Here is a 53,689-nt window from a genome sequence, read left to right as displayed (position 1 = left end):
GCTGCAGAGCGTGAATGTAGTCGTAGAAAACGCGGATTTCGCCGTCAGACGTTGCGTTAAGGCCATTTGGAGTGATGCCCAGCAGCTTGACGAGCGGGATGCTCGAAACCGCAGACATGTGCTCCTGCGACTGTGCCTGCAGGGCATCAAGACCGTTAAGCGGGGCGTTAACGAACTCAACTGTTTCTGGCTGGGTAGGGTTGTTGTCTTTTGCGAATGCGCCACGGTTATCACGGCATCGGTTGAAGACATCAAGCCTTGCCAGAAGGCCATCTGCCGCCCCACCCTGCAGAATCGTGCTCATATTTGTTCCGATTACCGGAACTGAGAACGAGTGGATCATGTCGCTGACGCTGTCGCGGGTGCGAAGCCAGTTATTGACGTAAGGCTCGGAAATCTGTGAAAGAGACAGGCCGCGGAAGTTATACGATGCTTTCAGCAGATCAGGGACCTGCCGCGAGACGAAATCAATCATCCGGCTTGCATGTACGGTCCGACCCATGACAAACCACTGCGTCGGCTTGTAGAAATCCGGGCTCAGCGGGTTGTCTGAGTTATAAATCCCCGGATAGGTCCAGATAGGCTCGATGACCCTGAACCCCTGCAGGCTGCCTTTCGTGATCTTCTTGTCGCTCATGAAGAGCTTCGATTGCAACTCGTTGTCGTCCATCCATGCGGAGATGCCCCGTGGAGAACGAACGTCGATGTAAATCTGGCCGCCGCCGAAGTAGCCGTCATGCTCTGCGGCTTCTTTAAAGCGCTCGCGCACCTTAAACCGCTTCATGGCCTCTTCGAGCTGTTTTACCCGATCCGCCTTGTCTTCATCGCCGACAGTTTTGAGCTTTATCCATTTGCGGGTCATTTCCTCCGCGATGGTGCCGACCATCTTGCGATATTCAGGCTTCTGCGCCAGCGTGGCCAGGTACGGGTAGCCGGGAAAGCTATCAAAGTCGCCGTAGCCGTAACCGCCATATGCAGCATTGAGATCATCGTAAGGCGTGGAGTCCATTGCCAGAATGGCGCTTTTGATAGCCTCGGGGATCACCCCTTTCGGCGGCTCGTAGCGCTGAAACTCTCTTTTCGGTAATGCGCGGACTTCGGCAACTGCCTCCGGCCTGATCCCGACCTTCGGCGCTTCTGGTTCTTTTGCCGGCTCAGGCGCGGCGACTTCTTTCTTTTTAAACCACCACACTTAAATTCTCCTGAGTTGATTCGGGTCGATAACCATCGGCTGCGGGCCGGAAATCAGGTTGTCGTCGATTGCGTCCATCCAGGTATCGAGGATGTCGTCGTTGTCGTGACTGTCATCAGCGGAGAAAGCAGCGCATTCCGTCATCGCCGTCAGAACCCACTCCGTTGAGCCTGCGATCGTGCCGTCCTCGTAGAAGATGCAGGAAAGCTTCTGTCCGTCGTCGGTGTGCGTGGCGGGGACAAACACTTTCCCGGTTTTGATTTGGGGGATGACGTTAAGGCAGCGAACGAGCTTGTTCTGCCCGGTGCCGCGTGGGATTTCCCTCACCGGGATGGCGAGTTGCCCTGGGGTCTGGCTACGTTTTTTCAGCGTGGTGATGAGGCCCTGTCCGGCTTGCTTCTCTTCAATGGCCATATGACGCAGCGGCATAACCCGCATGGAGCCAGACAGGCGCCACTTTTCCCAAACCTCTTCCGCTTTCTTCAGAAGGTCTTCCGGGTCCCACCGGCCGCGAACGACGTCGATGATGTACAGATTCCCGTCCACGCCCATGCCAGCCAGCGTAAACACGGTGTAATCCAGCCAGTCCTCTACCTTCCCGCTGTTCGTATCGACGTACACGGCGCGGTGCGTTAGCTTCGGCAGGGTGGTGTACGTTCTGAACCAGCTGGTGTCGATAATCCCGCCAGTCAGCGCCATCGGGTTTTGCTGGTATTGCGACAGGAAGGTGTAGCGGTCCTTTTCCCACAGCTGCAGGAGGTCGTTAACGTCTTCCATCTGCGGCCAGTATGACCAGTAGCGAACGCCACCAACGACCACAGAATCGGTATCTTTGACCGTTTCCCAGCAAAGCGAACGCCATGGCTCATCGAGCGACTGGATGTACTTCTCGTCGATCATGGCCGGTATGGCGACATGGTGAAACGGTACGCCCATTCCGCCGGCAAGCATGAAGCCTGTTGCATCGTCGGTGTGCAGGCGCTGCTGAATGCTCACAAACGGAGTCGGGTGCTCTTTCGACTTATCGCCGCGGCGTGAGCGAATGGTGTTTACCAGTAGCGTATTCGCGCTTTTGCGTCGGGACTCGCTGAGCATGTCAACCGGCTTGTTGTAGTCGTCCAGCATCACCATGCCGGAAAACTCTGGTCCGTAGTAGCCACCACGACCACCGGTGATCTGCCCGTTGCTTGAGCGCGATACCGTCTGCCCTATAGAGCGCCCTCTCTCGTCCTTTATCTCCCACTCTTCTGCCTGGTTGACACCAAACGAGCAGGGCCAGAACTCCTGATATTCACGGCTGGCGATAATGTCGCGGGTGCGCCGGCTGTTACGCTTTACCAGCGTGTCAGCAAAAGAGATATTCAGGTTGCGAAAGCGTTTAAGCCGCTTCTCCTGCACCAGGGCGTTGACATACGCCGGGAAGTGGATGGAGAAGAACTCTGTTTTTGTACCGCCGGGCGGGATGTTGATAATCAGGTTTCGCGGGACAAGGCGCCCGGCAAGCAGATCATCAATTTTCGAAGCCATCAGGCGGTGATGCCAGTTAACCAGCAGCCGATCACCCTGAATCAGCTCGAACCATATCCGGGTGAAGTTCAGGAATGACTTCGTGGACTTTGAACGGATGATCACGCGCTCCGGGAATGACAGGTCATCCCATTCGATAATTCCGCTCATATCAGTCCAGCCCTTCTAACCTTCCCTCCAGCTTCTGCTGGGCCTTCGCATAGTCTTCAGCGGTGTATGTCACCTGATTAAGTGGGCCGCCATCTTTACCGGTCAGCTCGACCTTTTGCTTGTTGCTGTAGGCATCGCCAACCTCTTTTGCAGCCTGCTCCAGTAACTGAGCTGTCATGCCGAGGTTTTTCATACCCTCGGCAGTCGTCGACATTCGCTGCAGGACGCGCAGGCGGTAGGCTTTGTTGGCGATCGGGATGTCGGAGATTTCGTTGAGGAAGCGGTCTCGGGTGCGGTTGAAAAGGTCGACCCATTTTTGAGCCAAACCTTTCCCTGCCGCCTTTGTCGGGTCATGCGATGCCACCTGCTGGCGCGTCACCTGAACCTTGAATTCTTTTTGTACGGACTCGACGATTTGGGACGGCGTATCAAAGCAAGCGAGCTCTTGAACGATAAAGGCTCTCACTTCTGGTTTTAGTGCAGCCATAACCCACCGTCCGTATAAAGCAGTATAAAATCACGCCAGTTTCAGCATGCACGTCCCGCACGCCCTGGCTACATCGATATGAGCAACCTCCGCCGGCCTGTTAGCCGCATCCACCATTTCCTGCACGTCTTTGCTGGCACCGTAACGCCGGACCACTCCTACGAACTCCTCGACGTCATGGCCGCGAAGTTTGAGCACCGGCATACCGGTCTCTTTGTTGAACTTCGGCGCGCCATAGTCATCGGTAGCTTGGGCGATGTGGTAAAGCTCATGCTCTACCAGTGCGCAGAACTCCAGATCGTTGCATTGCTCGCAGTAGTCAGCAGCCAGGGTGATGATGAACTTAGGTATACGACCGAACCATTCATGCATCTGCTGCTCCATGCGGGACTTCTGCCAGCCGCCGGCACGCATCATTACCTGCTCACACTGACCCAGCACAATGCGCCCGCTTTTGGCGAATGAGCCAGAGGCCCACATAAACGCGACATCAGCATCGACCAGGTGCGCATGGTCAGGGTTATGGATTCGGCCGTCTTCAGAGAGGATGTTCTGATTTACCCACTCGCCGATTTCTGCAGCAGGGATCAGCCGGGTATACGGCAGCCAGTTTTCGCCAGTGAAGTTGACGGGAGGGTATGGTCTGCGATTGTCATTTTCAGTCATGCAGAACAATCCTCTGGAAACCAAACATACTTGCTCGGTAATTTCGACATCAAGGCATCAACAAACTTATATAAAACTCTGTCAATGGCGCTTTTCAGACACCATTTGCAGAACTTTATAATTACGCCTGTTTGCCAATTACAGGGGCAATCCGGATACACTTCTTAGTGAGCCAGCCCCAGCGCAAAAGCACCGAAAGGATGAGCAGCGGCTTCATGTATGGGCGAAGCGTAATTTCCGCCATTAGGATTCCAGTGGTGCGCATATGGCTTACCTCGTTGTGACATTATCGAGCCACCTCTTGAAGTGGCTCTATAATGCCCTACTGACGTTTTGATTCTGCCTGCCTGATGTCAGCCTTATCCCGGTTGCACTGCCCAAGCGCTGATAGGAGACTGACGTTTAAATCCAGGCTCTGGCCCCACGTCAGGTTGTCAGGGATTTCCGGTTGCGGAGTGTCAGCCGTCAGGCTGGCCGGTAACGGGACCACCGGCACCTTGACGTAGACCGTTCGCGAATTGTTGCAGCCGCTTAACTGCGCCAGCAGGCACAGGGCGATTAGTGCAATCATCATTCGCAACAGCAACCCGGATATCAGCCGAGGCTCCCGATGCGTCCAGTGCGATCTGCTCTTTTGCATTTTTGTTAGCCTCAACGATGGTGTTGAAGATGGTCATGGTGGTCAGAACGTTGGATGTGATCGCCTGCGCTGCGTTTACCTGCTGCTCGGCGCCATCGGCACGGGTTTTCTGCTCAGCAGCAGCGTTGTGGTAATGCATTGCCAGCCAACCAAGGCAAACAACCAGGCAGATCATAATGGCGCTGATAATGGCTGCTAATCGGCTCATTCATCTATCCCCCAACATGCCAGCGCGCTTTCCTGATCACGGCGAGAGACCTGGCCGTAACAATTGTTGGAACGCACGCGGCAATCTTTTCCGCCATCAAAAATCCACCGGCGAATTTCAGCGCAGGCGCCTTTCCGGTCACCGGCATTCAGCTTGCGGTAGAAGGTGGAAGGAAAGCATTTGCCGGGCCCGATGTTATAGGGGCAGAAACTGGCAATCCCGACCTTCTGAGGAGGTGTTAGATGAACCCGCACATTCTGATCAACCCATGCCAGCGCCTTATTGCGCTCGACGGCATTTACCTCGTCGCATTTAACCTGGGTTAACTTCATTCCCTGCGTTACTGGCCTTCCATCTACCCTGGTGGCTCCACGGCATATCGTCCAGATACCTGCACCATCGCGGTATGACGTGAGACTATTGCCCTCTTTCTCATTCAGAAACTGATCCATGAGAACGGGAGCTGATGCGCCAGCAGCGATAAGCGCCAGCATGGCCGCACTGAGTTTCGTTTTCAGGTTAGCCATCGCTATTCATCCTGCGGTGGCGGGCCACCATAACCACGATCGAGGGACTGCTGATACATCTTCGTCCAGCGGCGCTTAAAGTAGAGATTGGTCAGGTAAGTCGCTACACCGATTATCACGCCACTGGCAAGGGCAATAAAATTCCAGTCAAGGCCATGAAACCAGTCATAGGTCCTTGCCAGCCCTGTGCATATAAGGCCGCCTGACGTGCAGTACGAGGCCGCCGAAAAGATTTTGTCAGGCATTTTCATAGTCTCCACCTCCGATAATGTTCGGGGTGCTATCTGTAGTCAGTAAAAGGCCCAGCCCCTGCGGGCTGATTTATCAACAAAGCACGTCAGGGATGATTCCCGAGGGTCTAGGCATACTCAATAAAAAGCCCGCTCAAGGCGGGAAGAAATACCAAGGGTAAAAGCGACGGCGCGGTAGCCGTAATGGTCCCAAGGTAGAGGGATTGGGTTGTGGTGGCCGGCGCTGATCTCCGGCTTGCAAATGGACTACCCGTCGTAGCCATGGTGAGCCATTACCTCACCATCTAGCTGATAAGTTATCGCATCAGCCTGCGCATTCACCACAACGGAAAGAGCACCTCTATCTGCCGGGCCTCTGAATAATCTTCCAATCCAGCCCTATCAGTGCGTCGAAATGCTCTTACCTGTTATGGGCTCCGTTTCGTGGAGCAACGGCCAGTCGATCTAACTGACACTGGGGTAGGACTTATTTTAGGCGTTAATGCCCGTACTCCATATCTGGCGGCCTGCGACGCTGTTGCAGCAGCGCCCCTGATAAGTTGGGTTATGAGCCCGTCATCAGGTCAGGCCATTATCTGGTGCACCATTCAGGACTCGAACCTGAAACCGATAGCTTAGAAGGCTATCGCTCTCTCCGGTTGAGCTAATGGCGCTGAATTGGTGCTCGCATCAGGGATCGAACCTGAAATCATCCGATTATGAGTCGGGTGCTTTAACCTTGTTAAGCTATGCGAACAATCTGGTCCAGGGCTCTTGCGCGGCGGGTGTCGACGTGTCGTGCAGCACGTCTCAACCCAAGAGCCCTGACCGGATCGCAGGCATAAAAAAGCCCAAGGCGTTAACCTCGGGCTTGAATTCTTTACCGTAACAATTCACGGATTTATAGTGTTAGGGCGATGATATTCTAACTTTCGTCATTTTGCAAGCTGCAATCGTTATCGGAATCAAACTTTGCTAGTAACTTTCGATAAGATCGCATTTGCTGAAGATTCCGCCTTTTCAATCTCTGCAATTAAATTCTCATAGAATGGCTTAACGGCCTTGTCCCATACGCCAGGTGAAATAGCATCAGTAAACTGGCAGATGGCACGATAGCAGGACGCTGCCGGAAGGCGCTCATACCCCCTCCCTGAACATTGACGACAAGCACTCATAACTGGCACGCCCTGCTCCTCTGACTTCTTGCGATCCATTGCCACACCTCTCCCTCTGCACTTCACGCAGGATGTTGATATGACGCCTCGGCCACTACATTTCTTGCACGTTTCTTCCACCTGCTCTTTAGCTGTTTTTGCAGGCGTTTTCTCTCCACATCCGGGGTGCTTAACCACCAGTTCCTCCCTCCTGATTACGCCGCGGCCCTTACAGCATGAGCAGGTAAGCTGGCTAGCCGCTGATCGGCAATAATCCTGATATGCAAAAGTTGCGAGGGTTTGCAGGATCTTGCCCTTAACATTTGTCTCAAGCTTGCGAAAGGCTGCCACCTTATCGCAGTGCTTTACCCCGTATTGCATTAGCAACTGAACAGCTTTCTTTTTATCGACTTCGCTCAGATTCATCTTCCCGCTAAAAGCACTGAATCCAAGTGGGGCGCGACTTTGCACCATGCCGAATGCCGCCATAACATCAGTGCCAGTTAAAGAATCTGACGCGGTCGCCCTTGGTGCGTCTGAAAGCTGTGGCGATTTAGGAGAGTGAAATTTAACTGCGCTTTCGAGGTTCATGCTGCTTCTCCTAATGGCTGTTTGGTTTTGGTCTGGTTCTGGCTGTGCTTTGCTACTGGCGGCATCTTGGCGCGCATGACGCTTTCGGCCTGGTATCGGGCTATCTGGTCGCGGGTCATTGCTGAATCCTCAACGCTGCTTCGAGGTCAGCTTGCGGGATTGCCGGAAGCGTTCTTCGCTGATCGGCGGTAACGTTACGCATCCCCATAAAGACAATGCCTGCAGGTGTCTTTACCGCGGCAACATGCTTTGATCGGTACCAGTTGAGTAATGCGAGGGTGTTGTGGGTGCTCATGCTGCCTCCTGTTGACGGGCGCGGCGCTTCTCCAGCGCGCGGGCTTTGCGGGTGAAGATGGATTTGATGCGCTGCAGGTAGGGAATATCGAACCGGCGCGGCTCGTTATCAGCCTCAAGGCGCTCTACGCGATCCAGGCCAATGCGTTCAATCAGGTGAATGCGGTATTCAACGGCATTTCCGCTCAACTGCCGGTTGCAGCGGGTACAGGCGGAGTGGACATTGAACACGTTAAATTTCAGGTGCGACGCCGCACCACGGGAACGGTAATGACTGGCGTCAATTGCGCTGCCGGTCAGGTAGTTGCTCTTACCAATAAGCGGGTTTCCGCAGCTCACGCAGGGCTTACCTTCATCACGAATGCGAATATACCGGTTAAAGGCTGACTGAGCCTCTTTATCCCATTGAGCCTTTGTCTTGAATGACTCACGCTTAGCGCGGCGACGCTGGCGACCTTCCTTCTCGGATTCGCGCTGGCGCTTCACCGCCCTGGCCTTCGCCGCCTCCCGGGCTTTTGCTGTCTGTTTTTTGCCGATCGCGCTGGCGCATTCAAAACTGCATACCACCTGCCCTTCCCGGGCAGGATGGAACCATTCGCGGCAGTGGGCGCATTTACGGCGTGCTGGTTTACGCATGTGGCCTCCTTGCTCTCAGGCGGAGCCACTTCTTATCGACCAGGCGGGCTGTGTAGTCTTTCAGGGTCGGGATGTCGGAAGGCTTAACTTCGACCTTGCGTTTGCGGCGCGCCGGCACGCGGAAAATACCGCGCTCCATTACTTTGGCGAGAAGGCTGCTCATCAGGCCTCCTGCTTTTGCTGCAGTTGCTGATATTCGCAACCGTGTGGAATGGTGAGAGCCAGACCAAACTGAGCGCACCAGGCCTCTACTTTGGTCAGGAAGATGTGCATTTCGCCGGTATCAAGATCGGAGGTATGCCGGGGTTCCCAGGTTGTGGTTTTCTCACCGGTGATGAAGTCGGTGTATGTCACCTCTTCGCAGCCGAGATAGGTCTTTTTTAGGTTCCGCTTAACCCACTCGGGAGTTGCGTCGGTACGTCCTGAGTTAATCAGGTATTCGCTGATTTCCGCGTACCACATGTGACTGAGTGCGTTCTGGCTCAGGCTGCGTTTTTCACGCCACTCTTTGACCTGCAGGCGAAGACATTTCCCGTCAGAGAGCTGCTCCTGAAGAATCTTGCCTATAGCGCTGAAGTTGCCGTTGTGCAGCTTGATGCCGCATTGAGGGATGTTCACGCTTCACCTCCGCAGAGGCTAAACGCTGAATGCAGAAAATCGCCGGAGGCTTTCGCCATCGGTGACAGGGATTGCTGTAAGGTTTTGTGCGCCATGTGTCCCCACTTGGCGCCGGGGTAAAGTTGTCAGTTGTCCAGACTGACTAAGTAATTATCGCCCTTCCCGGGGATAAAAGCAAAATGAGCATATACGATAAAACCCCTCAGGAGAGGGGTTTGATTTCAACTGGAGGCTTTGCGTTCTGCGGGGGATTTAGGCATCGCCAACTTCCTCAAGAATCTTTGAAGCATCGATTTTACTAAGGCGATTAACCATGGCTTCCATCTCCCTGCGCATGATTTTTTGAAGCACCCTATCTCTTCTGAAATGGCAAGGTTGTGGCCTGTGCTTACGCTTTTCACGAAACGGAAGAGATGATGATTGCCAGTATCGCTTTCTGAGCGCCCCAGACTGCACCATGTCAGACCTGACGATTTCGCCTACCGTACTAGCCCTCGGCATCACCTCACCTCCTGCGGCCCAGCCGGCAGCGGCATCCAGTGGGTTATATTCTTGGCAATGAATTGGTTTGCCTGCCAAGCACCAAATATGAATGCGTAGGTAGTTACGTAACGATTATCCCAGCAAAGATATGCCCCATCATTTTCCGGCATCCGCTCGCTTACCGAAATCCATTTACCCGGTACGGTGGCAGGGTCACTGCCGGGAGACTGCGGGGCGGCTGCTAATGTGGAGTCAATGATATGCTGACGCATCCAGTTAGCTCCACGCGCAAACACGTCTACAGGGTCTCCATAGTAATATCCTATTTCATATGCCTGCCCTGATGTCATCTCATCAGGAATTACCAGCACTACCGGCGCTGGCTGCTCTTTGATGTGCAGGCGCGGCTCTCCGTCTTTCGGCTCCGGCCATTTACGCTGTTTATTGACTGCCAGTTTTTCAATCATTGCCTGCGTAATCTGCTCATCAGTGATGCCTGCACGACGCTGCGCATCCCACAGCAGAAACTGCATATCAGCCCACTCCGACAGGTCGCCAGGCTCGGCAGCGGCTTCCAGTGCTTCTTTGCTGAGGTGCTTCAGCGGGCCAACCGGTCCGACATTGCCAAAGGTAGCCTGTGACCACTCGGCATGCGCACTGCGTACCTGGTCACGTTCCGACGCTGGCTGCGCGTGGCGATAGAGCGGCGCATCCTCGGTCCCAGCAGAGGCAGAGATTACCTTTCTCATCCTGGCTGTATCGGTTGAACAGAAAAGCTGTCGCTCATTACAATCCTGCTCGCTGTCCATTGCGGCCTTGCGGCGTTCCTGCAGCTCTTCCAGAGCAATCGTCAGCGCGTAATAAAACGAGTGGTCAACTCGATTGTCGGCGCGTTCTGCGTTATCGCGCGCCAGTTTGACGCTGTTCAAAAGCTGGATGACGCTGTTTTCTGCTAACTGGTTATTGGTCATTGGTTGGCTCCTTCTGCTGCCCGGTTAACTATCACGCCGTCATAAATCTCATTTAGATGGCCTCTCAACTCCATCCGACGCAGTGCTGACAGCATGTAATCGCATTCGACCTGCTTATTGCCGGTGAATGGCTTATCCTCTGCGTTTCCCCAGCAACAGTTTCCCTGTGGCCATCCGTGAACCTTTCGAACCTTTCCATTGACTACATGCAGTAACCCCCAGCCTGGCGGAAGGTCTTCGACAGAGATAATCCCCGGCTCGCTGATAAAGAATCGCCAGTCACCCATGCCAAGCTCCGGGCGTATCCGGAAGCGTTTCTTCCTGTCTGCCAGTAGGTCGGCACGGGAACACTTCGCCTCTATCAGGCAGGATGCGAAATTCCTGAACCCCATCGCGTCTGGCTGCTCACCGGTACTGGTGACAGCGACAAAGCGATCGTGAAAGCAGACTTTGAAGCCGTTCCGCTTGAGGAATTGATAGGCTATCTGGCAAAGTTCATCATGTGTCAGTGCCATCACTCAGCCTCCACCTTGATGCCAGCGGCGGCCAGCGCTACCTTTACGTCCTGGCTGTAGTTATAAACACCATCAGACCAGACATATCTGTCCCCAGATACAATCTGCCGTAAGTCTGGCAGCTTCACGGTGCGGGCCTCCAGCCCGGCGATGCGCTGGCGCAGTGCTGTGTTATCGTCGAACAGCTCACAGATGTGGCGATTCTGCTTGCGAACGCGATTTTCGCTTTCAGTCATTTGCTGCTGCGCCTTCTCCAGCTTTTCGCTGTTAGCCTCAGCTGTTTTTCTCCACGTTGCGCAAATACGTTTCTCTGATTCCAGTGCCTCTACCAGCTCAACGTTTCGTTTTCCTTTGGCCTCAACCTGTCGATACAGCTCATCCCAACTTTTTGAGTTGTCGCGCACCAGACTTGTCACGCGCTCTTCACGTGACTTGTAATACTCCAGCGCCTCTACCAGCGCGAGAACGTTGGCAGGGTTAGCGGCCTGGACGAACTCGCGGTTCTCCGCTGCATCTGGACCTACGAAGTGCGCGATGATGAATCCGCCGTTGGCCTGGTCATTTGCGCTACAACACGCTTCCCAGCCGTCGCCAGATTCTTTAACCCAGTCGCCGTTACTCGCTTTCTCTGCCGCCGCTTTCAGGCTCTGCGCCAGTTCGGTGATATCAGTCATGCTGCACCTCCTGTTTGTTTTTATCTGCATAACGGATGTCGGCGCTGCGGTAGTCCATGCTGATATCCCACTCATAGCAGCCACAGGAAGCTCTAAGAACCTCATCGTCTCCTGTCGGGTTCATGTCGTACAACGCCTCAGCTATGACGTGAAGACGCTTTTCTGCTGGTATTTTTGCCAGCTCTGAGCGAATGTTTGAGATGTGCTCAGCTATCGGTCGCCTGAAGTCATTCCTGCTCATTTGTCGGCCCCCTCGCGCAGTTGCTTGGCGAAGTCGTCAGCAGCAAGTGCAATCCCTTTTGCTAAAGCGTCAAAAAACTGGTCATCACCAGGAATTCGAAGTTTTGCCGCAAACTCCTCCACCCCGTCAGCCTTAATCCCGGCTACGATGCGATCGGTGGCGGGGGTGGCAGGCGCATGCATAATTGCGACAAGCATTGCATCATGCATGCAATCCGCATCAGAGCATCCAAGCGCCTCTGCTGTTTTAAACTCCCGGTACATGTTTTTGAATGCATCCGTTTTGCACCATGCGTTGATGTCCTTCAGCGCCACATTCTCCGCAGCCAGTTGAGCATTTTGGTCTGCCAGCATATTCCCGGTTTTTATGGCGGCATCCAGTGAAGCGCTGCAAATGCGAAACTCTTTAGCCAGCTTCAGGAACTTCTGCTCTCTGATCGACAGCTCGCCTGCGCTCTCCATGGAGGCGATGAGCTTGTTTACTGCCTGTAGTGTGATAGTCATGCTGATGTTCTCCCGTAAACAGCCAGTACCCGCTTCATCGCCGGGCTTTGCCGACACTCGTTGAAAATCTGATTGGTGCTCTTCCTGCCTGCAATCTCTTCTTCGGTGGCCAACCGGTAGTAAACCGTACGCCACACGCGAGCTTCCGCTACCAGCACCCCCTGCTTTGCCAGGATATTTGCAGCCTGGTTGATGCAGGTATGCGTCATTCCGGACGCTGCGGCGACATCTGGAGAACTGCAGGTTTTATGCGTTTTCAGGTAGTTCAAAATTGCGTCTTTTCCTGTCATCAAAATCCACCCCGCTTGGTTGGTTTTTGCTCTTTCTCGCGCCGGCGCTGACTGGCAGCTTCCTGATCGCAGTCATAAATCGCTCCGTGACGTTGCTCGCAATAGACAACACCAGTCTCACCATGCCGGTTAAGGCGCAGGAGGAGCTCTGTGTCGCTCTGGTTTGCGTTCTCGTCGTAGGCGCCCTCCCGGTATATGGCCAGCCAGTAATCGCAGTCCTGCTCTATCTGGCCTGTGTCGCGGGAGTCGCTCGGCAGCGGTCGCTTGTTGGTTCGCTTCTCCAGATCCCGGTTGAGCTGAGTCAGGAGAACGACGACGCAATCCAGCTCCTTAGCAAGAATCTTCAGGCCTTTGGTGATCAGCCCGTAAGCAAGGTCATTTCGCTCTGCCTTATCGGCAGTCATCAGCGTCAGGTAGTCAACAAGGATCATTCCGACCTTGCCGCGTTCGCGCTTGATGCGACGTGACTCAGCCATGACATGCGCCAGTGAAATACCCGGTGTGTCATCAATCAGGAGATTGTTGGTTTCAATAAGGGCGCCCATTACACCGGTGGCCTTTTGCAGATCGCTGTTCCAGTCCCCGCGATAGCCGTAGTCATCCTTAGTCATGTCCGGGTAAAACAGGTTTGGAGAGATCCTCCCCTTCTGCGCAGTGATTTTCTCCACCATCTGCCCTTCCGGCATTTCGAGGGAGAACATAAGGGCCGGCTCGTTCTCGACCGTCGCGCAGTTGATCCCCATCTGGGTGTAGAGCGTGGTTTTACCCATCTTCGGGCGTGCGCCTATAACAAACAGGCTGCCACGCACAATGCGCTTCACACCGAGAAGTTCATCCAGAGAGCGGATCCCGGTCGACAACCCGCGGGAACGGCCATCCGGCTTGAGCCTTTCGTCGAATTCTGCTGACCAGTCAGTAACAGCGTCATAGAACGTGCGAAGCCCAGTCCGTCGCCCTGTTTTTACGTGCTCGGTTATCTCAGTGAATAATCCCTGAATTGCGTCAAACTTCTGTTCTGCCGTCATGCCGTTGCGGGCATAAAGCAACTCGATCGCCTTCGTTGTTTTCTCGATGCCGTAGCGCTCCATAGCGGTCTCACGAACACGCATCGCATATGCCACGATGTTCGCCGCGCTTGGCGTGTTCTTCGACATTTCAGCCAGGTATGCAAAGCCACCAACGGTCTCTGTCAGCCCCTTGCTTTCCAGAGCATCAAACAGGGTCAGCAGATCGACAGGCTTATGGTCGCGGTACATCTGGCGCATTTCAGCAAAAATGACCTGATGAGGGCGCGCGTAGAACGATTCTGGCTTGAGAATCGAAAGCACCTTCTGAGTACGCTCACTGTTGTCATCGTCAAGCAGGAGCCCGCCCAGCACGCTCTGCTCTGCTTCAATGCTGTGCGGAGGGGTCATGAAATCAGAGGTCATCACAGGCCCCCTCGCGCGTTTTGGCGTAGACATCGACGTTCAGGAAGTATTCCAGCGACTTGCGGCGCCAGGTTTTCCCGGTGCGCTGATCAGGGCGATTCTCAAGCATCCAGCGGCAGTTACTGGCGATGTAGCTCAGGTAAGACTCCCAGTCGGCCAGGGTAAAGCTGTGGCCATCAAGCTGACGGGTAATTTTGTTGGCTTTCTGCCAGAACGAGCGGATCAGGTTGCGGCGCTTATCAGTGAGGACCCTGATCCCCTGCGCTTCCGGTAGCACCTGGTGATAAACATCGACAACCTGCTCACAGCTGAGGGACTGTTTTTTAGGTTCGGATTTTGGTGACGCTGATGCACTCTCTTCTACGTCAGTAGAAGAGATATTATTTAATATATTGTTTGTGGCACTTTGTTGGCATTCTGTTGGCACAACCTCGCCGGTACGCAGCGTGGTTACTGGGTTTGCGTTGGCACTTTGTTGGCATTCTGTTGGCACAAAAAATTGCTGATAATCGTCATATTTGGTGACGGTTAAGAGTGTAAATTTCTTGTTTGCCAGGGTGGTGATCATGCCCATTTTCGCGAACTTGTTCAGCAGGTACTTAACCCTGTCAGGTGCTATTCCCGTGTCTTTCGACAGGGTATGTCGCCCGGTGATCACCTGACCGCGGGAAACCGGATACTCACCAAGCTCTGTGGTTACCATCCCGTCAGCTGAATTCACCTCCATGATGAGATGGATCCACAGATGGACGGCTTCACTGTCGGTCTTGTAGAACGGCAGTTCTCTTACTTTACGGTGCAGGAATACCAACCCCTGCCCTGATGGCTGAGGTTTCTCCATGGGCTTCTGAGACCCTCTAAAATCGGATATGCGGAGAACGTTACTCACGGCCTTCCTCCTTCCGTTTCAGCTCTTCCAGGATGGCGCGCATTTTCATGCCAACCACCGGGTTAACCGAGCGAATGAAGCGGTCGCGGGTAACATTTTTGTGTGTTTGTGCCTGGTAAAATCTGTTGCTCTTAGGCATAATTACTCCTGTGAATTGATCCAGTTAATTCGCGTAGAAAGCCGTTAGTGTTAGCGCACTGCGGCTTTCGCCTTTCTGTTCCCACTCATGCTTCAAAATCACCTTTCTCTCCCGGCCTGTTAGAAATCAGGATGGCCAGCAGTAGCGACATGTTCGGCAGCAGGCTTTCCCGCCAGCGACTCACCGTCGACTTATTCACTCCGGCCACTTTGGCGATATTCGTGGTTCCCAGTTCAGCTATCTGGCTGTGTAACCAGCTTTCTATCCTGCGAGCCTCCACTTTGTTGCGTGTCGTTGAACTCTCCATTTGTGATACTTCCTCTGGTGTTGATTGAAAGGCCGCCGGTTAGGCGGCTTTAGGCTTGCTGACTTCCCGGATCTGAGCAGCGGTAAACTGGCCGCCAGAAGCGAGAGCGATCTTTTCTGCGTAGTTGGTTTCGTCGGTGTAATCCGTCCTCGGCAGGCTTCCGTTAGCAATCCATTTGTAAATTGCGCGCGGCGAGCAACCACAGGCTTCAGCTACGACAGGAACCCGAATCTTTTTGATGATTTCGCCAAGACTATTCGGTGCCATGTTTAACCCTCGATAATGAACTGTAAGTACATATTAAGTCGGAACTGATAGTTCACGCAAGTGATATTATGATTGAACATATGGTTCATGAAGAAAGAGCGCGAAAAGAATTCTCTCAGAGGCTAGCGCTGGCCTGCGATAAAGCTGGATTGATACCACATGGTCGACAGGCTGAGATCGCCAAGAGGATGAAGTTGACCCCTAAGGCCGTAAGCAAATGGTTCAATGGAGAGTCGATTCCAAGACGCGGAACGCTGAAGGCACTGGCGTCTCACATTGGTACGTCAGCGTCGTATCTGCTCGGTGATGTCGATGAGGACGGAATCGATACAGAGACAACCACAACCCTTAAGGATGTCTTTCGCATTGACCTATTGGATATAACGGTTAGCGCTGGACCAGGCGTTATCAATCAGGAGTTCGTGGAGATCCTCCACTCGGTTGAGTATGCGCCAGCGGAAGCCCGGCATATGTTCGATGGGCGTAAGGCTGAGAACATCAGGATCATCAACGTCCGGGGCGACAGCATGTCTGGGACGATTGAGCCGGGCGATCTGCTGTTCGTCGACATCAGCGTTAAGAGCTTTGACGGCGACGGGATATACGCCTTCCTGTACGACGACACTGCACATGTTAAGCGCCTGCAAAAGATGAAGGACAAGCTGCTGGTTATCTCAGATAACAAGAGCTATGCAGCCTGGGACCCGATCGAGAAAGACGAAATGAATCGGGTGTTCGTGTTCGGCAAGGTGATCGGCAGCATGCCGCAGACGTACAGGAAGCATGGTTAGCCATCAGCCTATCGAAGCGATTAAGTAATTTTTATGACCACTATCTTTCAAAGGTTGATGCTTAGTGTATGATGAGTTTAAAGCCGTATATGCTTAATTACGTGTCAACATATTTTTGTAAGATCCGGTCAGAATGTTCCTTTTTTGAGCGATTCTTGTTGAAAACCTCTTTAAGGGATCCTATATAAGGAGTATAGTTAGTGTCCCATGAGTTCAGAGACGCCGTTAAGGTTGATGGTGCTGAAGCTTCTATTGAAGAGAAGCAGCTTTACCAAGTACAAATTGCGGTGAAATCATTAATAGATTTTGTTGTCACAAGCTTTGAACAGCTTGGTATTGAGAAGCTTCATGAGTTGGTTGACCCGTCATTAGACGAACTCCATGAGATAATTCTCAAACTGGACAACAAGGCTAAAGAGTTGGGTGCTCTTGATTTGCAACAAGTGCTACTTACAGCTCAAATACTAATCAGGGATATAAAAGATAAGAACCCTGACATGTGTGCCATTGGCTCTAGAACTCTGAAAAGAGCTACTATTTTTAAGTGATTTTTTTTGCAATGAGGTCCTATAGGAGGCGCATGCACATGAATAAACAACAAATTATCGCTGACATGCTTAAACTGGCTGATCGACTGAACGAAATTGTCGCTGGCATGGAAGAGCGTAAGCAAACCATGCTTGCAGAAATGCACCGCAAGGCAGCTTGACATAAAGTAAGTTAAAAGCAAAACCCGGCCCGTCAGCCGGGTTTTTTATTGCCCTACTCTTCCCTCAGCATCAGCACGTCCAGTGCCAGCTCCACAGCCAAACAACCATCACCAAAAACAAAACGTAAAATAAATATACTTTAAGTTCATTGACTTACATTGAAATGAACTATTTCCAAATTAAAAATGTACTTTTGGTACTTTACATTGATGAACCATTAGTACATTATCATCTCATCCAAACAACACCGGCAACGCCGGGGTGAAGTCAAAACGTCCCGTTAGCCGCGATAAGGCAAAGGTGAAGAGATGATCCGCGAAGAAGACAAGCCTGCATGGCGTAATTTTTGGTTAAAGGTCGTTCCGTTTTTGGTTGCTGTCCTTTTTTTTAGCTTCGCATGCTGGGGTGGAAAATGAGCAAACAAGGCATTCGTTCACTGATTTACTGCCTGCTGATCTGCGGCGTTATCTGGACAGCGTTGATTATCAAAATCCTGCACTTTACGGGGGTGTTCAATGGTTAGTCATCATTACGGGACACAGACCGTTAACCGCGGCGCCGTTCTGCCAGGGATGCTCGTTAAGCATCGGGAAATCACCTGGACAGCATCAGCAAATAAACGCGGCCGCCTGTACCTGCATCGCGGGATTGAGCGGACTTACACAACCGACTTGCTGGTTGAAGTTTATCTGAACGGGTTGGGACAAGGTCTCAGCCGGTAATCGAAACGAAGAATTTAACTGAGCTATCAGGCGGCTTTCATCGCGCCGGGATTCTTACAACCAAATTTCAGGAGCGAGCTATGAACGCATACCGCGCATACGACGTGATCGAAGAGCGTAAGTGGGCTGAGCAAACGCTGGACGAAGAGAAGGAAAAGTGGATTGAAGATCGGGCAAAAGAGGTCTTTGACAGCCTACCAGAAGACCCTTACGTGGCGCTGCGCCAGTCTGCATCATCCAAAGCGTTTCCATATGAAGGCCTCCGTAGCGATAAGGCTGTCGAGGTATACAACGATTTGCGCACAGCAATAGCTTACGCCCAGGCGGAATACGACTGGGATCACCGCACCGGCTGCCCGTTTTAAGGATGCATGAAATGTCTGAATCTAAAACTCACTACCGAAAAGCTTTTGACTCTCCCTATCTGAGCAGCGCCGACATCGTTGAGCCCACGGTGCTTACGATCGCCCGGGCAACGTTAGAAAGCGACAAAACCAAAAAACTAAAGACGTTTTTAACACCGCTTATTTTGAGGAGCGCGAGTTGCGCCCTGGCGAAAAGCTTAAGCCAATGATCCTGAATGCCACCAACAGCAAGATGCTGAAAAGCATTACCGGATCGCCATTCCTTGAGGATTGGGTCGGCGTGAAAGTCACTGTTTACGTCGATAAAAATGTCAGGTTCGGAAAGGAATCGGTTGAAGGTCTCCGCTTAAGCCCAGCGCGCGTTTCAAAACCTGTGCTTTCGCCGGAAAAAACGCAGGCATGGAATAACGCTAAGGCCGCCTTCAAGCGCGATGGCAACCTGGATGCAGTGCTGGCGAGAATGGACATTTCTCCAGAGCATCGCCGCCAACTGGAACAGGAGTGCTCAGCATGATCTGGCATGACGTCGAGCAAAACGGGGAAGAGTGGGATGCTCTTCGCCTGGGGAAGGCTACCGCTTCAAACTTCGGCTTGATTATGGCTAACGATGGCAAGGCGTTTGGTGAGCCAGCCAAGCGTTATGCGCTTCAGTTAGCTCTTGAGCAGATTAAAGGGTGCAAGTCTGAGTTTGGATTCACAAACGACCATATGGAGCGCGGCCACGAACAGGAGCCAATCGCTCGCATGCTGTACGAAGAGATGAACTTCGTCGACGTGGATAACGGCGGTTTCTTTGATCACGAAACGTATGGGGATAGTCCAGACGGACTCGTTGGCCGGGACGGGTTGGTTGAGATTAAGTCGGTAATTGCCGCCACTCACTACGCCACCCTCACCCGCGGCGCCTTCGATCCGGCATACAGATGGCAACTAATCGGCCACCTTGATTGCTCTGGCCGGGATTGGGTTGACTTCATCAGCTACTGCTCTGATTTCCCTGACGGAAAGCAACTCATTGTTTACCGTCTGACGGCCGCTGAGTGCCAATCAGAGATAGCCCGCCTTCGCGCGAGAAGGAATGAGTTCCTCTCCCTTGTGGCAGAGACCAAGCGAATGATACTGGAGATCGAATGAAACATTACCGCGACGCCATAACCGTAGGAAAAGTGAAGTGCATGTACTCCGTCCTTCATCGTGGCTGGCTAATGCCATCGGGTGAAGTGGTAAGAAACCCGTTAAAGGCTCAGAGGCTGGCTGAAGAGCTGGACAAGAAAAGAGGTGCGCAATGACTGATTATGGCGGATCGAAAACTCCAAAAAATGAACGTGACTACTGGCAAACGCCGATTGAAATTTTCAACGCGCTCGACCGCGAGTTTGGCTTCTGGCTGGATGCTGCAGCCTCTGAGAGTAATGCGCTATGCGCTCACTATATCACTGAGCTGGATGACTCGCTGAACAGCGAATGGACGTCATACGGGGCGATCTGGTGTAACCCGCCCTATTCCGATATTGGGCCGTGGGTGGAAAAGGCAGCCGAGCAATCCCGGGCGCAGTCTCAGGCTGTAGTGATGTTGTTACCGGCTGACATTTCTACCGGCTGGTTTATTTCAGCCATGCAATCAGCTGATGAACTCAGACTCATAACCGGCGGCCGTGTTCAGTTTGTTCCGGCATCCGTTACAGGAAAGCGCAAGAGCAACCCCAAAGGCTCGCTCCTGTTTATCTGGCGCCCGTACATCACCCCGCGACACATCATCACGACCGTATCGCTGACTGAGTTAAAGCGGATCGGGAATCTGGAGGCGGCATGAGCAAAGGAACCATTATCTGTCTGTGCGATATCACTGGCGTCATGGCTGAGCCATGGGTCGAAGCAGGTTATCGTGCCGTTCTGGTGGACCCGCAGCACCCTGAGACCTCGATCGACGGTCCTGTTGAGCGCATATCGGCAACCATCCTTGAGGCGATGCCGCGGCTATCTCAGATCATCCGCTCTGAGAACATCGTCATCGTCATCGGCTTCCCACCATGCACGGACGTGGCTGTTTCCGGGTCCCGCTGGTTCGAGTCCAAGCGCGCCAAAGACCCGCATTTCCAGGGCAAGGCCGCGCTGGTCGCTGAGCAATGCCGGATGGTTGGCTTGGCGGCTGGCTGCCCGTGGGCATTCGAAAACCCGGTGAGCGTGTTCAGTAGCATCTTCGGCTCTGCCGATTACACGTTCCATCCGTACCAGTTCACTGGGCTGTGCGCGGATGACAACTACACGAAGCAGACATGCCTCTGGACGGGTAACGGCTTCAAGGCGCCGGCAGAGAATATGCACCCGATGGTTGAAGCGGCTATCGACGCCGTGAAGCTGGCCTGCGGCCGCATGATGCCGAAGAAAAAGGCGATCGAGGCCATATCCGGAACGTCCTTTGCCGGATTGGTGACTGACTGGTACCCGGACAACCGTATTCACGAATGCCCACCCAGCGACGAGCGCGCCAACATTCGCAGCGCTACTCCCCTGGGCTTTGCAAGGGCCGTTTTCCTTTCGAATGCACCCCACCTCAATAAGAAACGGGAGGCAGCATGACGCCAGAAGAAAAGAAAAATGCGCTCAGAAGCATCGCGCGCAGGGCTAACGATGAGGTTAAGGCACAACGGCGGTCATCTCCCGCTTTAAGTTGCGACGAGATATCACGACCGATCCTCAACGGATGCATGCCGCTGATAAAGCAGCTTGGGTTAACGCCAAGCCATCTCTATGTGGAGATAGGTATTTTGAACGGATATATAAAGGAGCGCTGACATGCCAGAAATCATTGATCAAGCCAACGAGCTGGCAGAGCGCCGGCTGGAAATGACCATCCAGAACATGCGCATCAACCATAACGCAGTTTCAGCTACTCATTGCCGCGACTGCGGGGAAGAGATACCCGAGCGGCGCCGGGAACTGGTGGCAGGATGCCAGCGCTGTGCTGATTGTCAGGAAGACGAGGAATTACGCGGTAAGCATCGGAGGTGATATGGCATCTGACAAACCGATAACAGCACAGCAGGCCGCCGATTTGCTCATCGTGTCTGCGCGGGTGATCTACCGCCTGATTGAGTCTGGGGAGCTCGCCGGCCGCAAGGTCGGCAACAAGTACAGAACGACCGAGGCTGCGTGTATTGCATATTTGAAAACCCCGCGCGATCCTGTCATCGCGAACGCGGGTGAACATAAAGGAGAAGTTTTATGTCAATCACCCTCAGGGGCGGCGTGTGGCACTGTCATTTCTTTACGCCGTCAGGAAAAAGAGTTAGGCGATCTCTTGGCACGGGGGACAAAAAGCAGGCTCAGGAGCTCCACGACAAGCTGAAGGCGGAAGCGTGGCGGGTTGACCAGATCGGCGACCTGCCCGTCAGAACCTTCGAAGAGTGCTGCATCCGGTGGCTGCGCGAAAAAGACCATAAGCGATCGCTGGATGATGACAAAACCAAAATTGAGTTTTGGCTGCAGCATTTTTCCGGACGTGATATCTCGAAGATAACGGCGGAGGAAGTTCATGAAGCCGTTAATGGGATGAACAACCGTAAGCACCTTCAGGTGTGGGAGAGTAAGCGTGATGCCGCGATGAGGAAGGGAAAGCCGGTTCCGGAGTACAAACCACGGCAGGTTTCGCAGGCGACGAAGGCGCAACACCTTTCCTTCATTCGTTCCCTTCTCAGGGCCGCGGCGAATGACTGGGGCTGGATAAAAACAGCTCCAGTTATCAAAACCCGCAAGCCGATCAGTAAGAGGATACGGTGGCTGACCAGAGAAGAAGCTGAGCGGTTGATCGAGTGCATGCCGGAGAGCATTAAGCCAGTGGTGATATTTGCACTGGCAACCGGCCTGCGCCGCTCAAACATCATCGGTCTTGAGTGGCAGCAGGTCGATATGCAGAGAAAGGTTGCATGGGTAAATCCGGAGAACGCAAAAGCGGGCAAGGCGATTGGCGTAGCTCTGAATGATACCGCATGCAGGGTATTAAGGGATCAGATAGGGAAGCACTCCCGGTGGGTGTTTGTTCACACGACGGCAAAGCATCGCCCTGATGGGACACTGACGCCCGCGGTTAGAAAAATGCGTGTGGATGACAATAACGCCTGGCGCGCCGGGTTGAAAAAAGCGGGGATCGAGGATTTCCGTTTTCACGACCTCCGGCACACTTGGGCGAGCTGGCTAATTCAGTCCGGCGTCCCGCTTTCTGTTTTACAGGAAATGGGAGGATGGGAGAGCATCGAGATGGTACGTCGTTATGCTCACCTGGCGCCGAACCACCTGACCGAACACGCACGGAAAATTGACGCCATTTTTGGCGCTAGCGACACAAATACGACACAAGGAGGAAATCAGGCTGGTTTAAAACTGGCGTAAGTGCTTGTTTCTTAATGGCACGCCCTACAGGATTCGAACCTGTGACCTACGGCTTAGAAGGCCGTTGCTCTATCCAGCTGAGCTAAGGGCGCCCTGAGAAGCGAGTGCTTCGCGGAGTGAAACGCGTGGAATTATACGGTCCACGTCGGTTGAGTCAATCCATTTTGCCAGGAAACTGCGGGCTTATACGACGCTGGCGAAATATCCCCCACCAACTGTACAAGAAGCATACCGCTGGGGCTCATGCGCGCGTAAATCGACTCAGTGGCCAGGCGCAACGCACCAATAACCATGTAATAACCATGGTCATAACAGGCTAAATTAGCCTCAGACAGGATAAAACAGCAAACGAGGACTGACAGCGAGGCCCGCTTCTGACAAAATATCCTCATCCCCCTTTCGTAAAGATACAGATGGAATCCTCTCTCTGATGGCAGCAAAAATTATTGACGGTAAAACGATTGCGCAGCAGGTACGCTCTGAGGTTGCGGAAAAAGTGAAGGCTCGCGTTGCGGCCGGAAAACGCGCCCCTGGGCTGGCCGTGGTGCTGGTCGGCAGCAACCCGGCCTCGCAGATTTATGTCGGCAGCAAGCGCAAAGCATGTGAAGAAGTGGGCTTCGTCTCCCGCTCTTACGATCTCCCGGAAACCACCAGCGAAGCCGAGCTGCTGGAGCTTATCGACACTCTGAATGCCGATAAGACCATCGACGGTATTCTGGTTCAGCTGCCCCTGCCGGCAGGGATCGATAACGTCAAAGTTCTCGAGCGCATCGCGCCGGATAAAGACGTCGACGGCTTCCATCCTTACAACGTTGGCCGCCTGTGCCAGCGCGCGCCGCGCCTGCGTCCGTGCACTCCGCGCGGTATCGTGACCTTGCTGGAACGCTACAATATCGACACCTACGGCCTCAATGCGGTGGTCATTGGCGCCTCCAATATCGTCGGTCGCCCGATGAGTATGGAGCTGCTGCTGGCCGGCTGCACCACCACCGTCACCCACCGCTTTACAAAAAACCTGCGCCATCATGTCGAAAACGCCGACCTGCTGATCGTCGCGGTGGGCAAACCGGGCTTTATTCCTGGCGAGTGGATTAAAGAAGGGGCGATTGTGGTCGATGTCGGCATCAACCGTCTGGAAAGCGGCAAAGTGGTCGGCGACGTGGTGTATGAAGATGCCGCCGAACGCGCGTCCTACATCACCCCGGTTCCCGGCGGCGTTGGCCCGATGACCGTCGCCACCCTGATCCAGAACACGCTGCAGGCGTGCGAAGAGTATCACGACGTTGAGGAGGCCTGAGATGGCGACATTTTCCTTAGGTAAACACCCGCACGTTGAGCTGTGCGATCTGCTGAAGCTGGAAGGCTGGAGCGAAAGCGGCGCCCAGGCGAAGATCGCCATCGCCGACGGGCTGGTAAAAGTCGACGGCGCGGTGGAAACCCGCAAACGCTGCAAAATCGTCGCTGGTCAGACGGTGAGCTTTGAAGGCCAGAGCGTGACCGTCACGGCCTGACAACGAAAATAAAAACGCCGCTTTGCGGCGTTTTTTTATGGCTTACTTCCGGCGCCAGGTGGTGCCCTGCGGGCCATCTTCCAGCACAATGCCCATCTCGTTGAGACGGTCGCGCGCCGCATCCGCCGCCGCCCAGTCTTTCGCTTTGCGCGCGTCCAGACGCTGCTGGATGAGCGATTCGATCTCCGCCACTTCCGCGTCGTCAACCTGCGCGCCGCTCTGCAGGAACGCCTCCGGCTCCTGCTCCAGCAGACCCAGTACCGCAGCAAGCTTACGCAGGTGGGCCGCCATGGCGTTCGCCGCGGCCGCGTCCTCGGTTTTCAGGCGGTTTACTTCACGCGCCATATCGAACAGCACCGAATAGGCTTCCGGGGTGTTGAAGTCGTCGTCCATCGCCTCGATAAAGCGTGCTTCGAAGGCTTCGCCCCCCGCCGCGTCGACGGATTTGTCCGTCCCGCGCAGCGCGGTGTACAGACGCTCCAGCGCCGAACGCGCCTGCTTGAGGTTCTCTTCGCTGTAGTTCAGCTGGCTGCGATAGTGGCCGGACATCAGGAAGTAGCGAATCGTCTCCGCATCGTAATACTTCAGCACGTCGCGGACGGTAAAGAAATTACCCAGCGATTTCGACATCTTCTCGCGGTCAACCATCACCATACCGGAGTGCATCCAGTAGTTGACGTATTCACCGTCGTGGGCGCAGGTGGACTGGGCGATTTCGTTTTCATGGTGCGGGAACATCAGATCCGAACCGCCGCCGTGAATATCGAAGTGGTTGCCAAGCTGCTTGCAGTTCATCGCCGAGCACTCGATATGCCAGCCCGGACGGCCCGCGCCCCACGGCGACGGCCAGCTCGGCTCGCCCTCTTTCGACATTTTCCACAGGACGAAGTCCATCGGGTTACGCTTGACGTCAACCACGTCGACGCGCGCCCCCGCCTGCAGTTGATCGAGATCCTGGCGCGACAGCAGACCGTAGTTCGGGTCCGTCGGCACGTCGAACATCACGTCGCCGTTATCTGCCACGTAAGCATGGCCTTTGGCGATCAGCTGCTCGGTGATCTCAATGATCTCCGCAATATGGTGCGTTGCGCGCGGCTCGCTGTCGGGACGCAGAATATTCAGCGCGTCAAAATCTTTGTGCATTTCGGCAATCATGCGATCGACCAGCGCGACAAAGCTTTCGCCGTTTTCATTAGCGCGCTTAATGATTTTGTCGTCGATATCGGTGATATTGCGCACGTACTTCAGCTTATAGCCGAGAAAACGCAGATAGCGTGCCACGACGTCAAAGGAGACGAAGGTACGTCCATGGCCGATATGACAGAGATCGTAAACGGTAATACCACACACGTACATGCCGACTTCCCCGGCATGGATAGGTTTAAATTCCTCTTTCTGGCGCGTCAGTGTATTAAAAATTTTTAACATCGAAGATTCCGTGTAGACGTGTGTGGGTAATGAAGTCTCTATAATACCCATAATTCAGACCGGACGCAGCACACATTGCAAGGTGCATCGACCCCCGCGGTTATGCTATAACACCCCCCTATATCTCACCCGACACCGGGTGCTGGCACCACACTCATCGGAACAGGATGCAAAAATGGTTACTTTCCACACCAATCATGGCGATATCGTAATCAAAACGTTTGACGACAAAGCGCCGGAAACAGTTAAAAACTTCCTGGACTACTGCCGCGAAGGTTTCTACGACAACACCATTTTCCACCGTGTTATCAACGGCTTCATGATTCAGGGCGGCGGTTTTGAACCTGGCATGAAACAAAAAGCGACCAAATCTCCGATTCAGAACGAAGCGAACAACGGTCTGAAAAACACCCGCGGCACGCTGGCGATGGCCCGTACTCAGGCGCCGCACTCTGCCACCGCGCAGTTCTTCATCAACGTGGTTGACAACGACTTCCTGAACTTCTCCGGCGAAAGCCTGCAGGGTTGGGGCTACTGCGTCTTCGCGGAAGTGGTTGAAGGCATGGACGTGGTAGACAAAATCAAAGCGGTTGCCACCGGCCGCAGCGGCATGCACCAGGATGTGCCGAAAGATGATGTGATCATCAAAAGCGTCACCGTCAGCGAGTAATTCGTGGCGACACTTTTTATTGCAGATTTGCACCTGCAAACAGAAGAACCGGCGATCACCGCCGGTTTTCTGCGTTTTTTACAGGGAGAAGCCCGCCAGGCAGACGCTCTGTATATCCTTGGCGATCTGTTTGAGGCATGGATCGGCGATGACGATCCTAACCCGCTGCACCAACAAATTGCCTCGGCAATCAAAGCCGTCGTCGACGCCGGCGTGCCGTGCTACTTCATCCATGGCAACCGCGATTTTCTCGTCGGCCAGCGCTTTGCCCGCCAGAGCGGGATGATCCTGCTCGCCGAAGAAGAGCGACTGGACCTCTATGGCCGTGAAGTCTTGATCATGCATGGCGACACACTGTGCACCGATGACCAAGGCTATCTGGCGTTTCGCGCCAAAGTCCACACCCCGTGGATCCAGCGTCTGTTCCTGGCCCTGCCGCTGTTTATCCGCCGTCGCATCGCCGCCCGCATGCGCGCCGACAGCAAAGCCGCCAACAGCAGTAAATCAATGGAAATTATGGATGTGAATCCACAGGCGGTAGTTGACGCAATGGAGCGGCATCACGTGCAGTGGCTGATCCACGGCCATACTCATCGCCCGGCGGTCCATGAACTGCAGGCCAACGGCCAACCCGCATGGCGCGTGGTACTTGGCGCCTGGCACAGCGAAGGTTCGATGGTCAAGGTGACGCCGGACGACGTCGAACTAATCCACTTTCCGTTCTAATTCCTGCGCGAGCACAATTCCGAAAGCGCCTTTTGCCCGGGCGAAGGTGCGCGCTTCCCCCCGCCCTGCATGCTAGTCTTCCACAACGTCACTCTCAAGGAACGAGCATGAGCAGGAAAAAGTGGAGTCAGCCGCTGATGTGGGGAATGATCATCGCGATCCTCAATCCGTTAGGGGTAAGTTATATCGCCTTAATCGGCGTCGTTATCGGCAACACGCTGACGTTTGTCTGGTGTGCGATGCTGGCGTGGGCTATCTATTTTTATGCCATTTATTTGCTCTGCACCCGCCCTCACGATAGCCGGCTGGTACAAATCTATTTACTGCTTATGGGCACCCTGATGCTCCCGTGGGGGTTAGTGCTGCTTATCACCTGTATCATGAGGGAGATAAAGGTCAATCAGGCACTCCCGCCATCACCTCCAGGCGAGACAAAAGACGGCTAACCATGCGCACGCAACCGTTTTCCTTGCTGGCAGTTCATGCTATTCTCTGTGGCCTCTAAAGCAGTGTGAAACACACCCACAGGAGTTTTAAGACGCATGTCTTCCCGCAATAATTCGGCGCGTATCGCCATCGTGATGGGGTCCAAAAGCGACTGGGCTACCATGCAATTTACCGCAGAAATCCTTGATGCCCTGAACGTTCCGTACCATGTCGAAGTGGTCTCAGCCCACCGCACGCCCGATAAGCTGTTCAGCTTTGCTGAAAGCGCCGAAAGCCACGGTTATCAGGTGATTATTGCAGGAGCAGGCGGCGCGGCGCATCTGCCGGGCATGATTGCGGCGAAAACCCTGGTGCCGGTGCTCGGCGTACCGGTTCAGAGCGCAGCCTTAAGCGGTGTCGACAGCCTCTACTCCATTGTGCAGATGCCGCGCGGCATTCCGGTCGGTACCCTGGCCATCGGCAAAGCTGGCGCTGCGAACGCCGGCCTGCTCGCCGCGCAGATCCTTGCCCAGCATGATGCAGAACTGCACCAGCGCCTGAGCGCCTGGCGTCAGGCGCAAACCGATGAAGTGCTGGATAATCCGGATCCGCGGGGTGCGGCATGAAACAGGTATGCGTGCTCGGTAACGGCCAGTTAGGCCGTATGCTGCGCCAGGCCGGCGAGCCGCTGGGCATCGCCGTTTGGCCGGTCGGCCTGGAAGCCGACCCGGAAGCGGTGCCGTTCCAGCAGAGCGTCATCACGGCAGAAATTGAACGCTGGCCGGAAACCGCCCTCACCCGCGAGCTGGCCCGCCACCCGGCGTTCGTCAACCGCGATGTCTTCCCGATTATCGCCGACCGCCTGACGCAAAAGCAGCTGTTTGACAAGCTTGGCCTCGCCACCGCCCCGTGGCAGCTGCTGGCGGATAAAAGCGAGTGGCCGGCGGTGTTTGCCCGCCTTGGCGAACTGGCGATCGTTAAGCGTCGCGTTGGCGGTTACGACGGCCGCGGCCAGTGGCGTCTGCGGGAAAACGAAATCGATCAGCTACCGGCCGATAACTACGGCGAGTGCATCGTCGAGCAGGGGATTAACTTCTCCGGCGAGGTATCGCTGGTGGGCGCCCGCGCTCATGACGGTAGCACCGTCTTCTACCCGCTGACCCGTAACCTGCATCAGGACGGTATTCTGCGCGCCAGCGTCGCCTTCCCGCAGGCCAATGCCCGCCAGCAGGAACAAGCGGAAAGCATGCTGACGGCGATCATGAACGAGCTGAACTACGTCGGCGTGATGGCGATGGAGTGCTTCGTTACCGCCGAGGGGCTGCTGATTAACGAGCTGGCGCCGCGGGTGCACAACAGCGGCCACTGGACGCAGAACGGGGCGTCTATCAGCCAGTTCGAGCTGCATCTGCGGGCGATTACCGGCCTGCCGCTGCCGCCGCCGGTGGTCAACAGCCCGTCGGTGATGATCAACCTGATCGGCACCGATCTTAACTACGACTGGCTGAAGCTGCCGCTGGTGCACCTGCACTGGTATGACAAAGAGGTGCGCCCGGGTCGTAAAGTCGGCCACCTGAACCTCACCGACAGCGATACCGATCGCCTGAGCGCGACGCTGGAAGCGATCAAGCCGCTGCTGCCGCCGGAGTACACCAGCGGCCTGTTCTGGGCGCAATCGCAGCTCAGCTAAGCCCTTCGTGCCGGGGATTTGATCTATCCCCTTCCCCGGCACACCTTGAGGCGCGTACAATCCCCCCCTTGCTGTAAAGCTCATTTCTGTTTTGACTTCAGAGGATACCCCATGACCAATGGGACGGATTATCGCGCCATTCTTGCCAGCGATACGCCACTGATTGACGTACGCGCCCCGGTGGAGTTTAGCCAAAGCGCGATGCCGGCGGCGATCAACCTGCCGCTGATGAATGATGAAGAACGCGCCGCGGTCGGCACCTGCTACAAGCGTCAGGGGCCGGAAGCGGCGCTGGCGCTCGGCCATAAACTGGTCCAGGGTGACCTGCGCGCCAGCCGTACTCAGGCGTGGCTGGAAGCGTGCGCCCGTTACCCGCACGGTTACCTGTGCTGCGCCCGCGGCGGCCAGCGCTCGCATATCGTCCAGCAGTGGCTGAAAGAAGCTGGCGTGGATTACCCCCTGATCGTCGGCGGCTATAAAGCGCTACGCCAGGCGGCGATCCAGGCCACCGACGAACTGGTGCAGCGCCCGATCGTGCTGATTGGCGGCTGCACCGGCAACGGCAAAACTCAACTGGTCTGCTCGCGCCCGGACGGTATCGACCTGGAAGGGCTTGCTCATCACCGCGGTTCTTCATTCGGTCGAACCCTGCAGGATCAGCATCCGCAGGCCACCTTTGAAAACCACCTGGCGGTCAGCCTGCTTAAAAAAGCCGAACAGCAGACCCGCTGGGTGCTGGAAGATGAAGGCCATATGATCGGCGCCAATCATCTACCGGAGAGCCTGCGCCTCCGCATGGCGCAGTCGCCGCTGGCGGTGGTGGAAGATCCGTTTGACGTTCGCCTCGAACGGCTGCGCGAAGAGTATTTCGATCGCATGTATCGCGACTTTATCGCCGCGTATGGCGAAGAGAAAGGCTGGCAGGCATACGGCGAGTATCTGCATCACGGCCTGTTTGCCATCCGCCGTCGCCTGGGGCTGCAGCGTTTTGCTCAGCTCACTGAACGGCTCGATGAGGCGCTGGTGCAGCAGCAGCGCACCGCCAGCACCGAGGCGCACTTTGCCTGGCTGGTACCGCTGCTGGAAGAGTACTACGACCCGATGTATCGCTATCAGTTGGGGAAAAAAGCCGGGAAAATTCTCTTTCGCGGCAGCTGGCAGGAGGTCGCAGCCTGGCTGGCGAAGTAATCGCATGCTCTATTGTCCCGGCTTGCGGCGTAAACGCCTTAGCCGGGCTACCGGTCGGCGCGATTTGTAGCCACGGTAAGCGCGCGCGACCGGGGAGTTGTGACCGCTTAGAAGTCGTAGCGTAGACGGACCAGGTTCATATCGCCAAGGTTGTCGGTGCTGGAGGTAAACACGTGTTCGTAGTCAACGCGGAAACCGTAATCCAGCTGGAAGCTAATCCCCAGACCGTTATCGATACGCTGATAGTTGCGGCCGTTCACATATTCCAGACGGTCGCCCATAAAGTACGGCTGAATAGATTTAACAGCGTATTGATTGATCGGGAATTTATAGCCCGCAAAATATTCAATCCCCCAGGCGTCACCGGCAAAGTAATTATGCACATCGGTTTTCTTGGTGGTGAGGAAGTTCTGATACCAGCCGCCGCCGAAGGAGAAGGTCCAGTTATCCGGGGTCCAGCTCAGCGCGGTACCGACGATATTCTGGTCATAGGTTTTGCTGTCGGCGCTTGACGGGTCGCGCATTTCCGCGCGGGTGTAGTTCCACGCGGTACCCCAGGTCAGATCCTTCATGATGTGGTAGTCCGCGCCAACAGAACCACCGCCTTTACGCTTGTAGCGCAGGCCGTTACCCGGCAGGTATTCGCTGTCTTCGAACAGATAAGAGCCGTAAAGATCGACATCACCTACAGTTTTCTTATATTTCAGCATATTACGTGAACGATAGGAGCCATCGTAATCGCCATTAATACCGTTCCCCGGGGCCTGACCGATCATATCGTAGTCCCAGATATCGGTTTTCACCCCCACCACATCATAGTAAATGCTGTTCTGCTGCCCGTAGGTTAACGTACCCCAGGTATCGCTTTTCAGGCCGGTATACAGCATGCGGCGGGTGGTATTGTTCGCGCCTTCCGCGTAGTGGTTATCCCAGTCAAACAGCGCCGGAATGTTCACGCCCAGCTCATAGTAGCTGATCCAGCTAATATCATCGAACAGGTAGTAATCCGCCGCGAAGCGGAAGCGGGTGCCGCCGTCAAAACCGTTACGCTTATAGGAGCCTTTGTCGCCATCGCCGGTCATCATGTTGAACTGCGGCCGGATACTGCCGCCGACGGTAAAGTTAAGCCGGCTTAACGGATCGCCCGCCTGCGGATCTTGTTTCAGCAGCGTAATCTCCGCGTGGGAAGGCAATGACGTTAACGCTAATGCTGCGCCGATCGAGATCGCCAGCGCTTTTATTGTGTGTGCCATAGTTTTTCCTTGATTAATAAGCCACCTTATATTTTCCAGTTGAATATTAACCGCGAATCAGCATAGCGTGTTGTTGGGTTTTTAATGTTTTGTGCTCTTAAAAATCAATGATTTATCAATTTGTGCGTTTAAAATAAAAGCGCCGCCAAAAACGGCGGCGCATCATCAAAATGCAATATTCTTACTGGCTAAACTGGCGGAATAGCGCTTTTCCTTTTAACAGACGCAGCCCCAGCCCGCCGCCGCACAGGGATAACAACACCGCTCCCGTCAGCGGCAGCAACACCCACAGGCGCCAGTCCGGCGCCCAGGGAAAATCAAAGACTTTCGTCTGCAGCATCGCCAGCGCCACTTCCGCGCCTATCGCCGCCACCAGGCCGGAAACCAGCCCCAGCAGGGCAAACTCCGCCCACAGCGTAGCGCGCAGCAGCGATTTTCCTGCCCCCAGCGTGCGCCAGACCACCAGCTCCTGATGGCGTTGACGCATACCGACCTGCACCTGCGCCAGCAACAGCAGCACGCCGCAGGCCGTCACCAGGCCCACCATCACCTCCAGCGCCCGGCTGACCTGGGAGAGCACCTGGCCGACCTGACGCAGGATGGCGCCGATATCCAGCAGACTGACGGTGGGAAACTCGCGGTTCAGCTGGGTCAACATCGCGGGACCGTTATCCCAGCGGAAGCTGGTGAGCCAGCTCTGCGGCTGCCCGTCCAGCGCCCCGGCGGGGAAAATAAAGAAGAAGTTTGGCCGCAGGCTCTCCCAGTCTACTTTGCGCACGCTGCTGACCTTCGCGCTGAACTCCTGGGTATCGCCGGTAAAGGTCACTGTATCGCCGATCTTTATCCCCAGCCGCTGCGCCAGCCCCTCCTCAATCGATACCTCGCCCGGCTTCGGCGGCCAGCTGCCGGCCACCAGCGGATTATGATCCGGACGCTGTTCGCTCCAGGTGAGATTAAGCTCGCGATTCAGCGCTTCGTCTTTGTTCCCGTCCGTGGATTGACCGTTGATCTGCGTCAGACGGGCCCGGACGATCGGATAGAATTCCGCCGCCCGCGTCTGGTGTTCGGCGAGGAAGGTCTTCACCGGCACTATCTGCTCAGGGGCGATATTGATCAGAAAGTAGTTCGGGCTCTGCGGGGGCAACTGCTGCTGCCAGCGGTCAAGCAGATCGCCGCGCAGCACCAACAGGAGCGCCAGCAGCATAAACGACAGGGAAAACGCCGCCAGCTGGCTGAGGGTCGACCACGGCTGGCGCAGCAGGCGGTTCACCGCCAGACGCAGCGGCAAGGCTTTGAGCGTCAGGCGTTTGAGCAGCCACAGCAATCCCCAGCCCACCAGGCCGCACAGCAGCGCCAGCACCACCGCCCCGGCCAGCACCGACCACAGCAGCGGGCTGCCGCCCAGCAGCCAGGCCAACAGGCCCACCACCACGACGCTAACCGCCGGGATCCAGATTTTCAACGGCCAGACGTTAGCCACCACATCCTGACGCAGCACTCGCAGCGGCAGGGTCGCCAGCAGCAGTCGATAGGGTCGCAGGCCCACCAGCAGGGAAATGACGCCTGTCGCCCCGATAGCCCACAGCCACGGCCAACCGCTGGCAGCGGGTAACGCGGCGGGCAGCACCGGTTTGAGAACCAGCAGCAGCAGACGCTCCAGCGCCAGGCCCGCCACCCCGCCGGTTATCACCGACAGCGTCAACAGCAGCAGCCATTGGCCGACGATAAGCTTGCGCAGCTGCGACCTTCCGGCGCCCAGCGTCTTGAGTATGGCGACCAGATCATAGCGGCTGCGGCAGTAGTGGCTCATCGCTACCGCCACTGCGGCGACGGCCAGCAGCAGCGTCAACAGCGCGGATAACAACAGGAATTGCTGCGAGCGTTCGAGGGATTTGCCCAGCGCGCTGTCGTCCTGGTCAAGGCCAATCCAGCGATGCTCCGGGCCGAGCTTCGGCAGCAGCCACTGCTCATAATTGGCCAGCTGTTCAGCGTCGCCGGCGAACTTATAGCGCCATGCGACGCGACTGCCGGGCTGCACGGCCCCGGTTTTTGCCACGTCGGCCATATTCATCATCAGTCGCGGCGCCATCTGGAAGGGGTTAAACCCTGCATCCGGCTCCTGAATCACCTCCCCGGCAATGCGCAGCGTGGCATCGCCAACGTCAATCGTATCGCCGGTTTTCAGGTTCAGGAGCGCCATCAGCCTTGGCGCCAGCAGCACGCTCCCCGCCTGCGGCTTCAGCCCCGGCGGCTGCGTCTCGAGGGTGCCATACAGCGGATAGCGGTCGTCCACCGCCTTAACGTCCGCCAGCTGCGGCGTATCCCCGGCGAACGTCATGGTGGCAAAGCTCAGCTGCTCGCCGACGGTCAGCCCTGACTTCCGCGCCTGTGCGATCCACTCGGCGGGTACCTCGCGCGAACTGCGCAGCGTACGGTCGCCGGCCATAAACTCACGGCTTTGCTGGCTAAGGCCTTTCTCCATCCGATCGCTTATCGACCCCAGGGCCAGCACGCAGGCCACGGCGAGGCTTAACGCCAGCCAGACGATCAGCAGCGACGGCGAGCGCCATTCGCGCCAGAACCAGCGGGCGATCATGCTTCCTCCCGCAGCTGGCCATCCACCAGGCGCAGACGGCGATCGCAGCGCGCCGCCAGCAGCGGATCGTGAGTGACGAGGATCAGGGTGGTGCCGTGTTCGCGATTAAGCGAGAACAGCAGATCGGCAATTTTGTCCCCGGTCTGGCGATCGAGGTTGCCGGTGGGCTCATCGGCGAACAGAATGGCCGGGCGCCCGTTAAAGGCCCGGGCCAGCGCCACCCGCTGCTGTTCGCCGCCGGAGAGCTGCGCCGGCAGGTGGTGCAGGCGTCTGCCAAGTCCCAGCTGCTCAAGCAGCGCGCGGGCATCGCCCCGGCTCTGGCTATCGCTGGCGCCGCGCAACAGCGCCGGCAGCTCGACGTTCTCCAGGGCGTTGAGCGTCGGGATCAGCATAAACGACTGAAAAACAAAACCAACGTGCTGCGCCCGCAGCGCCGCCCGCGCCTCTTCATCCATCCGGTGCAGCGGTTTGCCCAGCATCGATACTTCCCCGCTGCTGCCATCGTCGAGGCCGGCGAGGATCGCCAGCAGGGTCGATTTACCGGAACCCGACTCGCCGATCAGGGCGATGGTCTGCCGCGGTTTGACAACCAGCTCAACTCCGGTAAGGATGGAGAGCTGATGCTCCCCCTGACCGACGGACTTCTTAAGATGATGAACTTCAAGTATGTTTTCCGCTGGCATGTGCCTTTCCTGTTGTTGTTCCTGTTTACCTGCCGCGCGATGGCGGCGGACACGCTGCTGATCCTCGGCGACAGCCTGAGCGCTGGCTATCGGATGGCGGCCAACGCCGCCTGGCCTGCGCTGCTCAATGAGCAGTGGCAGGCGAAAACGCCGGTGGTGAACGCCAGCATCAGCGGCGATACCTCGCAGCAGGGGTTGGCTCGCCTGCCAGCGCTGCTTAAGCAGCACCAGCCGCGCTGGGTGCTGGTTGAGCTCGGCGGCAATGACGGACTGCGCGGTTTTCCGCCGCAGCAGACCGAGCAGACGCTGCGCACCATTATTAAAGATATCAAAGCGGCCAACGCCGAGCCGCTGCTGATGCAAATTCACCTGCCGGCGAACTATGGCCGCCGCTATAATGAAGCCTTCGGCGCGATTTACCCGGCCCTGGCCAAAGAGTTCGCTATTCCTCTCCTGCCCTTTTTTATGGAGGAGGTCTATCTCAAGCCGCAATGGATGCAGGACGACGGCATTCATCCAAATCGCGACGCGCAGCCGTTTATCGCCGACTGGATGGCGAAGCGGCTGGCTCCCTTAGTTAATCATGACTCCTGAACGCCAGGGGTCGCTGACAGGTAAAGTTATGCAAAAAACGGTTTTAGTGACAGGCTGTTCCAGCGGAATTGGTCTGGAAAGCGCGCTGGATTTAACCCGCCAGGGCTTTCGCGTGCTGGCGGCCTGCCGCAAAGCAGAGGATGTCGCGCGGATGCAGGAGCTGGGGCTAACCGGTATTTTGCTCGATCTGGATGACCCGCAGAGCGTGGAGCGCGCGGCAGCGGAGGTGATTGCGCTGACCGATAATCGTCTCTACGGCCTGTTCAATAACGCCGGGTATGGCGTCTATGGCCCGCTGAACACCATCAGCCGCCAGCAGATGGAACAGCAATTTTCCGCTAACTTTTTCGGCGCGCATCAGCTCACCATGCTGCTGCTGCCGGCGATGACGCCGCACGGCGAAGGGCGCATCGTGATGACCTCCTCGGTGATGGGGCTTATCGCCAGTCCCGGCCGCGGAGCCTATGCCGCCAGTAAATATGCCCTCGAGGCATGGTCCGACGCGCTGCGCATGGAGCTGCGCCACAGCGGTATTCAGGTCAGCCTGATTGAACCGGGCCCGATCCGCACCCGCTTTACCGATAACGTCAACCAGACGCAAAGCGATAAGCCCGTAGAAAATCCGGGCATCGCCGCCCGCTTTACCCTCGGGCCGGAGGCGGTGGTGGAAAAAGTGCGCCATGCTTTTACCAGCGATAAACCAAAGCTGCGCTATCCGGTCACCCTGGTCACCCACGCGGTGGCGATGCTTAAGCGCCTGCTGCCTGCCCGCGCGATGGACAAAATTATCCACGGCTGAGTTGAAGCGCGGAATGCCGCCCCCATGTAAAACAGAAATCGACTAACGAGAAATGCCCATGTCCGAACAGAATATTGTCAACATTAGCGAAGCGAACCTGCAGCAGACGCTACAGCAGTCCATGAACGTTCCGGTGCTGTTTTATTTCTGGTCTGCCCGCAGTCAGCACTGCGAACAGCTGACCCCGGTGCTCGAGCGCCTGGCAGCCCAATACAACGGCCAGTTCACGCTGGCGAAGGTCGATTGCGACGCCGAGCAGATGCTCGCCTCACAGTTTGGTCTGCGCGCCATCCCTACGGTTTATCTGTTCCAGAACGGCCAGCCGGTGGATGGTTTTGAAGGCCCGCAGCCGGAAGAAGCGATCCGCGCCCTGCTGGATAAAGTCCTGCCCCGTGAAGAGGAGCTGAAAGCTCAGCAGGCGCTGGCCCTGATGCAGGAAGAAAAATACGCCGATGCCCTGCCGCTGCTGAAGGAAGCCTGGCAGCTGTCGAATCAGGAAAGCCAGATTGGCCTGCTGCTGGCGGAAACGCTGATTGCTCTGCACCGTTCCGATGAAGCGGAAAGCGTGCTGAAAACCATTCCTCTGCAGGATCAGGATACCCACTATCAGGGTCTGGTGGCGCAGATTGAGCTGCTCAAACAGGCCGCCGACACCCCGGAAATCCAGCAGCTGCAGCAGCAGGTGGAACAGAATCCGGAGGATGCGCAGTTGGCCTCCCAGCTGGCGCTGCAGCTGCATCAGGTCGGGCGTAATGAAGAAGCGCTGGCCCTGCTGTTCAGCCATCTGCAGAAAGATTTAGGCGCCGGCGATGGCCAGGCGCGCAAGATGCTGCAGGAGATCCTCGCCGCCCTCGGTACCGGCGATGCGCTGGCCGCCAAATATCGTCGTCAGCTCTATTCGCTGCTGTACTAATCCGTTGCCTTCCCCGGATAGCGCTGCGCTTATCCGGGCTACGCGAACTATGCGGAACGTAGCCTAAGTAGCCCGGGTAAGGCGTGAACGCCGCAACCCGGGATCGTTCACGGGCGCTTTTTCAGCTGCGTCACCACCAGCTGATGGCGGGCGTTGAAGAACTTCCGGTAGGTCAAATAGCCGGCGATAATCGTCGACAGGCTGGCGGTCGACAGCAGCATAAAGGTCACCATGATCTGGTACTTAATCGCCTTCACCGGGTCAATACCGGCAAAAATCAGCCCCGACATCATCCCAGGCAAGCTCACCAGACCGACCGTTTTCGCCGAATCGACGGTGGGAATCAATGACGCGCGAATGCTCTCGCGAATCAGCCGCGCTGAGGCCATCTTCGGCGTCGCGCCGAGGCTCAGTTTCTCCTGAATCTGCTGCTGCTCGCTGCTGAAGCGCTGGCCCATATTGTTGTAGCACAGCCCCACCGCCACCATGGCGTTCCCGGCCACCATCCCGGCAATCGGGATCACCTGCATCGGCACGAAGGCGATCAAGCCAGAAAACACCAGTACCGCCAGCGTTAGTCCAGCGCCAGTAGTGATGGCGATAAACGACGAGATAAAAGCTTTGTCGATATATTTACTGCGCTTCTTCGCATTCCATGCCGCGTTAAAGCAGATAAACAGCACCATCAACAGCGTCAGAACCGCATGATTGACGTTAAAGATATATTTCAGCACATAGCCGACGATTATCAGCTGCACGATCGCCCGGCAAATACTCCAGATAATATCTTTTTCCAGCGCCAGCTTTTCCCGATAGCTGACCAGAATAGCGATCAGCACCAGCACCATCGACAGCGCCAGCGATTCGTTCGTAATGTTATGCCCGTTCATGCTGTACCTCCTGCATATTTCCGCCGGCAGGTTGCAGCGTAATCACTTCATCGGCATGCGAAATTTCATTGCGATCGTGGGTGACCCACAGAACAGCGACCTGTTTTTCCGTTACGTAGCCATGAATAATTTCATTCACATTCTGTTTATTACTTTCATCCAGCGCGCTGGTAATTTCGTCCAGCAGCAGCACGCGCGGCAGAAATTGTAGATTGCGGATCAGCGATACGCGCTGCTTTTCCCCTCCGGACAGTTCGTTAATGGATTTTTCCAGCATATTTTCGTCAAGGCCAAAGCGCTGCAGGTCGGCCAGCAGCGCCTGCGGTTCCGGTTGTTTATTGCGGATCTGCCACGGAAAAATCAGATTATCGTAAACCGAATCACCGAACAGGGCCGGCGTCTGCGCGCAGTAAGAGACCTGTTGGCGATACCTTTCCGGCGACAGCGTCGCGACATCCGCATCGTCGAAGAACAGGCGCCCGGAGGTTGGGCTGAGCAGCGAGGCGATAATCTTCAGCAAGGTACTTTTCCCGCAGCCGGAAGGGCCGGTAATCAACTTGAATTCTCCGGCGCGAAGCTGAAAATTGATATTGTGTAAAATAACGGCGTCGTCGGTCTTAAACCCCACACCGTCGAGACGCAAAAGCGCGTTATTTTCCTTCATGAGTCTTCCTGATTATTTTCTGAAACACCGCTAGTTTATCGCACTTTCCTTTCTCCAGGATGAGGAGAAAGATATACTCAGTTTAAACATGCGCTATTTCCTTGTAGCGCCCCGCCAGGCAACAAGACAGGAGGTTTTTGATGCTAATTTTTATTCCTATCCTTATTTTCGTCGCGCTGGTTATTGTGGCCGCGGCGGTGAAAATTGTCCCGCAGGGCTACCAGTGGACGGTGGAGCGCTTCGGGCGTTTTACCCAGACGCTGCAGCCGGGATTAAGCTTAGTCGTGCCGTTTATGGACCGTATCGGCCGCAAAGTGAACATGATGGAGCAGGTGCTCGATATCCCCTCGCAGGAGGTTATCTCCCGGGATAACGCCAACGTCACCATCGACGCGGTCTGTTTTATTCAGGTGATCGACGCGCCAAAGGCCGCCTACGAGGTCAGCAATCTTGAGCAGGCGATCGTCAACCTGACGATGACCAACATCCGTACCGTGCTCGGCTCAATGGAGCTGGACGAAATGCTCTCCCAGCGCGACAGCATTAACACCCGCCTGCTGCATATCGTTGACGACGCCACCAACCCGTGGGGGGTGAAAATCACCCGCGTCGAAATTCGCGACGTTCGCCCGCCGGCGGAGCTTATCGCCTCGATGAACGCCCAGATGAAAGCCGAACGTACCAAACGCGCGTACATCCTTGAGGCCGAAGGGGTGCGACAGGCGGAAATTCTGAAAGCGGAAGGGGAAAAGCAGTCGCAGATCCTCAAGGCCGAGGGCGAACGGCAGTCCGCGTTCCTGCAGGCGGAGGCTCGCGAACGGTCCGCCGAAGCGGAAGCCCGCGCCACCCAAATGGTCTCCTCGGCGATCGCCTCAGGCGATATTCAGGCGATCAACTACTTCGTGGCGCAGAAATACACCGATGCGCTGCAGCAGATTGGCGCCGCTAACAACAGCAAAGTGGTATTGATGCCGCTGGATGCCAGCAGCCTGATGGGATCGATCGCCGGGATCAGCGAGCTGATCAAAGAAGGCGCTGGCGATCGGAAAAAATCATGATCGGCATGATCCTCACACACCCCCATCTGTTCTGGCTAAGCCTCGGCGGGCTGCTGCTGGCGGCCGAGATGCTGGGCGGCAGCGGATACCTGCTGTGGAGCGGCGTCGCCGGCGTGGTGACCGGCGCCCTGACCTGGCTCCTGCCGCTGAGCTGGGAATGGCAAGGCACGCTGTTTGCCGTTCTCACCCTGCTGGCGGCGTGGCTGTGGTCGAAATGGCTGCGCAAGCGCGTCAAAACGCAGCGCCCGGCCGATGCCCAGCTCAACCAGCGCGGGCAGCAACTGGTGGGCCGCCGCCTGACGCTGGATGCCCCGCTGGTGAACGGCCGCGGCCACGTCCGCGTGGGCGACAGCTCCTGGCCGGTGATTGCCGATGAAGACTTCGCGGCGGGCAGCAAGGTTGAAGTGATTGCCGTAGAAGGGATTACGCTACGAATCAGACCCGCCGTCCGTTAAGCCTGCGCCTTGCGATGGCAGCAGCCGGAAAGATTATCGATAATCGGGCACTCCGCGCTGTCGTCGCCGGGGCAGGATTCGGCCAGCGCCAGCAGGTGCGCGCGCATATTTTGCAGCTCGCGGATATGGTTCTCGATATCCGCCACTTTCTCCAGCGTGCGTTTTTTCACATCGGCGCTGTGCCGCGACGGGTCGTTGAACAGTGCCACCAGCTCGCGGCACTCTTCCAGGTTAAACCCCACCTGCCGCGCCTGGCGCAGCAGCGTCAGTTCATCGAGATGCTGCTGGCTATAGGTGCGGTAGCCGTTTTCGCTCCGCAACGGCGGCGTCACCAGCCCCTTCTCTTCATAAAACGAATCGCTTTGCTGGTTAAGCCGGTTTTTTTCGCCACATCGCTGATATTCATTTTTTCTCCTTGACCTTCCCCTTGCTGGAAGGTTTAACCTTCTTAATACTCGATGAAAGAGTGGGTCTGGTCAATCGTTGACCGGAAAATTATTCAGGAGTTATTTATGTCTAACACTATCGACCTGACGCTGGATGGCCTCTCCTGCGGCCACTGCGTCAAACGCGTGAAAGAGAGTCTGGAGCAGCGTCCTGACGTTGAGCAAGCGGAAGTAACCCTCACTGAAGCCCATGTGACGGGCAGCGCCAGCGCGCAAGCGCTGATTGATACCGTTAAACAAGCCGGATACGGCGCGGAGCTCAGCCACCCAAAGGCTAAACCGCTGGCAGAATCATCAATCCCGTCGGAAGCACTGACAGCGGCCACTCCTGAGCTTCCGGCAGCCCATGACGAAGATGACAGTCAACAGCTGCTGATCAACGGCATGAGCTGCGCCAGCTGCGTCTCCCGGGTACAAAACGCGCTTGCCGCGGTGCCGGGCGTCTCACAGGCGCGGGTTAACCTGGCGGAACGCACGGCGCTAGTGATGGGCAGTGCGTCCGCCGCAGAATTAGTGCAGGCGGTGGAGAAAGCCGGCTATGGCGCGGAGGCGATCGAAGACGATCTGCAACGCCGCGAACGCCAACAGGAAACCGCCCTCGCGACGATGAAACGTTTTCGCTGGCAGGCGATTGTCGCCCTGCTGGTCGGCGTGCCGGTGATGGTCTGGGGCATGATCGGCGATAACATGATGGTCAGCGACGACAACCGTTCGCTGTGGCTGGTTATCGGCCTTGTCACCCTCGCCGTCATGGTCTTCGCCGGCGACCACTTCTACCGCAGCGCGTGGAAAAGCCTGAAAAACGGCACCGCCACCATGGATACGCTGGTGGCGCTCGGCACCGGCGTCGCCTGGCTGTACTCGATGAGCGTCAACCTGTGGCCGCAGTGGTTCCCGATGGAAGCCCGCCATCTCTATTACGAAGCCAGCGCGATGATTATCGGCCTGATTAACCTCGGCCATATGCTGGAGGCCCGCGCGCGTCAGCGCTCCTCGAAAGCGCTGGAAAAACTGCTCGACCTGACGCCGCCTTCGGCGCGGGTCGTCACGCCCGAGGGCGAGAAAGATCTGCCGCTCGCGGAAGTTCAGGCCGGCATGACGCTGCGCCTGACTACCGGCGACCGCGTCCCGGTCGACGGCATGATAAGCCAGGGCGAAGCCTGGTTTGATGAAGCGATGCTCACCGGCGAACCGGTGCCGCAGCAAAAAGGCGATGGCGACGCCATTCACGCCGGGACCGTGGTGCAGGATGGCAGCGTGCTGTTTACCGCCAGCGCCGTCGGCAGCCAGACCACGCTGGCAAGAATTATCCGCATGGTGCGCCAGGCGCAGAGCAGCAAACCGGAGATCGGCCAGCTGGCGGATAAAATCTCCGCCGTATTTGTTCCGGCGGTGGTCGTCATTGCGCTGATTAGCGCTGCGATCTGGTACTTCTTCGGCCCGGCGCCGCAGATCGTCTATACCCTGGTCATTGCCACCACAGTACTGATTATCGCCTGTCCGTGCGCCTTAGGCCTGGCGACGCCGATGTCGATTATCTCCGGCGTTGGCCGGGCGGCGGAGTACGGCGTGCTGGTGCGCGATGCCGATGCGCTGCAGCGCGCCAGTGAACTCGACACCCTGGTTTTCGATAAAACCGGCACCCTGACCGAAGGCAAGCCGCAGGTGGTGGCGGTGAAAACTTTCGCTGGCGTTGATGAGCATACCGCGCTGCGTCTTGCCGCCGCGCTGGAGCAGGGCTCAAGCCATCCGCTGGCGCGAGCGATCCTTGATAAAGCTGCCGACGGCCCATTGCCGGAAGTCAGCGGCTTCCGCACCCTGCGCGGCCTTGGCGTCAGCGGCGAGGCGGAAGGTCATCGTCTGCTGCTCGGTAACCAGGCGCTGCTCAACGAGCAGCATATCAATACCGCCGAGGTGGAAAGCGAGATGACAGCCCAGGCCTCACGCGGCGCCACGCCGGTGCTGCTGGCGGTGGATGGTCAGGCCACCGCGCTGTTCGCCATCCGCGACCCGCTGCGCGAAGACAGCGTCGACGCCCTGGCGCGTTTGCATCGGCAGGGCTACCGGCTGGTGATGCTTACCGGGGATAACCCCACCACCGCGAAGGCTATCGCCAAAGAAGCCGGCATTGATGAAGTGATCGCCGGCGTGCTACCGGACGGTAAAGCCGATGCCATTAAGCGTCTGCAGAGCCAGGGGCACAAAGTGGCGATGGTTGGCGATGGGATTAACGACGCCCCGGCGCTGGCCCAGGCGGATGTCGGGATCGCCATGGGCGGCGGCAGCGATGTCGCTATTGAAACCGCGGCGATCACCCTGATGCGCCATAGTCTTCACGGCGTGGCCGATGCGCTGGCGATTTCGAAAGCAACGTTACGCAATATGAAGCAGAACCTGCTGGGCGCGTTTGTCTACAACTCGCTGGGTATCCCGATTGCCGCCGGGATCCTCTGGCCGCTGACCGGCACCCTGCTCAACCCGGTGGTCGCCGGCGCGGCGATGGCGCTGTCGTCGATCACCGTGGTGAGTAACGCCAACCGCCTGCTGCGCTTTAAACCAAAAGAGTAAACGCTGTCAGATGAAACGGGCGCCGACGTTGTTCGACGCCCGTTTTTTTGCCGGGACAAGAAAAGCCCGCCGGAAGGGTGACGTGTATCACCATATGCGCTAGCATGAAGTCCTCACACTTCGGAGCGCGTATGGGCCTGTTAAACCGGATAAAAATGCTGTGGCGAGCCGCCGTCGGCTCGTCTTATTCCTGGCCTGCGATGGATATCGTCCTGCCCGGCGAACGCTATTTGCACCTCGTCGGCAGTATCCATATGGGCACCCGCGACATGGCGCCGCCGCCGGCAAAGCTTCTGAAAAAAATACGCCAGGCCGATGCGTTAATCGTCGAGGCCGATATCAGCGGCAATGAAACCCCGTTTAGCAATCTCCCCACTTACCCACCGCTGGCGGAACGCCTGAGCGATGCGCAGCTGAGCGAGCTAGAGGCGCGAGCCGGCGAGCTGGGCCTGTCGGTCGGGCTGTTCGACAGCCAGCCGCTGTGGCAGGTGGCGATGGTCCTGCAGGCCACCCAGGCGCAGAAGCTGGGGCTGCGACCGGATTACGGCATCGATTATCAGTTGCTGATGGCCGCCCGCGAGAGCAACATAGCGGTGATGGAGCTGGAAGGCGCCGACAGCCAAATCGCGCTGCTGCGCGATCTGCCCGACGGGGGGATGGCGCTGCTGGAGGATACGCTGACCCACTGGCGCACCAACGCCCGTTTACTGCAGGTCATGATCGGCTGGTGGCTGGAGCAACCGCCGTCGCGCGGCGCGGTATCGCTGCCGACGACCTTTAGCCAGTCTTTATATGATGTGCTGATGCACCAGCGCAACCTCGCCTGGCGCGAGACGCTGCTGGCCTTGCCGCCGGGGCGCTACGTGGTTGCCGTCGGCGCGCTGCACCTGTATGGCGAAGGGAATCTGCCGGATATGCTGACATAAAAAAAATGGCCAATATTGCTATTGGCCCGTCAAAGAGGAATTTCATCATTATTATTATCCCGGGATTTGCATCCCGGATCGTCTGATTGTCGCTCAAAGTGACCATCACTGCCAACACTATTGCGCAAGATGGTACTATTTTTTAGACAACCTGCGGGCGTATTCTGACGTCACGCAAAACCGGTTGGTAAGAAGGATAGCTATGACTCCCGCCGTTAAATTACTCGAAAAAAACAAAATTTCCTTTCAGATCCACAGTTACGATCACGATCCCAATGAGACCAACTTCGGAGATGAAGTGGTGCGCAAGCTCGGCCTCAATGCCGACCAGGTTTACAAGACCTTGCTGGTCGCCGTGAACGGCGATATGAAGCATCTGGCGGTGGCCGTCACTCCGGTCGCCGGGCAGCTGGATTTGAAGAAAGTGGCGAAAGCGCTGGGCGCTAAGAAAGTCGACATGGCCGACCCGATGGTGGCGCAGCGTATCACCGGCTATCTGGTGGGCGGCATCAGTCCGCTGGGGCAGAAGAAGCGCCTGCCGACGGTGATTGACGCCCCGGCGCAGGAATTTGCCACCATCTATATTTCCGGCGGCAAACGCGGGCTGGATATTGAGCTGGCGGCCAGCGATCTGGCGCAGCTTCTCGATGCGAAGTTCGCCGATATCGCCCGCCGCGATTGATAAAACGATCCCGGATAGCGGCGCACGCGCCTTATCCGGGATACCCAACTTGTAGCCCCGGTAAGCGTAGCGCCACCGGGGAAATAGCCAACCTGAAGCCCAGGCTTACTGCCAGCTCACCTCGCCTTTCGGCTCATAGGCGGCGGCATCCAGCGGCGAGTTCTTCTCGATATACTCTTTCAGCACTTCGGCATCGATAAAGCCGGTATTCACATACCCGGGTTTATCGGCGATGTTCGGATAGCCATCGCCGCCGGTGGCGTTAAAGCTCAGCGTCGCCATCCGATAGGTCTTCGCCGGATCCACCGGTTCGCCTTTGATTTTCAGATCGTTCAGCTTACCGTCTTTGGCCACGAAACTGACGTTGGCAAACTGCGGATAAGCGCCGGAATCCGGCTTCATCTGCGCGACGGCGGTCAGGTAATCCACTACCTCCTTGCCGTTCATATCGACATAGGTCAGCACATTGCCGAACGGCTGGACCTTCATCACATCTTTGTAGGTGATATCCCCCGCCTCAATGGAGTCGCGGATCCCGCCGCCGCTCATCACCGCGAAATCCGCGTTGCTGCGCGCCATTTGCGCCGCCAGCAGCAGGTGGCCCATATTGGTCTGCACAAAGCGCACTTTACTGCGGTCGCCCTCCAGATGACCATTCACGCTGCCGATTTTGACCTGCAGCTGCGCCTTGCCTTTGTTCTGGAACGGCGTCAGCAGCGACATCATCTGCGGGTTCTCGGCGATCTGCGGCGTATACAGCACCCGCTCGCTTTGGCCGTTATCGTAAGTCACTTTTTTCTTCAGGTTGACCGGGATCAGCTGATAGTGCACCAGCTTCATCTCGCCGTTGCGGAACTCAAAATCGGCGCGGCCGACGTATTTGCCCCACTCATGCGCCTGGACGATCCAGATGCCGTTCTGACGATCCGGAGCGCACGGGGTGCCTGGCACATAATCGACCTGCTTTTTATTTTCCGCCGCCATGCATACCGGATCCTGCGAGTGACCGCCGACGATCATCGCCAGCGATCCCGCAGGTAAACTCCGCGCCATTTCAACATCGCCCGGCGCGTTAGAGCCGTGGTTGCCATTGTCGTAATGGCCCATATGGGTGGTGGCCAGGATCACGTCCGGCTTTTCATTCTGCTGCAGCTCCTGGATAACCAGCTTCGCCTCTTCCGCCGGTTTGCGGAATTCAATATCGGTGAAATATTCCGGATTGCCAATCTTGGCCGTATCGTCGGTGGTTAAGCCAATCACCGCGATTTTCAGCCCACCGCGCTTAAACAACGCCCAGGGTTTGAACAGCCGTTCGCCGGTGCTTTTCTGATAAATATTGGCCGACAGGAACGGGAACTTAGCCCACTTTTCCTGCTGGCGCAGTACGCTCAGCGGATTATCGAATTCATGGTTTCCCACCGCCATCGCGTCGTAGCCGATCAGGTTCATGCCGCGAAAATCGGGCTCTGCATCCTGTAAATCAGACTCCGGTACGCCGGTATTAATATCGCCGCCGGATAACAGCAGGACGCTTCCCCCTTCCGCCGCCACCTCTTTACGGATGCCATCGACCAGCGTTTTCTGCGCCGCCAGGCCATATTCGCCGTAGTCATTGCGCCAGAAATGGCCGTGGTGATCGTTGGTGTGCAGGATGGTAATTTTATAGGTTTTATCCTGCTCATAGGCCTGTGCCGACAGGCTGCCCAGCGATAAAGCGGCGAATAGCGCCAGCGCTACGCTGTGTTTGAAATAATGCATGCTTCACTCCCTGACTTAATCCCAAGTGCCGAAAGTATAGCGAGTTAGTCGCGTTGACAAATATGTTTTCAGAATTGCGACTTCCTTCAAACCTTATCAACAGGTATGTTAGTCGGATAATAATTCTACCCGTCATACTTCAAGTTGCATGTGCGTTGGCTTTCCTCGCTCATCCCAGTCACTTACTTGAGTAAGCTCCTGGGGATTCGCTGCGTCGCCGCCTTCCTGCAACTCGAATTATTTAGGGTATCAACCTGCATTCTCTACAACAAATAGAACTCGCTGAAGTGAACCTATGACAACCAACCAATCCGCTCAACCCTTGTCCGGCCCCGCTGCGCCGCCGCAAAAAGCACGCACCTCGTTTGGCATCTTAGGCGCGATCAGCCTGTCCCATTTGCTTAACGATATGATCCAGTCGCTTATTCTCGCTATCTACCCGCTGCTGCAGGCGGAGTTCTCCCTTACCTTCGTGCAGATCGGCATGATCACCCTGACCTTCCAGCTCACCTCATCGCTATTCCAGCCGGTGATTGGCTACATCACCGATAAACGCTCGATGCCGTGGTCGCTGCCGGTGGGCATGTGCTTCACCCTCTGCGGTTTGATTCTCCTCGCGCTGGCCGGTAGCTTCGGCATGGTGCTGCTGGCCGCCGCGCTGGTAGGTACCGGCTCCTCGGTTTTCCATCCGGAATCATCCCGCGTGGCGCGGATGGCCTCCGGCGGCCGTCACGGCCTGGCCCAGTCGCTGTTCCAGGTGGGCGGCAATTTCGGCAGCTCGCTTGGCCCATTGCTGGCGGCGGTGATCATCGCCCCGTACGGCAAAGGCAACGTCGCCTGGTTTGTGCTGGCCGCTCTGCTGGCTATTGTCGTGCTGTCGCAAATCAGCCGCTGGTATGCCGCGCAGCATCGAATGAATAAGGGCAAACCGAAACCGGCCATCGTTAATCCGCTGCCGCGCAAGAAGGTTATTCTGGCGGTAGGCATTCTGCTGATGCTGATTTTCTCGAAATATTTCTATATGGCGAGCATTAGCAGCTATTACACCTTTTATCTGATGCATAAATTCGGCTTAACGGTGCAAAACGCTCAGCTTCATCTGTTTGCCTTCCTGTTCGCAGTGGCTGCCGGGACGGTAATTGGCGGGCCTGTTGGCGATAAAATTGGGCGTAAATATGTGATTTGGGGCTCTATCCTCGGCGTAGCGCCTTTCACCCTTGTTTTACCCTACGCCAGCCTTGAATGGACGGGGATTTTAACGGTGATCATTGGTTTTATCCTCGCCTCGGCCTTTTCCGCTATTCTGGTCTATGCGCAGGAACTGCTGCCGGGACGCATCGGCATGGTTTCTGGCCTGTTTTTCGGCTTCGCCTTTGGCATGGGCGGCCTTGGCGCCGCGGTGTTAGGCCTGCTGGCGGACCATACCAGCATCGATCTGGTTTATAAAATCTGCGCCTTCCTGCCGCTGCTGGGATTCCTGACGATATTCCTTCCTGATAACCGGCAAAAAGCCTGATTATTCGGCGGCCAAAGTGCAACCCTGGCCGCCGTTAACCCTTGTGTCATCAGCCTGTTCCACGATTTCCCCCCGCCATTTTCCCTTCTGTGCCTTTTCATCGGCTAATTGCATTTTTTTGCACAACTCAAGAATTATTCATAAACAAAGTGAACGTTTTTGTCATAAACTATTACCCGGACAGGGTAGCAAAATGGACCGATACACCACTGGAAAGGAGACGGAATGCACCACGCAACACCGCTTATCACCACCATTGTCGGCGGCCTCGTGCTCGCCTTTATTCTCGGCATGATTGCCAATAAGCTACGTATTTCTCCTCTGGTGGGATATCTCTTAGCGGGCGTGCTGGCCGGACCTTTCACCCCTGGCTTTGTTGCTGACACCAAACTGGCTCCGGAACTGGCGGAACTTGGCGTCATTCTGCTGATGTTCGGCGTCGGGCTGCATTTCTCACTTAAAGACCTGATGGCGGTAAAATCGATCGCCATCCCCGGGGCTATCGCCCAGATAGCCGTGGCGACGCTGCTGGGTATGGCGCTCTCCGCCGCCCTCGGCTGGTCGCTGATGACCGGCATCGTCTTTGGCCTGTGCCTCTCCACTGCCAGTACCGTAGTGCTGCTGCGCGCGCTGGAGGAACGACAACTGATTGACAGCCAGCGCGGGCAAATCGCCATCGGCTGGCTGATTGTGGAAGACCTGGTGATGGTCCTGACGCTGGTCCTGCTGCCGGCGATTGCCGGTATGGCGGAGAAAGGCAACGTCGGCTTCGCGTCCCTGGCCCTCGACCTCGGGATCACCATTGGCAAAGTGGTGGCCTTTATCGCCATTATGATGCTGGTCGGCCGCCGGCTGGTGCCGTGGATCATGTCGCGCAGCGCCGCCACCGGCTCACGCGAGCTGTTCACTCTGTCGGTGCTGGCCCTGGCGCTGGGCATCGCCTTCGGCGCCGTGGAGCTGTTTGATGTCTCTTTTGCCCTCGGCGCCTTCTTTGCCGGCATGGTGCTTAACGAATCCGAGCTCAGCCACCGCGCCGCCCATGACACCCTGCCGCTGCGCGACGCCTTCGCGGTGCTGTTCTTCGTCTCCGTCGGCATGCTGTTTGACCCGATGGTGCTGGTCCAACAGCCGCTGGCGGTGCTGGCGACGCTGGCGATTATTATCTTTGGTAAATCCGCAGCCGCCTTTTTCCTTGTGCGGATGTTTGGTCACTCGCCGCGCACCGCGCTGACCATCGCCGCCAGCCTGGCGCAGATTGGCGAGTTTGCCTTTATTCTCGCCGGCCTGGGAATGGCGCTTAACCTGCTGCCGCAGGCCGGACAAAATCTGGTGCTGGCCGGGGCGATCATCTCAATTATGCTCAACCCGGTGCTGTTTACCCTGCTGGAAAAATATCTCGATAAAACCGAAACCCTCGACGAGCAGACGCTGGAAGAGGTCCTGGAAGACGAGAAGCAGGTGCCGGTCGATATCTGCAACCACGCGCTGTTGGTCGGCTTCGGCCGCGTCGGCAGCCTGCTGGGCGAGAAGCTGATGGCCCAGGGGATCCCGCTGGTGGTGGTTGAAACCTCGCGCACCCGCGTGGATGAGCTACGCGAGCGCGGGATCAGCGCGGTGCTCGGCAATGCCGCCAATGAAGAGATCATGGAGCTGGCGCATCTCGATTGCGCCCGCTGGCTGCTGCTGACAATCCCTAACGGCTACGAGGCCGGAGAGATTGTCGCTTCCGCACGGGAAAAATGTCCGAATATCGAGATTATCGCCCGCGCCCATTATGATGACGAAGTGGACTACATTATCGATCGCGGAGCCAATCAGGTGGTGATGGGCGAACGGGAAATTGCCCGCGCCATGCTGCGGCTTCTGGAAACGCCACCGGCCGGCGAAGTGGTCACCGGCTGATGTACTGCCCTCTCCCCGCCGGGAGAGGGACGCGCTTACCGATCCCAGTACGCCTCTTCCAGGCTGTCCTCACGCTCCGGCAGGCCGCGGGTTAAACGCGGCGAGTGCTGGTTCAGCACCTGATAGCTCACGCGGTTGGCATATTTACACACCTGCGCCAGCGAGGAGTAGGTCAGCCATTTGCATTTGTGCTTGCTGGAGTTGGGTACGTTATTGCGGTGGTAGTTATTGGCGGTGATGTCATGCAGCAGCGCCGCCAGCGCGCCGTCGCCTGCGCCGTTGGTGTTCATGATCTTCTCGGGGCCGCCCATATAGGGAGCGATATGGGAATATATGCGCAGCGGATTAACGCAATCCTGGTGACGCATCGCGCGGCTGAATTCAAACTGGTTAAACTCCGGGATCGCCCCCGGCAGCAGCGGATGCTGGGTTTTACGCTTCGCCTCTTCTTCGGTGAAGCCCGCCATATACAGGCCCGCCGGGCCGGCGGTGCACAGCACCAGGTCGACCCAGTCCAGCGCCTTATTCGCCGCTGACAGCGGATCGGCAAAGCCGGTCAGCGCTTCCCCTTCCTCTTCGTTCATTGCCAGAATAGAGACATGCTCCTGCAGGAACTCCTGCCACCACGCCGGGTTATCGGCAATCACGTATTTGGTTCCGAGGGTTAACACCACCGGCACATCGTGCTTTTTGGCATACTCAATAGCCTTCATCGTCGCGTCCGGCATCGGCTCGCCCGGCTTGCAGCGGACCAGGTAAGAGGTCAGCACCAGCGCCGAGGCGCCGGCGATCACCGCTTCCGGAATGCTTTCCGGACGCAGCTTGTTCATGTGGCCCGGGCTGATGGCGAAGGTGCGCTCGCCGCTGTCACCGATCAGGGTAAAGCAGCGGCCAATGGCGCCGTCGACGCCCTGCAGATAGTTCAGATCGGTGCGGCTGGAGGTATTGCACAGGTAACGATAGGCGTAGCCGCCGATTTCGATATTGCTGCACATCACGCCAAGCAGCACCGAGCGATCGTCCGCCAGCACCGAGTAGTTGTGCATGGTATTGCCGATGGTGCCGCCGGCAAACTGATGGGTAATGAGATTGTTGCGCACCAGCTCCTGGTACAGCGCCTCGGCGACGTCATCTTCAATCACCAGCGAATGGCCCGCGCTCAGGCCGTAGCGCACGATAAACGCCTCATCCACTTTCGCTTCGATATCCACCAGCGTCTGGTCGATACCGACCACCCAGGAGACGCTGGATTCATTCTCCGGCTGAATTTGCTGCAGCAGCGGATCGCGGGCGTTAACGGGAAAATAGTGTTTAGATTTGCGTTTACCGGGAAATTTCATAGTGGCGCTTAAATAACAGGGAACAAGCGGGAAATAGTAGCATATTCCCCGCCCTGCGCGCGATCAGCGATAAGGCGCCGTCAGATTGACCATCATCTCAATATGCGCTGCGTCCGCATTAAGCGCCGGAATATATTCATATTGCTTGCCGCCTGCTTCGAGGAATATTTCCCGGTTCTGGACGGCGATTTCTTCCAGCGTTTCGAGACAGTCGGCGGCAAACCCCGGGCACAGCACCTGAATATGCTTCGTCCCTTTCTCGCCGAGCATCTTTAGCGTTTCATCGGTGTACGGGGTCAGCCAGGGTTCCCGGCCAAAGCGCGACTGGAAAGTCATCATCACCCGCTCCGGCGGCAGCCCCAGCGCGGAAACCAGTTCCCGCGTCGTATCGCGACAGCGCTGAGGATAATCATCGCCCTGGTTGGCATAGCGCTGCGGGATCCCATGATAGGAGAGCAGCAGCAGATCCGGTTCCCCATGGACAGCGAAGGAAGCGCGCACGCTGGCCGCCAGCGCATGGATATAGTCCGGATGTTCGGCATAGTCGCGAATAAACGAGATACCCGGAATGGCGCGCTTTTTCGCCAGAATCCGCGCCAGTTCGTCCCAGACGGCGGCCACCGTCGAGCAGGAATATTGCGGATACAGCGGCAGCACCACGATGTGCTCCACCCCCTGCGCCAGTAAGTCATCCACCGCGCTGGCCAGTGACGGTGAACCATAGCTCATGCCCAGCGCCACCGGGGTATCCGGCAGCCTGGCAGCCAGCGCCTGCTGCTGGCGACGACTATACACCATCAGCGGCGATCCCTCTTCCATCCACACGGACTGATAGAGCTTCGCCACGCGCGGGGAGCGAATCGGCAGTATGACGCCGCGCAGCAGCGGCCACCATAGCAGACGAGACGTATCCACCACCCGTTTGTCGCTGAGGAATTGTCGCAGATAGCGCTTCACCGCCCCGGGGGTGGGCGCATCGGGAGTGCCTAAATTGGCCAGCAAGATACCTGTTTTCGTCTGATGCATTACCGCCTCTTAACCATTTGAATCGCAGCCAATTGTAGCTGAAATGGCGCTAAACGGAACCAATCATAGCAAAAGGTAGAAATGAGAGGAGTTCTCATCCTGCCGCAGCAGGATGAGAAAGGGCTTTATCAGCCGAGGATTTTTTCCAGTTCGGCGCGCACGTCAGCTACCGCTTTGGTGCCGTCGACTTTGGCGTATTTGGTGTTGCCCGCCTGCGCTTCTTTGGTGTAGTAGCCGATCAGCGGCGCTGTCATCTGATGGTATTCTACCAGACGCTTACGCACGGTCTCTTCCTGATCGTCTTTACGGGTGGTCAGCTCTTCGCCGGTCACGTCGTCTTTGCCTTCCACCTTCGGCGGATTGAATTTGATGTGGTATACGCGACCGGATGCCGCGTGGACGCGACGGCCAACGATGCGGTCGACGATCAGTTCGTCCGGCACGTCGAATTCCAGCACGTAATCAACGGTAATGCCCGCCTCTTTCATGGCGTCAGCCTGCGGAATGGTCCGCGGGAAGCCGTCCAGCAGGAAGCCGTTACGGCAATCTTCCTGGGCGATACGCTCTTTCACCAGCGCGATGACCAGCTCATCGGTCACCAGCTTGCCAGCGTCCATAATGTCTTTCGCTTGCTTACCGAGCTCAGAGCCGGATTTTACCGCCGCGCGCAGCATATCGCCGGTGGAGATTTGCGGAATACCGTATTTCTCCATGATGAACTGAGCCTGAGTTCCTTTACCCGCGCCCGGAGCGCCAAGCAGAATAATACGCATTACGAAAATCCCCTCAAAAGTCGATTCAATTTTTCAAAAACGCTAAACCATACCACCAGAACGGCGATGGCTCAAGGAAGGCGGTGCGGCTGAAACGGTTAATGGTGAGATATTTTATGCAATCCAATGTGAAATGCCCCGCCTGAGCACATCGCTCAGACGGGGCATTTATCCCGTTCCCGGCGTCGCGTCGCTCGGCCGGGCTACTCGTTCAGGTTCGCGTCAGGAAGCCAGCAGCTGGTTCATACGGCGGATAAACTGGTTCGGATCTTCCAGCGTGCCGCGCTCGGCCAGCAGCGCCTGATCCAGCAGCAGTTCCACCCATTCGCCGAACTGGGCGTCATCCTGGGTATCAGCTGCGCGTTTCACCAGCTGATGCGCCGGGTTCAGTTCGAAGATGTATTTCACTTCCGGCGCCGCCTGGCCCGCTGCCGCGAACAGCTTCGCCATCTGGGTGCTCATCTCATCGGCATCGGTAGTGACAATCGCCGGGGTGTCGGTCAGACGATGGGTCAGACGCACCTCTTTCACCCGGTCGCCAAGCAGGTTTTTCACCCGCTCAACGAACGGCTCCAGCGCTTTTTCAGCTTCTTTGGTGGACT

General features: G+C 56.5%; 65 protein-coding genes and 3 tRNA genes (2 of these 68 only partly in view). 30 read left to right on the top strand and 38 right to left on the bottom strand.

What is annotated here, in order from left to right; translation table 11 throughout:
- The 23 genes from KPHS_12650 to KPHS_12450 form a co-directional block, all read right to left on the bottom strand.
- Positions 1 to 1,192, bottom strand: the 5' portion of a protein-coding gene (locus tag KPHS_12650) for a DUF1073 domain-containing protein (protein ID YP_005225565.1). 329 nt of this gene lie to the left of the window's left edge; 1,192 of the gene's 1,521 nt are visible here — the first part of the coding sequence; its start codon is at positions 1,190 to 1,192; its stop codon lies off the left edge, out of view.
- Positions 1,193 to 2,869, bottom strand: coding sequence for a phage terminase large subunit (locus KPHS_12640; protein ID YP_005225564.1), 1,677 nt, complete (start codon positions 2,867 to 2,869; stop codon positions 1,193 to 1,195).
- A 1-nt stretch (position 2,870) separates the two neighbouring features.
- On the bottom strand, positions 2,871 to 3,248 hold the full coding sequence (locus tag KPHS_12630; protein ID YP_005225563.1) for a DUF2280 domain-containing protein: 378 nt from the start codon (positions 3,246 to 3,248) through the stop codon (positions 2,871 to 2,873).
- A gap of 138 nt (positions 3,249 to 3,386) precedes the next feature.
- A complete protein-coding gene (locus KPHS_12620) occupies positions 3,387 to 4,022 on the bottom strand; it encodes a hypothetical protein (protein YP_005225562.1) in 636 nt (211 codons plus the stop codon).
- Between the two features lie 121 nt (positions 4,023 to 4,143).
- Entirely contained in the window at positions 4,144 to 4,266 is a 123-nt protein-coding gene (locus KPHS_12610) for a hypothetical protein (RefSeq protein ID YP_005225561.1), read from the bottom strand.
- 214 nt (positions 4,267 to 4,480) lie between these two features.
- Positions 4,481 to 4,870, bottom strand: coding sequence for a DUF2570 domain-containing protein (locus KPHS_12600; RefSeq protein ID YP_005225560.1), 390 nt, complete (start codon positions 4,868 to 4,870; stop codon positions 4,481 to 4,483).
- Positions 4,867 to 5,397, bottom strand: a complete 531-nt coding sequence (locus tag KPHS_12590; protein YP_005225559.1) for a lysozyme — start codon at positions 5,395 to 5,397, stop codon at positions 4,867 to 4,869. Before KPHS_12590 ends, KPHS_12600 begins: the two co-directional genes overlap by 4 nt.
- A 2-nt stretch (positions 5,398 to 5,399) precedes the next feature.
- A complete protein-coding gene (locus tag KPHS_12580) occupies positions 5,400 to 5,648 on the bottom strand; it encodes a class II holin family protein (protein ID YP_005225558.1) in 249 nt (82 codons plus the stop codon).
- A gap of 576 nt (positions 5,649 to 6,224) precedes the next feature.
- Positions 6,225 to 6,301, bottom strand: a tRNA-Arg gene (locus tag KPHS_t00280).
- A 5-nt stretch (positions 6,302 to 6,306) separates the two neighbouring features.
- Positions 6,307 to 6,384: transfer RNA gene (locus tag KPHS_t00270), tRNA-Met, on the bottom strand.
- A 984-nt stretch (positions 6,385 to 7,368) separates the two neighbouring features.
- Positions 7,369 to 7,491, bottom strand: coding sequence for a hypothetical protein (locus tag KPHS_12570; RefSeq protein ID YP_005225557.1), 123 nt, complete (start codon positions 7,489 to 7,491; stop codon positions 7,369 to 7,371).
- A 172-nt stretch (positions 7,492 to 7,663) separates the two neighbouring features.
- Positions 7,664 to 8,302 (bottom strand): putative ninG protein, encoded by a 639-nt coding sequence (locus tag KPHS_12560; RefSeq protein YP_005225556.1) that lies wholly within the window; start codon positions 8,300 to 8,302, stop codon positions 7,664 to 7,666.
- 162 nt (positions 8,303 to 8,464) lie between these two features.
- Positions 8,465 to 8,920, bottom strand: a complete 456-nt coding sequence (locus KPHS_12550) for a hypothetical protein (RefSeq protein ID YP_005225555.1) — start codon at positions 8,918 to 8,920, stop codon at positions 8,465 to 8,467.
- 500 nt (positions 8,921 to 9,420) lie between these two features.
- The gene (locus KPHS_12540) at positions 9,421 to 10,374 is read right to left on the bottom strand and encodes an Eaa1 (RefSeq protein YP_005225554.1); all 954 of its coding nucleotides are present in this window, start codon (positions 10,372 to 10,374) and stop codon (positions 9,421 to 9,423) included.
- 514 nt (positions 10,375 to 10,888) lie between these two features.
- Entirely contained in the window at positions 10,889 to 11,563 is a 675-nt protein-coding gene (locus tag KPHS_12530) for a RelE family toxin-antitoxin system (RefSeq protein ID YP_005225553.1), read from the bottom strand.
- Positions 11,556 to 11,687: a hypothetical protein gene (locus KPHS_12520; protein YP_005225552.1), complete on the bottom strand. Its 132-nt coding sequence runs from the start codon at positions 11,685 to 11,687 to the stop codon at positions 11,556 to 11,558. Before KPHS_12520 ends, KPHS_12530 begins: the two co-directional genes overlap by 8 nt.
- Before the next feature lie 113 nt (positions 11,688 to 11,800).
- Entirely contained in the window at positions 11,801 to 12,307 is a 507-nt protein-coding gene (locus KPHS_12510; RefSeq protein ID YP_005225551.1) for a hypothetical protein, read from the bottom strand.
- Positions 12,304 to 12,597 (bottom strand): protein ren, encoded by a 294-nt coding sequence (locus KPHS_12500; RefSeq protein YP_005225550.1) that lies wholly within the window; start codon positions 12,595 to 12,597, stop codon positions 12,304 to 12,306. The genes KPHS_12510 and KPHS_12500 overlap by 4 nt, the downstream gene beginning before the upstream one ends.
- A complete protein-coding gene (locus KPHS_12490; RefSeq protein ID YP_005225549.1) occupies positions 12,597 to 14,012 on the bottom strand; it encodes a replicative DNA helicase in 1,416 nt (471 codons plus the stop codon). The genes KPHS_12500 and KPHS_12490 overlap by 1 nt, the downstream gene beginning before the upstream one ends.
- Before the next feature lie 4 nt (positions 14,013 to 14,016).
- The gene (locus tag KPHS_12480; protein ID YP_005225548.1) at positions 14,017 to 14,868 is read right to left on the bottom strand and encodes a hypothetical protein; all 852 of its coding nucleotides are present in this window, start codon (positions 14,866 to 14,868) and stop codon (positions 14,017 to 14,019) included.
- 40 nt (positions 14,869 to 14,908) lie between these two features.
- Positions 14,909 to 15,055 (bottom strand): hypothetical protein, encoded by a 147-nt coding sequence (locus tag KPHS_12470; RefSeq protein YP_005225547.1) that lies wholly within the window; start codon positions 15,053 to 15,055, stop codon positions 14,909 to 14,911.
- Positions 15,056 to 15,140: 85 nt separating this feature from the next.
- Positions 15,141 to 15,362, bottom strand: coding sequence for a bacteriophage CII family protein (locus KPHS_12460; protein ID YP_005225546.1), 222 nt, complete (start codon positions 15,360 to 15,362; stop codon positions 15,141 to 15,143).
- Between the two features lie 39 nt (positions 15,363 to 15,401).
- On the bottom strand, positions 15,402 to 15,629 hold the full coding sequence (locus KPHS_12450) for a Cro/Cl family transcriptional regulator (protein ID YP_005225545.1): 228 nt from the start codon (positions 15,627 to 15,629) through the stop codon (positions 15,402 to 15,404).
- Positions 15,630 to 16,051: 422 nt separating this feature from the next.
- Between KPHS_12450 and KPHS_12440 the strand changes: the two genes are divergently transcribed.
- The 11 genes from KPHS_12440 to KPHS_12340 all read left to right on the top strand — a co-directional run bounded on the left by KPHS_12440 (position 16,052) and on the right by KPHS_12340 (position 22,606).
- The gene (locus tag KPHS_12440; RefSeq protein ID YP_005225544.1) at positions 16,052 to 16,420 is read left to right on the top strand and encodes a regulatory protein CI bacteriophage origin; all 369 of its coding nucleotides are present in this window, start codon (positions 16,052 to 16,054) and stop codon (positions 16,418 to 16,420) included.
- 586 nt (positions 16,421 to 17,006) lie between these two features.
- Positions 17,007 to 17,129, top strand: coding sequence for a hypothetical protein (locus tag KPHS_12430; protein ID YP_005225543.1), 123 nt, complete (start codon positions 17,007 to 17,009; stop codon positions 17,127 to 17,129).
- Positions 17,130 to 17,527: 398 nt separating this feature from the next.
- Positions 17,528 to 17,653: a hypothetical protein gene (locus KPHS_12420; RefSeq protein ID YP_005225542.1), complete on the top strand. Its 126-nt coding sequence runs from the start codon at positions 17,528 to 17,530 to the stop codon at positions 17,651 to 17,653.
- Between the two features lie 279 nt (positions 17,654 to 17,932).
- On the top strand, positions 17,933 to 18,217 hold the full coding sequence (locus tag KPHS_12410; RefSeq protein YP_005225541.1) for a host nuclease inhibitor GamL: 285 nt from the start codon (positions 17,933 to 17,935) through the stop codon (positions 18,215 to 18,217).
- An 11-nt stretch (positions 18,218 to 18,228) separates the two neighbouring features.
- Positions 18,229 to 18,426, top strand: coding sequence for a hypothetical protein (locus tag KPHS_12400; protein YP_005225540.1), 198 nt, complete (start codon positions 18,229 to 18,231; stop codon positions 18,424 to 18,426).
- On the top strand, positions 18,396 to 18,731 hold the full coding sequence (locus KPHS_12390; protein YP_005225539.1) for a hypothetical protein: 336 nt from the start codon (positions 18,396 to 18,398) through the stop codon (positions 18,729 to 18,731). The genes KPHS_12400 and KPHS_12390 overlap by 31 nt, the downstream gene beginning before the upstream one ends.
- The gene (locus KPHS_12380) at positions 18,728 to 19,351 is read left to right on the top strand and encodes a putative phage-like protein (protein ID YP_005225538.1); all 624 of its coding nucleotides are present in this window, start codon (positions 18,728 to 18,730) and stop codon (positions 19,349 to 19,351) included. The genes KPHS_12390 and KPHS_12380 overlap by 4 nt, the downstream gene beginning before the upstream one ends.
- A gap of 151 nt (positions 19,352 to 19,502) precedes the next feature.
- Positions 19,503 to 20,030, top strand: a complete 528-nt coding sequence (locus tag KPHS_12370) for a phage N-6-adenine-methyltransferase (RefSeq protein ID YP_005225537.1) — start codon at positions 19,503 to 19,505, stop codon at positions 20,028 to 20,030.
- A complete protein-coding gene (locus KPHS_12360; protein ID YP_005225536.1) occupies positions 20,027 to 20,797 on the top strand; it encodes a hypothetical protein in 771 nt (256 codons plus the stop codon). The genes KPHS_12370 and KPHS_12360 overlap by 4 nt, the downstream gene beginning before the upstream one ends.
- 216 nt (positions 20,798 to 21,013) lie before the next feature.
- The gene (locus KPHS_12350; RefSeq protein ID YP_005225535.1) at positions 21,014 to 21,229 is read left to right on the top strand and encodes a phage/conjugal plasmid C-4 type zinc finger protein, TraR family; all 216 of its coding nucleotides are present in this window, start codon (positions 21,014 to 21,016) and stop codon (positions 21,227 to 21,229) included.
- Between the two features lie 213 nt (positions 21,230 to 21,442).
- Positions 21,443 to 22,606, top strand: a complete 1,164-nt coding sequence (locus KPHS_12340; protein ID YP_005225534.1) for a site-specific recombinase, phage integrase family — start codon at positions 21,443 to 21,445, stop codon at positions 22,604 to 22,606.
- A 15-nt stretch (positions 22,607 to 22,621) separates the two neighbouring features.
- On the opposite strand, the gene KPHS_t00260 is transcribed toward KPHS_12340, so the two are convergent.
- A tRNA-Arg gene (locus KPHS_t00260) sits at positions 22,622 to 22,698 on the bottom strand.
- Between the two features lie 338 nt (positions 22,699 to 23,036).
- On the opposite strand from KPHS_t00260, the gene KPHS_12330 reads away from it, so the two are divergent.
- Together KPHS_12330 and KPHS_12320 are read left to right on the top strand one after the other, a co-directional pair.
- Positions 23,037 to 23,903 (top strand): bifunctional 5,10-methylene-tetrahydrofolate dehydrogenase/ 5,10-methylene-tetrahydrofolate cyclohydrolase, encoded by an 867-nt coding sequence (locus KPHS_12330; RefSeq protein YP_005225533.1) that lies wholly within the window; start codon positions 23,037 to 23,039, stop codon positions 23,901 to 23,903.
- A gap of 1 nt (position 23,904) precedes the next feature.
- Positions 23,905 to 24,117, top strand: coding sequence for a ribosome-associated protein YbcJ (locus tag KPHS_12320; protein ID YP_005225532.1), 213 nt, complete (start codon positions 23,905 to 23,907; stop codon positions 24,115 to 24,117).
- Between the two features lie 42 nt (positions 24,118 to 24,159).
- Here the strand turns inward: KPHS_12320 and KPHS_12310 are convergent, their stop codons facing one another.
- On the bottom strand, positions 24,160 to 25,545 hold the full coding sequence (locus KPHS_12310) for a cysteinyl-tRNA synthetase (RefSeq protein ID YP_005225531.1): 1,386 nt from the start codon (positions 25,543 to 25,545) through the stop codon (positions 24,160 to 24,162).
- A gap of 175 nt (positions 25,546 to 25,720) precedes the next feature.
- Here KPHS_12310 and KPHS_12300 point away from each other — a divergent pair, with 175 nt between their 5' ends.
- The 6 genes from KPHS_12300 to KPHS_12250 all read left to right on the top strand — a co-directional run bounded on the left by KPHS_12300 (position 25,721) and on the right by KPHS_12250 (position 30,245).
- Positions 25,721 to 26,215: a peptidyl-prolyl cis-trans isomerase B gene (locus KPHS_12300; RefSeq protein YP_005225530.1), complete on the top strand. Its 495-nt coding sequence runs from the start codon at positions 25,721 to 25,723 to the stop codon at positions 26,213 to 26,215.
- Between the two features lie 3 nt (positions 26,216 to 26,218).
- Positions 26,219 to 26,941 carry a UDP-2,3-diacylglucosamine hydrolase gene (locus KPHS_12290; RefSeq protein YP_005225529.1) on the top strand — a complete coding sequence of 241 codons (723 nt, stop codon included), beginning with the start codon at positions 26,219 to 26,221 and terminating at the stop codon, positions 26,939 to 26,941.
- 107 nt (positions 26,942 to 27,048) lie between these two features.
- Positions 27,049 to 27,387, top strand: coding sequence for a hypothetical protein (locus tag KPHS_12280; RefSeq protein YP_005225528.1), 339 nt, complete (start codon positions 27,049 to 27,051; stop codon positions 27,385 to 27,387).
- 96 nt (positions 27,388 to 27,483) lie between these two features.
- On the top strand, positions 27,484 to 27,993 hold the full coding sequence (locus KPHS_12270) for a phosphoribosylaminoimidazole carboxylase catalytic subunit (protein ID YP_005225527.1): 510 nt from the start codon (positions 27,484 to 27,486) through the stop codon (positions 27,991 to 27,993).
- The gene (locus KPHS_12260; RefSeq protein YP_005225526.1) at positions 27,990 to 29,057 is read left to right on the top strand and encodes a phosphoribosylaminoimidazole carboxylase ATPase subunit; all 1,068 of its coding nucleotides are present in this window, start codon (positions 27,990 to 27,992) and stop codon (positions 29,055 to 29,057) included. Before KPHS_12270 ends, KPHS_12260 begins: the two co-directional genes overlap by 4 nt.
- Before the next feature lie 111 nt (positions 29,058 to 29,168).
- The gene (locus tag KPHS_12250) at positions 29,169 to 30,245 is read left to right on the top strand and encodes a tRNA 2-selenouridine synthase (RefSeq protein YP_005225525.1); all 1,077 of its coding nucleotides are present in this window, start codon (positions 29,169 to 29,171) and stop codon (positions 30,243 to 30,245) included.
- Between the two features lie 107 nt (positions 30,246 to 30,352).
- On the opposite strand, the gene KPHS_12240 is transcribed toward KPHS_12250, so the two are convergent.
- Positions 30,353 to 31,498: a putative outer membrane protein gene (locus KPHS_12240; RefSeq protein ID YP_005225524.1), complete on the bottom strand. Its 1,146-nt coding sequence runs from the start codon at positions 31,496 to 31,498 to the stop codon at positions 30,353 to 30,355.
- A gap of 91 nt (positions 31,499 to 31,589) precedes the next feature.
- Here KPHS_12240 and KPHS_12230 point away from each other — a divergent pair, with 91 nt between their 5' ends.
- Positions 31,590 to 31,703, top strand: coding sequence for a hypothetical protein (locus tag KPHS_12230; protein ID YP_005225523.1), 114 nt, complete (start codon positions 31,590 to 31,592; stop codon positions 31,701 to 31,703).
- Here the strand turns inward: KPHS_12230 and KPHS_12220 are convergent.
- Complete coding sequence (locus KPHS_12220) at positions 31,680 to 34,094, bottom strand: putative oxidoreductase (RefSeq protein ID YP_005225522.1); 2,415 nt, start codon at positions 34,092 to 34,094, stop codon at positions 31,680 to 31,682. The genes KPHS_12230 and KPHS_12220 overlap by 24 nt on opposite strands.
- Positions 34,091 to 34,777 carry a putative ABC transporter ATP-binding protein YbbA gene (locus KPHS_12200; protein ID YP_005225521.1) on the bottom strand — a complete coding sequence of 229 codons (687 nt, stop codon included), beginning with the start codon at positions 34,775 to 34,777 and terminating at the stop codon, positions 34,091 to 34,093. The genes KPHS_12220 and KPHS_12200 overlap by 4 nt, the downstream gene beginning before the upstream one ends.
- On the opposite strand from KPHS_12200, the gene KPHS_12210 reads away from it, so the two are divergent.
- Genes KPHS_12210 through KPHS_12180 form a run of 3 tightly spaced genes read left to right on the top strand, consistent with a single transcriptional unit; the run spans position 34,748 to position 37,083 of the window.
- Positions 34,748 to 35,371, top strand: a complete 624-nt coding sequence (locus tag KPHS_12210; protein YP_005225520.1) for an acyl-CoA thioesterase I — start codon at positions 34,748 to 34,750, stop codon at positions 35,369 to 35,371. The two genes, KPHS_12200 and KPHS_12210, sit on opposite strands and share 30 nt — an antisense overlap.
- Positions 35,361 to 36,170: a short chain dehydrogenase/reductase family oxidoreductase gene (locus KPHS_12190; protein ID YP_005225519.1), complete on the top strand. Its 810-nt coding sequence runs from the start codon at positions 35,361 to 35,363 to the stop codon at positions 36,168 to 36,170. The genes KPHS_12210 and KPHS_12190 overlap by 11 nt, the downstream gene beginning before the upstream one ends.
- Positions 36,171 to 36,228: 58 nt before the next feature.
- Positions 36,229 to 37,083 (top strand): putative thioredoxin protein, encoded by an 855-nt coding sequence (locus KPHS_12180; RefSeq protein YP_005225518.1) that lies wholly within the window; start codon positions 36,229 to 36,231, stop codon positions 37,081 to 37,083.
- Positions 37,084 to 37,190: 107 nt separating this feature from the next.
- Here KPHS_12180 and KPHS_12170 read toward each other — a convergent pair whose 3' ends face one another.
- Both KPHS_12170 and KPHS_12160 read right to left on the bottom strand, forming a co-directional pair.
- Entirely contained in the window at positions 37,191 to 37,973 is a 783-nt protein-coding gene (locus tag KPHS_12170; protein ID YP_005225517.1) for a putative metal resistance protein, read from the bottom strand.
- Positions 37,960 to 38,637, bottom strand: coding sequence for a putative ABC transporter ATP-binding protein YbbL (locus KPHS_12160; protein ID YP_005225516.1), 678 nt, complete (start codon positions 38,635 to 38,637; stop codon positions 37,960 to 37,962). Before KPHS_12160 ends, KPHS_12170 begins: the two co-directional genes overlap by 14 nt.
- A 140-nt stretch (positions 38,638 to 38,777) precedes the next feature.
- Between KPHS_12160 and KPHS_12150 the strand changes: the two genes are divergently transcribed.
- Together KPHS_12150 and KPHS_12140 are read left to right on the top strand one after the other, a co-directional pair.
- Positions 38,778 to 39,695: a putative protease gene (locus KPHS_12150; RefSeq protein ID YP_005225515.1), complete on the top strand. Its 918-nt coding sequence runs from the start codon at positions 38,778 to 38,780 to the stop codon at positions 39,693 to 39,695.
- Positions 39,692 to 40,150 (top strand): NfeD family protein, encoded by a 459-nt coding sequence (locus KPHS_12140; protein YP_005225514.1) that lies wholly within the window; start codon positions 39,692 to 39,694, stop codon positions 40,148 to 40,150. Before KPHS_12150 ends, KPHS_12140 begins: the two co-directional genes overlap by 4 nt.
- Here KPHS_12140 and KPHS_12130 read toward each other — a convergent pair.
- Positions 40,147 to 40,482 carry a copper responsive transcription regulator gene (locus tag KPHS_12130; RefSeq protein YP_005225513.1) on the bottom strand — a complete coding sequence of 112 codons (336 nt, stop codon included), beginning with the start codon at positions 40,480 to 40,482 and terminating at the stop codon, positions 40,147 to 40,149. The genes KPHS_12140 and KPHS_12130 overlap by 4 nt on opposite strands.
- Positions 40,483 to 40,608: 126 nt before the next feature.
- Here KPHS_12130 and KPHS_12120 point away from each other — a divergent pair, with 126 nt between their 5' ends.
- The 3 genes from KPHS_12120 to KPHS_12100 all read left to right on the top strand — a co-directional run bounded on the left by KPHS_12120 (position 40,609) and on the right by KPHS_12100 (position 44,772).
- Positions 40,609 to 43,164, top strand: a complete 2,556-nt coding sequence (locus KPHS_12120; protein ID YP_005225512.1) for a copper exporting ATPase — start codon at positions 40,609 to 40,611, stop codon at positions 43,162 to 43,164.
- Between the two features lie 131 nt (positions 43,165 to 43,295).
- The gene (locus KPHS_12110) at positions 43,296 to 44,090 is read left to right on the top strand and encodes a TraB/GumN family protein (RefSeq protein YP_005225511.1); all 795 of its coding nucleotides are present in this window, start codon (positions 43,296 to 43,298) and stop codon (positions 44,088 to 44,090) included.
- A gap of 202 nt (positions 44,091 to 44,292) precedes the next feature.
- Positions 44,293 to 44,772, top strand: a complete 480-nt coding sequence (locus KPHS_12100) for a Cys-tRNA(Pro)/Cys-tRNA(Cys) deacylase YbaK (RefSeq protein ID YP_005225510.1) — start codon at positions 44,293 to 44,295, stop codon at positions 44,770 to 44,772.
- A gap of 105 nt (positions 44,773 to 44,877) precedes the next feature.
- Here KPHS_12100 and KPHS_12090 read toward each other — a convergent pair whose 3' ends face one another.
- On the bottom strand, positions 44,878 to 46,530 hold the full coding sequence (locus tag KPHS_12090; protein YP_005225509.1) for a bifunctional UDP-sugar hydrolase/5'-nucleotidase periplasmic: 1,653 nt from the start codon (positions 46,528 to 46,530) through the stop codon (positions 44,878 to 44,880).
- Positions 46,531 to 46,825: 295 nt separating this feature from the next.
- Between KPHS_12090 and KPHS_12080 the strand changes: the two genes are divergently transcribed.
- Positions 46,826 to 48,046 carry a fosmidomycin resistance protein gene (locus KPHS_12080; protein ID YP_005225508.1) on the top strand — a complete coding sequence of 407 codons (1,221 nt, stop codon included), beginning with the start codon at positions 46,826 to 46,828 and terminating at the stop codon, positions 48,044 to 48,046.
- On the opposite strand, the gene KPHS_12070 is transcribed toward KPHS_12080, so the two are convergent.
- Complete coding sequence (locus KPHS_12070) at positions 48,047 to 48,160, bottom strand: hypothetical protein (RefSeq protein YP_005225507.1); 114 nt, start codon at positions 48,158 to 48,160, stop codon at positions 48,047 to 48,049.
- Between the two features lie 20 nt (positions 48,161 to 48,180).
- Entirely contained in the window at positions 48,181 to 48,303 is a 123-nt protein-coding gene (locus KPHS_12060; RefSeq protein ID YP_005225506.1) for a hypothetical protein, read from the bottom strand.
- Here KPHS_12060 and KPHS_12050 point away from each other — a divergent pair.
- Entirely contained in the window at positions 48,272 to 49,948 is a 1,677-nt protein-coding gene (locus tag KPHS_12050; protein ID YP_005225505.1) for a putative cation:proton antiport protein, read from the top strand. The genes KPHS_12060 and KPHS_12050 overlap by 32 nt on opposite strands.
- 35 nt (positions 49,949 to 49,983) lie before the next feature.
- Here the strand turns inward: KPHS_12050 and KPHS_12040 are convergent, their stop codons facing one another.
- The 4 genes from KPHS_12040 to KPHS_12010 form a co-directional block, all read right to left on the bottom strand.
- A complete protein-coding gene (locus KPHS_12040; RefSeq protein YP_005225504.1) occupies positions 49,984 to 51,288 on the bottom strand; it encodes an inosine-guanosine kinase in 1,305 nt (434 codons plus the stop codon).
- A 63-nt stretch (positions 51,289 to 51,351) separates the two neighbouring features.
- The gene (locus KPHS_12030; protein YP_005225503.1) at positions 51,352 to 52,314 is read right to left on the bottom strand and encodes a ferrochelatase; all 963 of its coding nucleotides are present in this window, start codon (positions 52,312 to 52,314) and stop codon (positions 51,352 to 51,354) included.
- 128 nt (positions 52,315 to 52,442) lie between these two features.
- Positions 52,443 to 53,087 carry an adenylate kinase gene (locus KPHS_12020; protein YP_005225502.1) on the bottom strand — a complete coding sequence of 215 codons (645 nt, stop codon included), beginning with the start codon at positions 53,085 to 53,087 and terminating at the stop codon, positions 52,443 to 52,445.
- Positions 53,088 to 53,309: 222 nt separating this feature from the next.
- Positions 53,310 to 53,689: the final stretch of a heat shock protein 90 gene (locus KPHS_12010; protein YP_005225501.1), read on the bottom strand. 1,495 nt of this gene lie beyond the right edge of the window; the window shows 380 of its 1,875 coding nt (coding positions 1,496-1,875); its start codon lies off the right edge, out of view — the gene reads right to left on this strand; its stop codon occupies positions 53,310 to 53,312.

Source organism: Klebsiella pneumoniae subsp. pneumoniae HS11286 (assembly GCF_000240185.1).
GTDB lineage: Bacteria > Pseudomonadota > Gammaproteobacteria > Enterobacterales > Enterobacteriaceae > Klebsiella > Klebsiella pneumoniae.
Note: the sequence above shows the minus strand (reverse complement) of the source record. Positions and strands in the feature narration are given on the sequence as shown.

Bases quoted from the DNA above. Each gene is read 5' to 3' on its own strand.
- KPHS_12480 (YP_005225548.1), bottom strand. From the start codon at position 14,868: ATGGAGAAACCTCAGCCATCAGGGCAGGGGTTGGTATTCCTGCACCGT.
- KPHS_12360 (YP_005225536.1), top strand. From the start codon at position 20,027: ATGAGCAAAGGAACCATTATCTGTCTGTGCGATATCACTGGCGTCATG.
- KPHS_12620 (YP_005225562.1), bottom strand. From the start codon at position 4,022: ATGACTGAAAATGACAATCGCAGACCATACCCTCCCGTCAACTTCACT.
- KPHS_12140 (YP_005225514.1), top strand. From the start codon at position 39,692: ATGATCGGCATGATCCTCACACACCCCCATCTGTTCTGGCTAAGCCTC.
- KPHS_12050 (YP_005225505.1), top strand. From the start codon at position 48,272: ATGCACCACGCAACACCGCTTATCACCACCATTGTCGGCGGCCTCGTG.
- KPHS_12640 (YP_005225564.1), bottom strand. From the start codon at position 2,869: ATGAGCGGAATTATCGAATGGGATGACCTGTCATTCCCGGAGCGCGTG.
- KPHS_12180 (YP_005225518.1), top strand. From the start codon at position 36,229: ATGTCCGAACAGAATATTGTCAACATTAGCGAAGCGAACCTGCAGCAG.
- KPHS_12420 (YP_005225542.1), top strand. From the start codon at position 17,528: ATGCTGGGGTGGAAAATGAGCAAACAAGGCATTCGTTCACTGATTTAC.
- KPHS_12060 (YP_005225506.1), bottom strand. From the start codon at position 48,303: ATGGTGGTGATAAGCGGTGTTGCGTGGTGCATTCCGTCTCCTTTCCAG.
- KPHS_12580 (YP_005225558.1), bottom strand. From the start codon at position 5,648: ATGAAAATGCCTGACAAAATCTTTTCGGCGGCCTCGTACTGCACGTCA.
- KPHS_12490 (YP_005225549.1), bottom strand. From the start codon at position 14,012: ATGACCCCTCCGCACAGCATTGAAGCAGAGCAGAGCGTGCTGGGCGGG.
- KPHS_12270 (YP_005225527.1), top strand. From the start codon at position 27,484: ATGTCTTCCCGCAATAATTCGGCGCGTATCGCCATCGTGATGGGGTCC.
- KPHS_12030 (YP_005225503.1), bottom strand. From the start codon at position 52,314: ATGCATCAGACGAAAACAGGTATCTTGCTGGCCAATTTAGGCACTCCC.
- KPHS_12530 (YP_005225553.1), bottom strand. From the start codon at position 11,563: ATGACTGATATCACCGAACTGGCGCAGAGCCTGAAAGCGGCGGCAGAG.
- KPHS_12540 (YP_005225554.1), bottom strand. From the start codon at position 10,374: ATGACCAATAACCAGTTAGCAGAAAACAGCGTCATCCAGCTTTTGAAC.
- KPHS_12430 (YP_005225543.1), top strand. From the start codon at position 17,007: ATGAATAAACAACAAATTATCGCTGACATGCTTAAACTGGCTGATCGA.
- KPHS_12590 (YP_005225559.1), bottom strand. From the start codon at position 5,397: ATGGCTAACCTGAAAACGAAACTCAGTGCGGCCATGCTGGCGCTTATC.
- KPHS_12510 (YP_005225551.1), bottom strand. From the start codon at position 12,307: ATGACTATCACACTACAGGCAGTAAACAAGCTCATCGCCTCCATGGAG.
- KPHS_12400 (YP_005225540.1), top strand. From the start codon at position 18,229: ATGTCTGAATCTAAAACTCACTACCGAAAAGCTTTTGACTCTCCCTAT.
- KPHS_12560 (YP_005225556.1), bottom strand. From the start codon at position 8,302: ATGCGTAAACCAGCACGCCGTAAATGCGCCCACTGCCGCGAATGGTTC.
- KPHS_12370 (YP_005225537.1), top strand. From the start codon at position 19,503: ATGACTGATTATGGCGGATCGAAAACTCCAAAAAATGAACGTGACTAC.
- KPHS_12330 (YP_005225533.1), top strand. From the start codon at position 23,037: ATGGCAGCAAAAATTATTGACGGTAAAACGATTGCGCAGCAGGTACGC.
- KPHS_12220 (YP_005225522.1), bottom strand. From the start codon at position 34,094: ATGATCGCCCGCTGGTTCTGGCGCGAATGGCGCTCGCCGTCGCTGCTG.
- KPHS_12120 (YP_005225512.1), top strand. From the start codon at position 40,609: ATGAAAGAGTGGGTCTGGTCAATCGTTGACCGGAAAATTATTCAGGAG.
- KPHS_12090 (YP_005225509.1), bottom strand. From the start codon at position 46,530: ATGCATTATTTCAAACACAGCGTAGCGCTGGCGCTATTCGCCGCTTTA.
- KPHS_12610 (YP_005225561.1), bottom strand. From the start codon at position 4,266: ATGGCGGAAATTACGCTTCGCCCATACATGAAGCCGCTGCTCATCCTT.
- KPHS_12160 (YP_005225516.1), bottom strand. From the start codon at position 38,637: ATGAAGGAAAATAACGCGCTTTTGCGTCTCGACGGTGTGGGGTTTAAG.
- KPHS_12340 (YP_005225534.1), top strand. From the start codon at position 21,443: ATGTCAATCACCCTCAGGGGCGGCGTGTGGCACTGTCATTTCTTTACG.
- KPHS_12500 (YP_005225550.1), bottom strand. From the start codon at position 12,597: ATGACAGGAAAAGACGCAATTTTGAACTACCTGAAAACGCATAAAACC.
- KPHS_12520 (YP_005225552.1), bottom strand. From the start codon at position 11,687: ATGAACCCGACAGGAGACGATGAGGTTCTTAGAGCTTCCTGTGGCTGC.
- KPHS_12250 (YP_005225525.1), top strand. From the start codon at position 29,169: ATGACCAATGGGACGGATTATCGCGCCATTCTTGCCAGCGATACGCCA.
- KPHS_12450 (YP_005225545.1), bottom strand. From the start codon at position 15,629: ATGGCACCGAATAGTCTTGGCGAAATCATCAAAAAGATTCGGGTTCCT.
- KPHS_12350 (YP_005225535.1), top strand. From the start codon at position 21,014: ATGCCAGAAATCATTGATCAAGCCAACGAGCTGGCAGAGCGCCGGCTG.
- KPHS_12170 (YP_005225517.1), bottom strand. From the start codon at position 37,973: ATGAACGGGCATAACATTACGAACGAATCGCTGGCGCTGTCGATGGTG.
- KPHS_12070 (YP_005225507.1), bottom strand. From the start codon at position 48,160: ATGCAATTAGCCGATGAAAAGGCACAGAAGGGAAAATGGCGGGGGGAA.
- KPHS_12410 (YP_005225541.1), top strand. From the start codon at position 17,933: ATGAACGCATACCGCGCATACGACGTGATCGAAGAGCGTAAGTGGGCT.
- KPHS_12100 (YP_005225510.1), top strand. From the start codon at position 44,293: ATGACTCCCGCCGTTAAATTACTCGAAAAAAACAAAATTTCCTTTCAG.
- KPHS_12240 (YP_005225524.1), bottom strand. From the start codon at position 31,498: ATGGCACACACAATAAAAGCGCTGGCGATCTCGATCGGCGCAGCATTA.
- KPHS_12190 (YP_005225519.1), top strand. From the start codon at position 35,361: ATGACTCCTGAACGCCAGGGGTCGCTGACAGGTAAAGTTATGCAAAAA.
- KPHS_12150 (YP_005225515.1), top strand. From the start codon at position 38,778: ATGCTAATTTTTATTCCTATCCTTATTTTCGTCGCGCTGGTTATTGTG.
- KPHS_12570 (YP_005225557.1), bottom strand. From the start codon at position 7,491: ATGACCCGCGACCAGATAGCCCGATACCAGGCCGAAAGCGTCATGCGC.
- KPHS_12110 (YP_005225511.1), top strand. From the start codon at position 43,296: ATGGGCCTGTTAAACCGGATAAAAATGCTGTGGCGAGCCGCCGTCGGC.
- KPHS_12300 (YP_005225530.1), top strand. From the start codon at position 25,721: ATGGTTACTTTCCACACCAATCATGGCGATATCGTAATCAAAACGTTT.
- KPHS_12040 (YP_005225504.1), bottom strand. From the start codon at position 51,288: ATGAAATTTCCCGGTAAACGCAAATCTAAACACTATTTTCCCGTTAAC.
- KPHS_12470 (YP_005225547.1), bottom strand. From the start codon at position 15,055: ATGCCTAAGAGCAACAGATTTTACCAGGCACAAACACACAAAAATGTT.
- KPHS_12260 (YP_005225526.1), top strand. From the start codon at position 27,990: ATGAAACAGGTATGCGTGCTCGGTAACGGCCAGTTAGGCCGTATGCTG.
- KPHS_12200 (YP_005225521.1), bottom strand. From the start codon at position 34,777: ATGCCAGCGGAAAACATACTTGAAGTTCATCATCTTAAGAAGTCCGTC.
- KPHS_12210 (YP_005225520.1), top strand. From the start codon at position 34,748: ATGAACTTCAAGTATGTTTTCCGCTGGCATGTGCCTTTCCTGTTGTTG.
- KPHS_12600 (YP_005225560.1), bottom strand. From the start codon at position 4,870: ATGAGCCGATTAGCAGCCATTATCAGCGCCATTATGATCTGCCTGGTT.
- KPHS_12080 (YP_005225508.1), top strand. From the start codon at position 46,826: ATGACAACCAACCAATCCGCTCAACCCTTGTCCGGCCCCGCTGCGCCG.
- KPHS_12310 (YP_005225531.1), bottom strand. From the start codon at position 25,545: ATGTTAAAAATTTTTAATACACTGACGCGCCAGAAAGAGGAATTTAAA.
- KPHS_12320 (YP_005225532.1), top strand. From the start codon at position 23,905: ATGGCGACATTTTCCTTAGGTAAACACCCGCACGTTGAGCTGTGCGAT.
- KPHS_12020 (YP_005225502.1), bottom strand. From the start codon at position 53,087: ATGCGTATTATTCTGCTTGGCGCTCCGGGCGCGGGTAAAGGAACTCAG.
- KPHS_12380 (YP_005225538.1), top strand. From the start codon at position 18,728: ATGATCTGGCATGACGTCGAGCAAAACGGGGAAGAGTGGGATGCTCTT.
- KPHS_12460 (YP_005225546.1), bottom strand. From the start codon at position 15,362: ATGGAGAGTTCAACGACACGCAACAAAGTGGAGGCTCGCAGGATAGAA.
- KPHS_12280 (YP_005225528.1), top strand. From the start codon at position 27,049: ATGAGCAGGAAAAAGTGGAGTCAGCCGCTGATGTGGGGAATGATCATC.